Consider the following 57,671-nt stretch of genomic DNA (forward strand, 5'->3'; position numbering starts at 1 on the left):
GGTATGCACCGCGTGAACACCGCTGCCTATTTCATCTATGAAAACATGCCGCTTGGAAAGAGTCAGCAGCTTTCGATTCAAGATGCTTGGGATGTGGCCGCTTTTGTGAACAGTCATGAACGCCCACAAGACCCACGATACAAGGGTGATGTTGCAGGCAATGCTAAGCGTTACCACAACCACCAAGGTTACTATGGTAAAGAAGTCGACGGTGATGTGCTGGGTTCCAAAGCGTACCCAAGTGGCAAGGAAGCGATTCACGAGCACTGATCTCGAGTCATGAGCCTCTATTCCCGAGAGTAAGAACTGCTCAGGCCTGCTATAGCTAAGCTTTACATTGTAAATTAGTGACTGCCGGAAAAATAAAAAGGAGCCAGATCGTGTGACGATCTGGCTCCTTTTTTGTGTTTAAACTTTTAGAAAGACAACTAACCTTGCTGCATCTTTTCCCAAATGGTCGGAGAGCCAATATAGTCTTGCACCGTAGTAATGAACTCTTTGACTAGTTTGGTCTGCTTACGGTGCGGATAGACAGCGTAGATTGCGGTATCAATCGTAGAGATCGGATAATCTGGCAGTAAAGTGACCAAGCCAAGTTCTTTCATTGAGGCATACAGGTTTGATTGATCAAGGAAGCCATAACCCAAGCCATCTTTCACACAGGAGACCATGGTACGAACATCACTCACCTTATAGTTGCCACGAATCGTTAGGCTTTGGAAAGTGTTGCCATGCGGCTCTTCACTGATACGCAGATGATCGACCGTCATATCACCATTGGTATAAATCACGGCAGGTAACGCGAGTAGATCTTGTGGCGTCTTCGGCTCACCATGCTGCTTCACAAAGTCGTTCGAAGCGACCAACATAAAATTACTGTCGGCAATCTTCTTGGCAATCAAGTTCGATTCAACAAGCTTACTGAAGCGAAACGCGATATCAAACTGCCCTGCAATAATGTTGGCGATCTTGTCGTCCAATGACAGCACAATCTGAACATCAGGGTACTTTCTCATGAACTGAGTAATGATAGGTTGCAAGTATTGCTGACCAAAATAGATCGGCGACGTAATTCGTAGCACACCTTTGGGTTCAGATTGGTACGAGTCGGCAATACCTTGGATCTGATTAATAGTATCTTTCAGCACATAGGTTTGCGCGAGAATATCTTCCCCTGCCGACGTCAACGAGAACGAACGCGTAGAACGGTTGAGCAACTGAACACCTAAATCTTGCTCGAGTTTTTTTATCTGTTTAGAGAGTGATGAGTTGTCCATATCATGCAAGGTTGCCGCTTTGGTAAACGACCCTTGTTGAACCACATCTAAGAACAATAACAACTGATTAGTATTTGGCACTGCGCCTCTCCTGAAATAAAACTCGACTAACGTTCATCTTTGGGTGTATCCATCACAACCATGGTCGTAATGGATTGAACCTGAGCACATTCCCCAAGCACATCGGCATGAAACTTCTTATAGCCCGGTAGATCTTTCGTCTCAACTCTAAGCAAGTACTCGTTAGCACCAGTAATGTTATGGCACTCCACCACCTCTTTTTCCATACTGACATGCTGTTCAAACTCTAGCTGAGCCGCTTTGCTGTGGCTCGATAAACCAATCGAAACGTAAGCAATAAAGCCAACGCCCATCAGGCCATTATCCAGAACTGCACGGTAACCTTGAATGATCCCTTTACGCTCGAGATCTTGTACTCGCCTTAAGGTCGCTGAAGCCGACAAACCAATCCGTTCAGAAAGCTCAATGTTGGAGATTCTGCCGTCCATTTTAAGCTCTTGCAATATCCTTTCGTCAAATCTATCCATAAGTACTTATTATTGTGCATTAAGTGATAATTGAGGAAATAAAAGCACATAATTGCCTCACTTTCCACCTACTATGTTTCTCAACACGTGAAAGTCATGACCGGTCAGTCACTTCGTTCATTTTACTGCTGGAGAATCACAATGCCTTTAGAACAACTTAGCGCACTTGCCTTGTTTGCGTTTGTCTCGACCTTCACACCAGGTCCAAATAACATCATGCTCATGACATCAGGAGCCAATGTTGGCTTTGCTCGTACTATTCCGCACATGCTGGGCATTGCTCTGGGGTTTGCAGCCATGTTGCTACTGGTTGGCTTCGGCTTAATGGGGATTTTTAACGCCTATCCGGTCTCTCACCAAATCTTAAAATACCTGAGCCTTGCTTACCTCGTGTACCTTGCGATTAAGATAGCATTGAGCGGCAAAGCGAAAAGTACTGAGGCTTTTAAACCAATGACCTTCATCGGCGCTGCCAGTTTTCAATGGGTGAACCCTAAAGGTTGGTCGATGGCTCTGACTGCGATATCCGTTTATAGCAGTGGCAGTTCATGGTGGGAGCTTGCAATCATCGCAGCAATTTTTACGCTAGCTAACTTGCCATCAGTGACATTCTGGACGGCAGCAGGCAAACAACTGCAACACTGGTTAACAACACCAGTACGCATCAAGAGCTTCAACTACGGTATGGCAGGCTTACTTCTAGCCTCAACGATTCCGATGTTGTAACCAGATAGTTTCCCTATGATGGTTAGTAAGTGATTACTGGCCATCAATTTCATTACAAGTATCCAATAATCTCGCTAAGCCAACGTCCAAATATCGCCTGCCCGCTCGGGGTTAGCGTCCATAAAAATGCTGCTACATTGATTACCACAGTCAGCCAATAAATCGCCCTAAACGGCTGCTTTTGCGTTTTGTGGCGTAGCTTATCTTGAGCGATCAACGCCCCTAACCAGCCACCAGCAACAGAAAAAATATGCAAAGTTTTCTCTGGCACGCGCCAATTGCCATTGATCGCAGCTCGCTTGTCCTTCGCGTATACAAAAAACGTCACCAATCCGATAGCCAGATACCAAACCAACAGCGCTTTAGAACTTTCTGAAAACAACACAGACACGGCCACCAACACCAAATAAGTGATCGCGATTTGAATAGATGAAGACAACATCAACTCCTTTTGGGTAACAGCTCACATACTGTAGCAATTACGCCCTGTAGATTTTGATAAGGATGAGTAAGGCATATTGTAATTCGGTTAGCCTGCAAAGAATAAACAGCCCTTTCATCCCTACATAACATGATGGAAGTTAAAGGAATTATAAATATGTACAACCAAAAGTACGCCATCTACCAAGTTTTTACGCGTTTATTTGGCAATAAAAACACCCAACATGTTCCATGGGGCACAATCGAGCAAAATGGCGTCGGTAAGTTCAGTGATTTTACCGACAAAGCGCTGTCAGAAATCCGCAAACTCGGTATGACTCATATTTGGTATACCGGGGTGCCACATCACGCCGTCATCAATGATTACAAGCACATCGGGATTTCAGACGATCACCCTAACGTAGTTAAGGGACGCGCAGGTTCGCCTTATGCGGTTAAAGATTACTACTCAGTCAATCCTGACCTCGCCAACAACCCTGAACATCGGTTAGAAGAGTTTGAAGCGTTAATTAAAAGAAGTCACGATAACGGTTTAAAAGTGATCATCGATATCGTACCGAATCACGTTGCGCGTCACTATAAAAGCTTAAACAATCCACAAGGCGTCTGTGACTTTGGTGCTCAAGATGACACAACGCAGGAATACCACAGAGACAATAACTTCTACTACATCCCCGACAGCACTTTTGAACTGCCTGATATCGAGCCCGCTTTTACGCCGCTTGGTGGTGAACAGCACCCTAACCTAAGCTCCCCGTTTATAGAGACGCCGGCCAAATGGACGGGTAACGGCTCACGTTTAGCCAAGCCTAATTTCGATGATTGGTATGAAACGGTGAAAATCAATTATGGCGTGCGACCAGACGGTTCAAAAGACTTCCCTGAACTACCGAGTGACTATGCCCAACGAGATTACCGAGAGCATCATCATTTCTGGGAATCGGTCGCTGTGCCTAGCTCTTGGATTAAGTTCCGAGATATCGCATTATTCTGGTTAGACAAAGGCGTTGATGGGTTTCGCTACGATATGGCTGAGATGGTTCCAGTCGAATTCTGGAGCTACCTCAATTCATCGATAAAGATGAAAAACCAAGATGCCTTTTTAATGGCTGAAGTATATCAACCGGACTTATACCGCGACTACATTCATCTCGGCAAGATGGACTACCTCTATGACAAGGTTGACCTGTACGACGGCCTCAAAGCCATCATGCAAAGCAAAGCTTCAACGGCAATCATCCCTGAGATCCAACATCAGATGATGGATATTGAACATCACATGCTGCACTTCTTGGATAATCATGATGAGCAACGCATCGCGTCTCCAGACTTTGTTGGCAACCCGAATATCGCCAAACCAGCAATGCTCGTAAGCGCGTTATTGAGCAGTTCTCCAACCATGATCTACTTTGGACAAGAAGTCGGAGAACCCGGTGCAGAGAATGCAGGGTTTGGACAGCCCTCACGCACTTCTATATTCGATTACATCGGAGTCCCACAACATCAAAAATGGATGAATCATGGTGCCTTCGATGGCGAATTATTAGACGAAAACGAAAAGCAACTACGTCACTTCTATCAAAAGGTAATGAACTTTTCGCTTGAGCATTCTTCAATGACAGGTGAATACCGAGACTTACACCAGTGCAATAACTTGAGTGATTCAGTCTACGCATTCCTTCGCTATGATGACCAAGAGCTCACTATTGCTGCCGCAAATTTCAGCCGACACGCCACTGAGAGTATTCACTTGAAGGTCCCAAATGATGTCATCCAAAAGCTTAAAATAACGGATGGCAATTACTTGCTAGATGAACATATTGAGGGCGTTCGCCAACAAGTATTCAACGTTGAAAATAGCATCGGAAATTTTAATATCGAATTAAAACCGCTCGCATCTTTGGTTTGGGTATTATCGTTAGATGAATAACCTATCGATCAATATTAGTTACCGAACAACTATTAACTTACTAATTGATAATTAACTTAATTCCCAAGTTAAATTAACAACCTCTCAATTCGATACCTTCCTCACATTAATAAGGATGAGCTCTCATCCTTATTATCTACTCCTAGCTTCTACGCCTTAGGTTATTAATATCGAACATATGAGCTATTGATCCAATTAATTTCACTTAAACCAAATACAAAGCGTGATACTGACACTAGGTTTCCTATTTTTACGTATTAAAAATAACTTTACATATAGCCATCACAAATAGTTGGCCATCATTCGGACTAGGATATTCATCTTCATAAAAAGTGAAATATGGATATCAAACGTGAACAACATAAATATTAATAAGAACATCACTCTACAACGCACCTTCGACTTTACAAAAAAGAGAAGCTTCAGACGATCAACGCTAGCCAAAGCGATTCTACCTCTCTTCACCGCCACCCTTGTCGCAGGCTGTGGCAGCGATAACAACAGCGACACGGATGCTGGCAACAGTGGCTTATACAAAGCAGGCGAAAACGAAGTCGTTGTGTATTACAAACGTGATGTTGCAGCTGCAAGCACTTCGGGTTCTACTTACGACGGCTGGGGGCTTCACCTATGGAATGGCGAAGGCTGTACTAGCACGGACTTAGTAGCCATGGGTTTAAGCGAAACGGGTACTAACTGGGAAGCACCTTACGAATTTGATGGTATCAGTGATACCTACGGCGCTTACTATGTGTTGAAAGTCGATCCAGATGCTTCTGACCCACATAAATGCATGAATTTCATCTTACACAATGGCGACGAAAAAGCGTTTGGTAGTGCCAATTCTAAAATCGAGCTAACCAAGCTTGGCGATTCACAGGGCGTATTCGGGTTCCATGGCAGCAGCGAGTTGTATTACGACCCAATTTCAGAGCGTCCCGTCAATATCGATGGCCAAAAAGCGCATTGGTTGGACGCAGAGACCATCGCCTGGGAAGCCGCTGGTAACGCCGATTCTGTGAAACTGTTCTACGCACTCGATAACAGCATCACGATGAACGACGACAAAGAGATCGTGGGCGGCACTGCAATTGAACTAAGCAAAGATGGGGAATTGTCTTCTGAATTGAAAGAGCGTTTCCGCCACCTTGCAAGCTTACCTGCCCTTGCTATCGACGTTGACGACAACACATTACGCACCATCTTAAAATCTCAGATAATTTTTGTTGCCTATAATGCCAATGGCGATGTTATCTCTTCAACTGAGGTTCAAAAGCCAGGTGTGCTTGATGCGGTATTTGCTAGCGAAGATGCTGGTAACGCAATGGGTGAAGAACTAGGCGCGATTGTTGAAGGCAGTGCGGCTACCTTCAAACTTTGGGCACCAACAGCGCAAGATGTAGAACTCGTCCTATACAGCGAAGATCTGCAAAATTCACAAGTGTTCCCAATGACGGAGAGCACTGAGACAGGTATTTGGGCGACTGATGCTGTGTCTAGTGCAGTCAACAGTTACTACCGTTACCAAGTGAAGGTCTACCATCCAACCACAGGTAACATTGAAACTCGCCTAGTAACCGACCCTTACTCACTCAGTTTGTCGAAAAACTCTGCATACTCTCAAGTCATTGACCTTAATGATTCAACACTGAAACCAGAAGGCTGGAGTAACTATAAGCGCGACACAGAAAAAACGGTTCAAGACACAAACCACGTACTTTACGAATCACACCTGCGTGACTTTAGCTTCAGCGATAAGCTCGGCACAAAGAGCCTAAACGGCAAGTACCTCGCTCTCACAGAAGCAGATCGTGAGTCGGTCAAGCACCTACAAGCTTTGAAAGATGCAGGTTTAACGACGCTGCATATCTTACCGGCATTTGATATCGCTACCGTCGATGAAGATGAAGCGAGCCGTGTCGATATTACTGATACCGTTGGTAAGCTATGTGATGTAAAACCTGCCGCCGCTTTGTGTGGAAACGAAGACGAAAATAAGGTCATCGAAGATGTACTCGATGGTTATGATCCTTCAACAGGCGATGCACAAGCGCTAATGAACGACCTGCGTATGCTCGACAGCTTCAACTGGGGCTACGACCCATTCCATTACACGGTTCCAGAGGGCAGCTACGCGACAGATCCAAACGGTTCTCAGCGTATTCTAGAGTTCCGTCAAATGGTAAAAGCCACGCACGACATGGATCTTAAACTGATCATGGACGTGGTATACAACCACACCAACGCGTCTGGTGTGAACGATAAATCAGTACTGGATAAGATTGTCCCTGGGTACTATCACCGTCTTAACGTAAACACTGGTGGCGTCGAAAACTCGACTTGTTGTGACAACACTGCGACTGAAAACCTAATGATGGGTAAGTTAATGGTCGATTCACTTAAGGTGTGGGCTGACGACTATAAAGTGGATGGTTTCCGTTTTGACTTAATGGGCCACCAGCCAAAAGACGTAATGGTCGAAGCATTGGAAGAAGTGCGCAAAATCGACCCGAATACCCTCTTCTACGGTGAAGGTTGGGACTTTGGCGAAGTAGCGGATAACGCACGCTTCGATCAAGCAAACCAAATCAACATGGCAGGCACAGAAATCGGTACCTTCTCAGACCGTTTGCGCGACGCCGTACGTGGCGGTAGCCCGTTTGATGGTGGCGTCGATTCAGAAGGCAACCACCCACTTCGCTTTAACCAAGGCTTTGGTAACGCAGCGATTGCCAACGAAGAAACAAAGTCCGACCAAGACTCTACCAACGGTCGCTTACACAACCAAGATCTTGTTCGTTTAGGGATGGCAGGTAACCTCGCAGAATACGTGCTAATTGATTACAAAGGCGACACCAAACTGGGTAAAAACGTCGACTACAACGGCGCGCCCGCTGGTTACACAAAAATGCCTTCAGAGAACATCTCTTACGTTTCAAAACACGATAACCAAACGCTTTGGGATAACAACGCTTACAAGATCGCTGCAGGTACTAGTTCTGCAGAGCGTGCTCGCATGCAGTCTGTATCGCTTTCTACCGTGATGTTAGGCCAAGGTATACCATTCATCCATATGGGTTCTGAACTACTTCGTTCTAAGTCTATGCAGCGCGATTCTTACGATTCAGGTGACTGGTACAACCGCGTCGTGTTTGATGGCACTGACAACAACTGGAATGTTGGCTTACCACGTGAAGACAAAGATGGTGCTAACTGGGATTTGATCAAAACTATCATTGCTGACAGTACGGCTAAACCAGACGCAGACGACATTGAACTAACTAAGCAGCAATTCCTAGAGCTATTGAAAATCCGCAGCTCAAGTGAACTGTTCCGCTTAGACACAGCAGACGAAGTCATGAAGCGTGTCGACTTCCGTAACGTTGGCGAAGATCAAGTCGAAGGCCTAATCGTGATGTCTATCGATGATGGTGTGTCCGCAGGCAAAAGCCTTGACTCAGCCAACGATGCGATTGTCGCGATTGTAAACTCTACCAATGAATCTCAATCGTTCAAAATCACAGGAGCGACAGGTTTCGCACTGCACACAGTTCAAAAAAGTTCAGCTGATGACACAGTGAAAGGCGCAAGCTTTGCCGCTGAAACTTTCACTGTACCTGCGTTAACAACCGCAGTGTTCGTACAAGCCCAAAATGGCGTCGTACAAGGAGCAGGTCTACCGGTTGATAACTCAGGTAAAGATGTATCTAGCATTCCGCCTTACGGCCAAACGACTGTTTACGTTCGTGGTGACATGAATGAATGGGGCGCAAGTGATGATTGGGCGATGAGCTTTGTTGCTAATGGTGTTTATTCTGTAACAGGCAACTTAGAAGCTAATAACTATGGCTTCAAGTTTTCGGATGCAGATTGGGGAACACCTAACCTTGGCTGCAACTCTCTTGAACTGGCATCTGGATCTATAGCCCTCGAGACCGCAGATGATGGGAACTGTAAGCTTAGCGTCACTGAAGCTGGCAGCTACACATTCACTCTGAATGCGATTCATGAGTTAGATGACAATGTAGAAAAAGCGGTCGTTTCAGTAATCAAGAATTAAGCCTTATGATTCTAATAAACAGATAATAAAACCAGCGAAAGCTAGCCTTTTGGGAGACGTCAGTCTCCCTTTTTTTATCCTCAATAAACTCTAATCCCAATGCACCACACCGTTGCTTTGCATCTCATCGAACAATACTCAGTGTTAAGTGATAGACGAGCCACCTTAGTTCTTAGTAGAAAGCATAACGACTTCGAGTGAGCGTCTAATTTAAGTGTGTGTGAAATTTAGGAAGCCGAGTTTAGATTTAGGTTGGTAAATGAAATGGCGATGCGTCAATAGAGTTCGTATTCAGCTTTTTGAGAGGATTAAAATAGACAAGAGTGTTTTAATCAGCAGTGAGTAAATCAAGACCATAAATAGCCAAGAACGTCCATTTATATTAGCAATTGATTATTATGTGTACGTCAGTAGTTATTTAAACCCCAAGTATTCAGTGATTGTAAATGTTATTTTTTACTTATTGCAGGCAATAAAAAAGGCCCCTAGTTAGGAGCCCTTCTCTTTATATCAATAGGTATTTACAAACTCGTCGACTACTTTTTATTAACGGCTTTTACAAATACTTCTTGCGCGCCTTCAATACCTAGTGCTTTTGCTTCATCTAATAAGCTCAGAGCTTTCGGAATATTGTCTTCAGTTACAGCCGTTTGAATCGCATTGTGATAGTAGGTTTGCGTTTCAGGTTGAATGGTATCGATCTTAGCAACCGCTGGTTTAGCGTTAGATTCGCTGCTCGATGAACCAAACGAGAAGAAACTCGCTCTATCGATAGTCACTTCTATTTTGCCGACATTACCGTTTGGAATTGGAATATCTTTCACTTCTGGTAAATAGTTACCACGACCTTCAGCATCTAAACGAGCAGGATGGATCACATCTGTAAAACCACCAATCTCTTGCTGGTCAGTGTAAACCACTAAGAAAACCGAATCTTCTGTACGTGGTGGGAAGAACTCTTTTTCAGCAACAAGTCTATTGCCCAAGTGCATTCTAGGCTTCTTATATTCAAAGTCGCTTTGGCCGTAGCTTTCTAACTCTTTACCATTTTTGTCGTAGATTACTGCACGTGGGACAAATGCTGTATCTCCAATCAAACTAGAAATTGTTAATGAATACTCGCCACGATTCGCAGGAAGCTCAACTGCAACCACAGGGCTATTAATCGATTGGTAGTTCAGGTGTTGGCTTTCTGGCGTAACATCAAAAATTACAGAACTCGGTAATTTCATTGCTGCAAACTGAAGTCCAGCAATAGAATTTACTTGTTCAGCCTGCGCCACTTGCACTTGCTCGACTACTTGTGCAGATTGACAACCGGCTAACGCAACACAGCCGCTCAACATTAGAGCTTTAAAATACATAACCCTTCCTTTTTGTTATTTTTTTAAGAAATTTACTAACTTTAATTACCACAAAGAGAACTATTCACCTAGGGAACGATCAATTTATTTGTACATTCCTTAAAAAAATAGCCGACGCGAGCCGGCTATGAATTAGGACAGTTTAGGATTTGTTAAGCTAGGTGTTTACCACCACGCTTCTACTTGGATACCAGCTACGTATTCAGTATCTTCATTTGTACCAAATGCGTTGTCATTTTCAGTATCTAGGATGTAAGAACCGTAAACACGGATTTCAGGACGAGCCCAGAAGCTGTCACCCATAGCCCAAGCTTGAGCTACTGTGAATTTAGCGTTACCAAAGTCTTCTACACCAGTACCAGCGCTGTTGATTTTCTCACCAGCGTTGTAACCAGCTTCAAATACTGTACGCATTGTGTCGTTCCACTTGTACATTGGACGAGCCACTACAGAGTACTGATCGATGTCTTGTTTAGAAGCACCAATTTCAGAACCAGCTAGGTAAGCAAGTTGGTGACCCATTTCCCATGATTCGCCCAGGTTCATAACACCCCAGTTGATCAAGCGGTAACCCGTTGCATCATTTTGGTCGCCTGAACGGTCGTAGTATGCGCCAGCACCCCAGAAGTTAGCAGCTTGAACACCGTAGCCGTTAGTACCGTACTGTAATACAGTTTGGTTAAAGCCATTATCCATACCTTGGTGGATAATACCTGTAACTAGTAGACCGTCATCACCTTTAACTGATTGACCATCAGTTGAAGTAGCGAAGTTGTACGCCATCGCAACTTCTAGAGAAGCGTCAGACCAAAGGCCAATGTTAGCTAAACGAACATCAGCAATGTAGCCAGTTACATCTTCAGATTCTTTACCAACTACACCCCATGTAGGAGTGTCACCTGGATTCGTACCTGCAACCCAACCGTACTTGTCCGTATCAGATGTTTGAGAACCATTATCTTGAATCAATGCAACAGACAGTTTCTGGTCGCCAATTGATAGGTTCTCAACACCGCCACCAGTACCAGAAGTGTTCAAGAAGTAGAAGTCAGTAATGTGGATGTCTTTACGTTGGTAGTATGTTTTACCAGCCCAAATAGTCGCTTCTTTATCAGAAGTAATCAGACCTTTCGCTTTAACAGCAAATTGTGCAACGTTGAAGTCAGCATCTTCCCAACCATTTTCGCCTGGAGCACCAGATGCGATCATCGATTCAATACGCCAAGTTTGCTCACCTGTTTTTAGCTCTTCAGCAAAACCAAACTCAGAGTAGTTGTCATTTTCGTTACCTAGACGACCAATACCGTTTTTATTAACAGATACGTCACCAGAACCGCTTGCACTGATACCAGTACCAGCACGCATGTAACCATTAAAATCTACAGCGAACGCAGAGCCAGCAGCTAATGTAGTTGCCACTGCAGCAGCAATCAAACTTACTTTTTTCATTCTTAACTCCATTAAGGACGATTTATTTTAGGTTTTTATATTTTTGCTCTCTTGCGGCAACCAAAGGCAGTAATGGCGGACGTAAGATAGAGAGGTTTAGGGTTTCCCCTGATTCGTTTCAACGGAGTCAATATTAAGAGGGGATGACAAGTTTGACTTCCTCCACCCCTCACTTAATTAAGGGGGACTAGAGGGGAGTAGAAAATATACAGAATGGTGTTTTAAAGAGGTAGATCACTTAATCTAGGAGGAGTAGGCAGCACTCAGATCTAATTATTCAGCATAAGTGAGATCTACTTCAAATATATAATTTGAACTTCATCGATGAATTATTTTTTTCATCGTAATTATTATGTGAAGTTGCTTGACCTTACTGTGACAAAGCTTTTTACTAATAGTTCACTGATGTTGATAAACGAACAAGAAATCAAGCAATGACTAGAACGCTCGCTCGCCCTTATCCGCTAGGCGCAACGCTAGGTAACACTGGCTGTAACTTCTCTATTTATTCTCCTGACTGTAAATCCCTCTCCCTCGCATTATTCGATGAGAATGACGAATTTGTTACTTATAAACTAGACAACGAATACGCTGATATTAGATATGTGTTTGTTGAAGGCATAAAAGCAGGACAAAAATACGGTTTCCTTGCTGAAACTGATGAAGGCCCGATCCTGCTTTCAGACCCTTACGCTAAAGCAATCAGCGAACCACTCGATTACGTCACGCCATATAACAATGAAAAGAGCTTTTCGATGGCAAAATGCCTTGTTGTTGATGACACCTTTGATTGGCAAGACGTAGAAAAGCCACGTATCAGTCGAGAAGATACCGTTCTTTTTGAAACCCATGTAAAAGGCCTCTCTCAACTTCACCCAGAGGTAGCAACCAACACCAAAGGTCGTTACATGGGCTTGGTTAGCCCTGAAATGCTAGCGTTCTACAAACAGCAAAACATCAACTCTCTACAACTTTTACCTATTGCTGCGTGTATGCATGAACCTCATCTTCTAGACATGGGGAAAGTGAACTACTGGGGCTACAACCCATACCTGTTCATGGTGCCAGATCCTCGTTATGCCGAGAAAGATGCCGTGACCGAGCTAAAGACAGCAGTTCGCGAGCTACACCGTAATGGTATTGAAGTCATTCTCGACGTGGTCTACAACCACACAGCTGAAGGCGGCGAAGGTGGTACCACCTTCAACCTAAAAGCTCTAGATAGCCGCTACTACATTAAACATGGTTGTCATTACGCAAACTTCACTGGTTGCGGTAATACGGTCGACCTTACTCACCAGCCAGCACTGAACTTAGTCATGGATACGCTTCGTTACTGGGTCAGCGAATTCCAAGTTGATGGCTTCCGCTTTGATCTGGCAGCAACGCTGGGGCGCGAAGGTGATAACTACAACCCTGAAGCTGCTTTCTTCAAAGCCGTTGCTCAAGATCCAGTACTCAAAGAAACCAAGCTCATCGCAGAACCATGGGATATCGGCCCGAACGGCTATCAGGTGGGTAATTTCCCACTCGGTTGGAATGAGTGTAACGACAAGCTCAGAGACATCACTCGCAGCTTCTGGCGCGGTGATCAAGGCTACCTGAAAGAGTTTGCAACTCGCTTGATGGGATCTCGAGACATCTACAGCGCCGCGCATTGGCCGTACAAACTCACCGTCAACTACATCACGTATCATGATGGCTTCACCATGCAAGACCTTGTCTCTTACAAGCACAAGCACAATGAAGAGAATGGTGAGAACAATCGTGATGGACATGGTGACAACCGCTCAGACAACTATGGTGTCGAAGGGGAAACTGAAAACCTACTGGTAATTGCGACTCGTGAAAAACAAAAGCGCAACTTTATGGCGAGCTTGTTATTCGCCTTTGGTATTCCACATATTCTGACCGCAGATGTACTCTCTCACTCTCAAAAAGGCAACAACAACGCCTACTGCCAAGATGGTGTAACCAGTTGGTTAAACTGGGAAGACTCAGAGCGTAAAACCTACTTCAAGAGTTGGTTGTCGGAAATGATTGCGGCACGTCAACAGTACATGGTGCCATTTATTAAGGCATTCAGCGGTGAAAAGCGTAACTCTAACCGCATCTTCTGGAGCCGTGTTGATGGCACACTCATGGAACATGATGATTGGAACCGTTTGAGCTCAGTGGCGTTGCATTTAGGGATCGGTAAAGATGGTGATGAGTTGATTTACTTGATCAACCAAACCAATGCACCAGCTCGCTTTACGTTACCAAGTGATCGAGACCAAAACTGGGTGACTATCTGTGATACCAATTTACGAAACGTAAAACCGGGTCATGCAGAAGGTGAAATGCTGCTATCGCCGACTTCAATGGCTATTTTGCACTATTCACCAGCCAAGACTAATTTGATTTGATTTGATTTGATTTAGGTTAAAAGCTCAGTCAGCTTAATAAAACATCAAAAACCATAGGAGCCAGTTATATTTATAGCTGGCTTTTTTGTTAGCTGAATATCACAGAAATCATCCTTTTATATGGAATCATTTGCATTGATGTGATTACGAAAACTGTTTAGTATGGCCGTACTATAAAAATGAATCTATAACGTCTTTGGATATCATGGCTTTACCTAAAACACTTATTCGGCTTTTCAAACCTTACGTACTCTTATTAACCGGAGGAATGCTCTATCTCGCAGCAACGCAATTGAGCCAAGCAGAGAACTCAGCAGAATCTCAATCATCTTCAAACATCCGCATTGCCACCTCAATTATCAAGTCCAATATCGAAGCGACCTTCGGCAAATTGTATTTCTTAGAAACTAGCCTTGGTGACATAAAAACAGGGGCAGTAAACAGCGATAAATTTGTTGAATTAAGTGGAAACATTCTAAAAAGAACACCTAACTTTGCCGATATTATTCGTTACCAACCTCAATCTAAGCAGTACATCTCGACTCGGGGTATCCCACTCTCGGCAAGCCAAATTTCAGCGATTGAATGGCAACCTTTAGATACCGTCGTCGATGATTTCTATATATCTTCTATTTACCAAAAGCCTGATGACCGCTGGGTGTTCGCAGTCAAACATACCGTGCCTAAGCTCAATGAAGAAATATGGATAGAATTTGATTTGCTGCATACCACACAAGGCTTAAGAGACTTAAAAACACTCGATAACGGCTACGTGTTTGTTGTTGATAGAACCACAGAACGACTCGTATTCCACCCAGACCCGAAACGCGTGGGCTCCAAATCAATCAGCTATCATGCAGGGATCAGTCACTTATTATCTTTAGGTCAACTAAAGGGTAATCATGAGTACTACTATCAGGATAATTTCAAAGTCTCGGTGTTTGACGCTGACAACAGCCTCAATTGGGTATTCATTGCCGGTACGGATAGAAAAGACATTCTCACCAGCTCTCACCAGTTTACTCTGACCGGTATTGTTATCGGATCGCTTTTGCTGCTTTGGGTTGTAGCCAGCTATCTGATTCACCGACTTAATTCTGAACTATCTTCGCTTAATCGAGTGAACGATCTGGTGAGTTTTAAAGATCAATTAAAATCGATAATCAATAGCTTCACCTATCACAACGGTATTCAGTTTTGCCTGTATCAAGCCGAGTGCCACTCGTTCTGCACCATTGATTATCACGGTAATAAGTCAATTGTTCACATAGACCAAGCATTTGCAGACAGCTTCTTTCCAGAGCAGTTAACCTATCAAAATGGCAAGTATGCCGATGTATTGGCGCGAAAACTCAAGATCCACCAACGCCACTATTGCATCCCACTTCATGCTCGTAAGCAGCTTATCGCGGTGATTTACATCAACAGTCGACTTCCGATCAATAAATCTATTCTGCGTATGATCCGTAGTTACGCCGAAGTATCGTTATCTAATTTATTAATTCACCTACAAGTTAGCTGTAAAGACTTGATGACCCAACTCGACAATAAAGCGCATTTTGATGAAGCTTTACGGATACATTCGTCTGAACCCGATACCTGCGTTGCTCTGCTAGATATCGATAATTTCGACCACATAAATCGAGCTTATAGTGAGTCGATTGGCGATAAAATGATCACGCTGACCGCAGAAATCTTACGTTCCCATTTCCCAAAACCCAAAGGGATCTGTCTATCTCGCTTAAACGAAAAAGAGTTTGGGATCGTATTCAAGGCCAATAGTGCGCAAGACGCGAAACATCAGCTTGATCAGTGTCGATTAAGCATCGCAGCCAAAACCATCGAAGCGCCTGAGATAACACTCTCACTCAGCGTGAGCATTGGGTTTTCGCAGGTTGAAGGGGCAGTCGATGCCGCTTTAGCTTTGGCTGAACAATCTAAATTGATTGCACAACAGCTAGGAAAGAACAGAGTGGAAGGCCATATTAGAGCTGTCGCGCAAGCTTCATAAACCACCGCAGACTTCCGTGTACACATAAAGCACCTAGGATTTAACCTCCAGGTGCTTTTGTTTTTGTATAAAGTCATTACAATGCGCCTTCGATACGACAACGCCCTATCACTTTCTAACGACACGAATCTTATGAAGCTCAGCAACCGACTGCAAACTCTCCACTCTCTTGTCAGCAATGACTACCAACACATTTGGGATTGTTGCTGTGATCACGGTTTTTTGGGGGTTCAACTGTTGTCAGATAACAAAGCCCCTCAGATTCACTTTATCGATATTGTTCCTTCTCTTATGAACGAGCTTGAAGGTAAGTTAACGCGTTATTTTCCTCAAGATAACAACGTTGAGCAACACAAGCAGAGTCAGTGGACAGTCTATTGTTTAGATGTCGCAGCCATTCCGCTGGATAAGCACACTGGCAGACACCTCGTTATAATTGCTGGTGTGGGTGGCGATCTAACTCAAAAACTCGTCGACGACATTCATCGCCAGCATCCAGACAAAGATATTGATTTTTTGCTTTGCCCAGTGCATCAGCAATTCGAACTAAGAAGCCATTTAAAAGCGCTCAAGTTCGGCCTTATTGACGAAGTATTGATTGAAGAAAACCGTCGTTACTACGAGATTTTATTGGTGAGTAATAACCAAGGTGATGCAGAAAAAAGCCAAAACGTTAGCGAAATATCAAACGTCGGTGACAAGATCTGGACACCAAGTAGTGATAAGAAAATGAAGGTATCACAGCAATACAAAGCCAAAACATTGCAGCACTACTTACGTATCCATCAAGGACAAGAGAAGCAAGGTAAGCCTAGCGAAGTGAAGCACATCATTGATGCTTACCAAGCGATTTAGCCCTCACCTGTCCTGCATATAGCATTGGTTCTGATGCCACTAGATTATAGTAAGTACTAACTCTATCGCTTACCTCTGATAAAGCCGACTCAATAAAAAAGCCGATAGTTCATTGAACTGTCGGCTTTTTTATTGCTATCAATTTGGTTTGAGCTTACTGCTCTTGTTTCTTGTGAACCGCATCAGGCTCATCAGTCGTTTCAACCCCATAAACCGTATCAAGATAGTCGTCTTTTTCTTTCCACGTGTTATTCAACCAACTGTGGAAACGGCGTTTAAACGCTTTATCTTCAAAATAGTTACCGTTGACGTTCTCATCCATTGGGTGCAATTTAATACGTACGACCACCTTCTTCATCTTACCCTTCAGCATGTCTTCAAACGGAGAAGTCTGATTCTCTGGGTAGGCCAAAGTAACGTCGACAATACCATCTAATATTGGGCCCATTGCAGATAGAGCAAACGCCACACCGCCGGTTTTCGGTTTTAGTAGGTGTCGATAAGGTGTCTTCACTGTCGATAGCTTCTCGTGGTTAGCACGCGTTCCTTCGACAAAATTGACCAATGTTGTCGGAGCAAGTTTGAACTTGGTACACGCCTTATTAATCGCATCAAAATCATCATTACGACGTTCTGGGTTGCGCAATAAAAACTCACGTGAATGGCGTTTCATGAAAGGCATGTCTAAGCCCCAGCAGGCCAGACCGACAAAAGGAACATACAACAGTTCGTGTTTAAGGAAGAACTTAGTCATCGGCATCTTGTCTTTCAAAATAGAAGACAAAATAACAATATCCGCCCAGCTTAGATGATTCGACATCATCAAATACCACTGCTTGGTAGAGATATCTTCCCCACCTTCAACTTGCCACTCGATATCGTTATTAACGTTAAGCATCCATAAGTTAAGAGAAGCCCAGCACCAGAACGTGAAATTGGCTAAACGAGTACACACTTTTTGAACCGGATGTATCGGGAGAATCAGTTTGATGAGGCCAAAGAAACTGACGGTAAAAGCCGTCATAGCAGTATTGATTGTCACGAACAAAACGTTCAAGACCATACGAAGATTATCAAGCATAAAACAAGGCTATATTGAGATCGAAAGCCGCCATTATACTCATCTGTAAATTATTCTCTTCAGTTATTGGTGGAATCGTTCAAGGGTCAAACCACTCATTGAGTTTGATCAAGCTCAGTTCAAAACTAGCCATAACCAAGTCATCACGCCCCAACCTTCAAATGAAAACAAAAAGACAATCAAGAGTCATTAAGACACTTATCGGTATGGGTGCTTTTGACTCTATTGAAAGTGATTTCCTTTACAAATACAGTATTGATAAGCATTCTCATTATTGGCATGGTACATGCAACTCCAAAAAGTAAGATAGTTGAGTATCCTTAATGAGATAACTTCTCTAAATAAAGGTGATGATATGACAGATATTCCTCATGGCTTAGTAACCGGAAAAGTCGTACACAAGACCGAATGGACGGAGCAACTGTTCTCTCTTCAAGTCAGTGCGCCAGTCTCGCTCTACCAAGCAGGGCAGTTCACTAAGCTGGGATTACGTAACAGTGAAGGCGAGTTTGTTAGACGTGCTTACTCAATGGTGAATGCGCCAGAGCACGAACACGGTCATCAGTCGCTTGAGTTTTTAATTGTTAAGGATCAAAACGGTCAGCTCTCTCCTCAACTTCATCAATTGAAGGTAGGCGACGACATCTTTGTCGGTAAAGACCCAAGTGGGTTCATGACATTAGAGGAGATCCCAGAGATCGCAGATGATCTATGGATGCTTTCAACCGGAACGGCCGTAGGCCCTTTTATCTCTATGCTCGAAAGCCTGTTGATAGAACAACAAGGCAAAGTAGATTTCAAAAAAACAACGTCGTTCAACAACCTTGTGCTGGTTCACGCTGTAAGAACAGAGCAAGACCTCACGTATCAAGACCGAATCAATCAACTCGTTGAACACTTTCAGGGGAAACTTAAGTATGTGCCAATTATTTCTAGAGAATCAGTCACCGGAACTTTGCGCGGACGAATCCCAAGCTTGTTACTTGGAGGCGACCTTGAACGAGCCTCGTCTATCACTATCAACCAAAGACATAGTTTCTTCTATCTTTGCGGTAATCCCCAAATGGTTCGAGACACGAGCGAAGCACTAATATCGTTGGGATTACAAAAACACTTACGCAAGAAGCCAGGTCAATTTAGTAGTGAGAACTATTGGTAATCCTGACTGCTAATTTCAATACATAAGTAAAAACACAGTTCGAAAAGAGGTTTTATATGAGTCATTTACGTATTCCGTCACACTGGAAAATTCAACGTTCCACACCATTTTTCACCAAGGACAACATACCAGCTGCGCTTCTCAACCATCACAACACCGCAGAAGGCGTATTCGGCCAGATCTGCGTAATGGAAGGTACCGTCACCTTCTATGGCTTTGCCGATGCCGACGCAACGGAACCAGAAAATGTTATCACGATCCAAGCTGGGCAATTTGCCACAAGCCCACCTCAATATTGGCATCGAGTGGAACTGAGTGACGACGCGCAATTCAACATTAACTTCTGGTCAGAAAAAGAGACCAAGAAGATGTTCAACACCCGAAAGTAAGATCCATTCAATATTGATGAACTTATAAGCAAGCTACTTCGTAATGTGATTTTCAATGTTCAAAAAGTGATGATAGAAGATCAAATAACCATAGTAATTACAATGATTAATGGTGATAGACAAGAGAAAAAAACTCTAGCACACTGGACAAAGTTATTAGTTTTAATCCCGTTTCAGGTAATGAATAAGTGGATTATTTATATTTTAGGTAAGAGAGGAAGCCATGCTCAACATTGCTTTTTTTAGCTCAAAATCATACGACGAAAAATCATTTGAACTTGCAAAAGGCGAACTCAACGCCGAGTTCCATTTTCATGATTTTCGACTCACTACAACAACAGCAAAAATGGCGCACGACAACGAAGTGGTTTGTGCGTTTGTAAACGACGACCTATCTCGAGATGTGCTAGAGATTCTAGCGAAAGGCGGCACTAAGCTGATTGCGATGCGCTGTGCTGGCTTTGATAAAGTCGACCTAGACGCAGCCAAAGAGTTTGGTCTGCAAGTGGTTCGCGTTCCTGCTTATTCACCAGAATCGGTAGCAGAACACACGGTCGGCATGATGATGTGTTTGAACCGTAAACTACACAAAGCATACCAACGTACTCGTGATGCGAACTTCTCCCTTGAGGGTTTGGTTGGCTTTAACTTCCACGGTAAAACTGTTGGTGTAATTGGTTCAGGTAAAATCGGCCTAGCTACCATGCGTATTCTGAAAGGTTTAGGCATGAACATCCTATGCTACGACCCGTACCCGAACCCATTGGCAAAAGAACTGGGCGCTAAATACGTTGAGCTCGACGAGCTTTATAAAGAGTCTGACGTGATTTCTCTGCACTGCCCAATGAGTAAAGAGAACTACCACCTATTAGATGCAACGGCATTTGGCAAAATGAAAGATGGCGTGATGATCGTCAACACCAGTCGTGGTGAGTTGCTTGATTCAACCGCTGCAATTGAAGCGTTGAAACAGAGCAAGATTGGCGCGCTTGGCCTTGATGTCTACGACAACGAAAAAGAACTGTTCTTCCAAGACAAATCTAACGATGTGATTGTGGATGACGTATTCCGTCGCTTATCTGCTTGTCACAACGTATTGTTCACAGGTCACCAAGCCTTCTTAACTAAAGATGCTCTGTTCAACATTGCCAATACAACACTAACCAGTATTGATGCCTTCTTTACAGGCAACACCAGCGGCAACGAACTGGTTTAACAACAACTTGAGTTAATAGCAGACTGAGTTAGTAATAGACTCAATCTAGAAATAGAAAGCCACGCTAATTCTTAATGAACAGCGTGGCTTTTCGTTTATGCGATTATCGAAAAGAAATACTAGACGCAGAAGTGACAATCCTCGGTATCCAAACCATAAACGCCTTTGCGAATGGCCAGATGTTCTGCACCTGCCTTCACGCCCATATGATAGCCTGCGTCCAGAACAGTTTGATCCATAGTGAGTCGCTTAACCGCGAACGCTTCCGGTGGCGCAATCACCTTGATGGTCGCATCTTTTGGTGGATTACGAATAAACTCCAAAGACTGGTTATAGTTTTCAGCTCGCACCGCCATCGACTCTGCAATATTAGGGAATTTCTTTAGCAGCTTTTTCAGCATCCACTGATACTTCTGCGGTTTCATTCGGTAGCTAAGTGGGTGAGAAAGAATCACGGTAATGTCTCGCGCACCACGGCGATAAGCTTCACGAACTGGAATTGAATCGGCTACACCACCATCGGTATAACAGCCACCAGAGAAACACGGAGTTTCACGATAAGCGATAGGTAGAGCCGTTGTTGCTTCAACCACATTAGAAAGGTTTTCTGGCTTAATGTGATAGTAATCGGCACTGCCTGTATCGACGTTAGTTACAGCAGCAATTAAAGGAACACTTGAGAACAGCTGACCGCAATCGAGTGGGTAACGTTGGTTAGATTCATCCCACAACCATTTAACGTCGACCAAATTGCCACCTTTAGCAAAGCGAGCAGGATTAAAGAACGTCTTATCGGTCGCCATGGTAGTAATCACGTTGTAGCTGCGTTTAGGCGCTTGAGATAAGTAACCAACTAGATTCGACACACCCGCAGATACGCCAATGGCAAAATCATAAGGACGGAAATCGTCTTGCATAAAGGCGTCCAAAACTCCGGCAGCGAAGATGCCTCTCATTGCCCCACCTTCAACAATTAATGCGCTTTTACTCATCTCAAACTCTATTACTTTATAAACTGATAGCCGTAGGATAATCCCGTCCATGTTATAAAGATAATGGGATGTGTTTATCAGTTCGATAGGTAAAAACTATCAATAGAAATGGGGCTAATTTTCCAGTAATTGGTACTACTTACATGACTCACCTAATACACAGCATGATCAAAAAAGGCCGCTGAGTGATTCACTCAACGGCCTTCCGACTAATTAAACGAGTTTATTGATTACGACTTAAATTCACTCACGTCGATTTCAAGCAGTTTACCAATACCTTCACCGTATGCTGGGTCGGCTTTGTAACAGTGTCTTAGGTGGCGCAGTTGAATCTCTTTAGGCACGCCGCCTAGGTTACGCGCTGTGTTATCAAACAGAATCGCTTGTTTCTCTGGCGTCATCAGACGGAACAGGTCACCCGGTTGCGAGAAGTAATCTTCATCTTCGCGGTGATCCCAGTGCGCTGCAGCACCATCTAGGTTCAATGCTGGCTCTGCAAAGTCTGGTTGCTCTGCCCATTGGCCTTCGTTATTTGGTTCATAGCCAAGTGTGCTACCAAAGTTACCATCAACACGCATCGCACCATCACGGTGGTAGCTGTGTACAGGACAACGAGGTGCGTTTACTGGGATGTGCTGATGGTTGACACCCAAACGGTAGCGCTGTGCATCACCGTAAGCAAACAGACGGCCTTGTAGCATCTTGTCTGGGGAGAAGCTGATACCCGGAACCACGTTCGCCGGGTTGAATGCAGACTGCTCCACTTCAGCGAAGAAGTTTTGTGGGTTACGGTTCAATTCAAACTCACCCACTTCAATCAATGGGTAATCTGCGTGTGGCCAGATCTTAGTAAGGTCGAACGGGTTGTAAGACACTTTCGCTGCGTCCGCTTCTGGCATCACTTGTACTTTCAACGTCCATTTAGGGAAGTCTTGGTTGTCGATGCTGTCTAGCAAATCACGTTGGTGGCTCTCGCGATCATTACCGATCAATTGTCCGGCTTCTGCATCAGATAAGTTCTTAATACCTTGCTGAGATTTGAAGTGGAATTTCACCCAGAAACGCTCGTTGTCTGCGTTAATAAAGCTGAACGTGTGGCTACCAAAACCGTGCATGTGGCGGTAAGTAGCAGGAATACCACGGTCACTCATTACGATGGTGACTTGGTGAAGCGCTTCAGGTAGAGAGGTCCAGAAATCCCAGTTGTTCTTCGCGCTGCGCATATTGGTGCGAGGGTCACGCTTAACCGCATGGTTTAGATCTGGGAACTTAAGAGGATCACGAAGGAAGAATACTGGGGTGTTGTTACCCACCATATCCCAGTTGCCTTCTTCAGTATAAAACTTCAATGCAAAGCCACGGATATCACGCTCAGCATCGGCGGCGCCGCGCTCACCGGCAACCGTAGTAAAACGTGCAAACAGGTCGGTCTTTTTGCCTATTTCAGAAAACAGTTTTGCCTTAGTGTATTTGGTAATGTCGTGCGTAACAGTAAATGTACCGTAAGCGCCTGAACCTTTCGCGTGCATACGACGCTCTGGAATGACTTCGCGGTCAAAATGCGCCATCTTTTCTAAAAACCAAACATCTTGAAGAAGTTGAGGACCGCGCTTACCCGCAGTTTGAACATTCTGGTTATGAGCAACAGGACAACCCGCAGCTGTAGTTAGTTTTTTACTCATGATCTATTCCTTAAGGTGCAAAGGTGCAGCAATAGTGAGTGCACCTTGATATTTATACTGGCTTCCTTTCAAAAGCCCCTAAAATACTATGGATATAGAATAGACCTCTAATGGCATAAAATATAATCGTTTCTATTTATCGTTATAATCTATAAAACCTATTAAACGACTGATTTAAGAATCATATTCTAAGGCACTGACTAATCGAGTATTTTCCTTCCTAGTTTAAGCGTCGCTGCAATATTCCTAGCCGTTCTTGTCAGATTGTTTTCCGCCTCCTGCAGAACTTGGTCAAGTGACTGAGGAGAACGTACCGTACCAAACAAGCTGCTCATTTCATCATAAAGAGCTTCTACTTCAGTTCCCAATGAGCCAGCAATACCTATGGTTGGAATACCTTGTAAACTCGCGCGTTTAGCAATTCCGTAAGGTGTTTTGCCTTGCAGAGTTTGGTTGTCCATTTGCCCTTCGCCAGTAATCACAAGGTCGGCACCTTTCAACACGTCATCAGCTTGTAAGACATCCAGTACCATCTCGATACCGGGTTTGATTTGCATGTTAAATAGCAAACCAAGCCCCATCGGTGTGCCACCAGCCGCGCCATAACCCACGCGGCTGTGAACAGGATCATCACCACCAACGCAACCTTGCGATTCAGCAATTTGAGCAAAATTCGCTAGCGCCTTATCAAGCAGTAAGACTTGTTCAGGCGTAGCCCCTTTTTGTGGGCCGAATATATGGCTGGCGCCGTTATCACCACACAATGGATTATCAACATCGCATGCCACAATCAATTCGACATCTGCACAGCGCAAATCTACGCCAATAAGGTCTATTGATACGAGTTCTGCAAGTGCAGCACCACCTCTGCCAATTTCTTGTCCATTATCATCAAGTAAGCGCCCACCTAGAGCTTGAACAATACCTGCACCACCGTCGTTGGTCGCACTGCCACCCAATCCAAGAATGATGGTTTGAGCACCCTGCTCTATCGCTTCTAATATCAGCTGTCCTGTCCCAAAAGACGAAGCAACCAAAGGATCACGCTGCTCTGGCGTCAGCAAGTCCAAACCAGACGCAGCAGCTATCTCTATCAAAGCCGTTCTCTTGGAGCTCTGAACTGACGGTTCTGACATCGCCCAATCAGCATGAACCAATTCACCCAACGGCCCTTCAACTTGATGTGTTCGCTTTTGCCCTGCTAAGCCTTGCAGTAACACATCGACCGTACCTTCACCGCCATCGGCCAAAGGTAAGGTCACATAGTCAGCGTCTGGGAAGATTTCACGAAAGCCCTTTTCAATGCACGCCGCCACCGATACAGCAGTTAGAGATTCTTTAAACGAGTCTGGTGCAATAACAATTTTCATAGAGGTTGATCCGTAAGTGTTACCAATGAGCTTAAAAAAGAGAAATCACACCAAATAGTATAAAAGCTCCCTAATTAGTACGCCCCAAAGCTGCCATTTGTTGTGACGTCCCTTTTAGTTTTGACGACGGTAAAAGCGAGATCCGTAAAGTTACTGTTCCTTAATATCTCCACATTTTGCAAAGTTGGCACGAACCAACAATCAATTGACCACAGATATTTGATTGAAATCCAATATGGATCACACCATTTGTTCCACATTACGGAATTTATCAGTCTTTTTGTTTCACTTTTTAACCAGTTAACAGTTATTAGAGAAAAACTTAATAAGGAAATATTTCGTAACTTTGCTCACAGAATATTTTCGGAATAACAACAATAATTCATTCCGTATTATGGAATTCAACTTATCGGAGAACACAGATGCCTTTAGTATCAACTGAAAAACTACAACAAGAATACGAACGAATCCTTTTGGCTCGCGACATGAAACCAGAAATGGCAACCAAGCTTGCGGCTGGTTTTGTTGAGATGGCAAACGAAGGTACTTACTCGCATGGCATCAACCGTTTTCCAGTGTTCATTGACCAAGTAGACAAAGGTCAAATCAAATTAAATGCTGAACCAGAATGCGTTAACAGTATGGGTGCATTAGAGCAATGGGATTGTAACTACGGCCCTGGCGTTCTTAACGGTCTTATCTGTGCAGAGCGTGCCATGGAATTGGCTCGTGACTACGGCATTGGCATGGTCGGTATGCGTAATTCTAACCACTGGATGCGTGGCGGTGCTTACGTATTGAAAATGGCTCGCGAAGGTTTTGCAGGAATTGCATCAACCAACTCAATCGCAGTGATGCCAGCATGGGGTGGTAAAGATCACCGTGTTGGTTCAAACCCTCTCATCATGGCGGTTGCGGGCGATCCGCCGGTGGTTGTTGACTGTTCAATGAGCCAATTTTCTTACGGCCAGTTACAAAACTTCGTGCTTGCTGACAAAGAGCTCCCTGTTGTTGGTGGCTTTGACAACGAAGGTGAACTCACTAAAGACCCGCATGTACTTTGGGAAAACAAACGCCTACTTCCAATGGGTTTCTGGAAAGGTTCATCAATGGCCATCGTACTAGACATGATGCTAACGGCAATCACTGGCGGCCACTCAGTACCAGCACTGACTGAAGATATGGGTGGTGAGTTTGGTGTATCTCAATTCCTTATCGCTATCGACCTAAGCAAAACAATGGATCAAAGCACTTACGCACAAGAGATGAAGCGCATCCGTGATTACGTGCTTGAGTCAGAGCCTGCAGAAAGTGGCTCAGTGATGATTGCTGGTTCTGAAATTGAAAACTTCATCAAGAAACACGAAGCAGCTGGCGGCATTGAAATTAACGATGGAATTTGGGAACAAATTACGTCTCTGTAATTAGCCAAAGGTAGGGAAAGCGTTATGCAAAGTGTATTAAAGAGTATTTGGAAAAGTATCGATGTCATCATGGCGGTCATTCTGACCTGTATGGTTGCGCTCGTATTTACTAACGTAGTTTTACGTTATGGCTTTTCTTCTGGTCTTCGTCCCTCTGTAGAACTATCTCGCCTTGGTCTTGTATGGGTTGTCATGCTCGGTGCCGCCGTTGTGCTGCGCCGAGGTGAACACCTCGCTGTTGCGGAGTTTTCTGAACGACTCTTCCCAAAAGCAGTACCCGTATTAAGACGTATCTGCTGGGTAATAGTACTGATTTCTGTCGGCATGCTTTACGTCGGTTCATACCGTCAAATGATGTCTAACTGGTCAGATATTTCTCAGCTTACAGGGCTTCCTTCAGCATTATTTTACTTAGCCGGTGTGGTGTCAGGTTTGTTAATGGGCGTGATTGCCTTTATGCGAATCTTCAAGCCCGACTGGCAGCTAGATAGCTTAGATGAGGAGAAAGAATAATGACGTTAGCCATTTTCTTATCGGTATTGATTGTCTCAATCTTACTTGGTCTTCCTGTTGCGTTTGCACTGTTATTGTCTTCAATGGCGCTGATGCTTCACATGGACTTCTTTAGTGCAGACATTCTTGCGCAGTCTTTAATTAATGGTGTCGACAGTTTCACTCTGCTTGCCATTCCATTCTTCCTCATTGCGGGTGAAGTAATGGCATCGGGTGGTTTGTCGCAGCGTATTGTTCGCCTAGCAACCACTTACGTAGGACACCGTCAAGGTGGCTTAGGTTACGTTGCTATCATGACTTCGGTACTGCTTGCCGGCCTTTCTGGTTCAGCTGTAGCAGATGCAGCAGCCTTGGTCAGTATTCTTTACCCAATGATGAAAGCAGCGAAATACCCAGAAGCACCTTCAATGGGCTTACTTGCTTCAGGCGGTATCATCGCACCCGTTATTCCACCTTCAATCCCTCTGATCCTTGTAGGTGTTGCTGGCGGTATCTCGATCAAAAACCTATTCCTAGGCGGCATCGTTCCTGGCCTGTTAATGGGTATGACATTGATGTTTGTATGGCGCTGGACAGTTCGCAAAGAAAACCTAGCGACATCAGAAAAAGCGACAAAAGCAGAAAAACGCGCAGCACTTAAAGATGGTGTATGGGCCTTAATGCTGCCAGTCATCATCATTGTTGGTATTCGCTTCGGCATCTTTACACCAACAGAAGCCGCGGTAGTAGCCGCAACTTACGCAATCTTCATCTCTACATTTGTGTACAAAGAGCTCTCGATTAAGAAGTTCTACCACATCGTACTGAACGCTGGTCGCTCGACCGCAATGGTTATGTTCTTGGTGGGTTGTGCAATGGTTGCAGCGTGGCTAATTACTGTTGCTCAGCTTCCTCAACAACTCGCAGAAATGTTAGGTCCACTGGTGGATAGCCCACGCCTATTAATGGCAGTAATTATGTTGCTCGTACTTTGTGTCGGCATGGTTATGGACTTGAGCCCTACGATTCTAATCCTTGTCCCCCTTTTAATGCCTGTCATCAAGATGGCTGGAATTGACCCAACGTACTTCGGCCTACTGTTCGTTATTAACTGTTCAATTGGCTTGATTACGCCTCCTGTAGGCACCGTACTAAACGTAGTGTGTGGTGTAGCGAGAGTACCAATGTCGACCGCAGTGAAAGGTGTATTGCCCTTCATCGCTGCTTACATGGCTCTGCTCACACTATTTGTCATCTTCCCAAGCATTATCACTGTGCCAATGTCGTTTGTCATTGGTTAATCCTCGACGGAGAAAATAATAATGAAAACCCTACTAAAACTTACTTTACTCGCTTCGACTATCGCAATGAGCTCTAGCGCTTTTGCCGCGACGACTCTAAAACTGGCGCACGCAGCACCAGAGTCGGATTTGCAACAAGACCTATCTTTGTTCTTTAAGAAAGAAGTTGAGGCTCGTTCAAATGGCGAAATCAAAGTAAACATCTACCCACAAGGTCAGTTGGGCAGTGATAAGCAGATGATCGATGGCTCACGTGCTGGCATCGTTGATTTAGCGATGGTTGGCTTGAACAACTACAACGGCCTAATGCCTGAATCAGCGGCCTTCACTCTGCCGTTCATGTTCCCAGATCGTCAAACAGCATACAAAGTACTGGACGGCGAACCGGGTAAAGAAGTTTTAGCTAACTTTGAAAAATTCGGTCTTAAAGGTCTTGGGTTCCCTGAAAATGGTTACCGCAACATGACCAACAACGAAAAACCTATTCGTATCCCTTCTGATGTTGAAGGCCTACAAATGCGTGTGAATGGTTCTAAAGCTCTAAACGACATGTTCAACGAGCTAGGTGCTAACCCGCAACAACTTCCAGTATCAGAACTCTACACAGCACTTGAAACAGGCGTTGTTGACTCTCAAGACCACCCAATTTCTGTAACGCTATCTTTCAAGTTTGACGAAGTACAAAAATACCTAAGCCTTACACAACACGCTTACTCACCACTCGTTCTAACAATGAACCTACGTAAGTTCGACAAGCTAACGGAAGACGAGCAAAAAATCATTGAAGAAGTCTCTGCTGAAGCAGTTGCAATGCAACGTGAGCTAAGCATTGAAAAAGAAGACAAGATGATTGCTCAACTAGAAGCGAACGGCATGCAAGTAAACCGTGACGTTGATGGTGCTGCTTTCCAACAAGCTATCCAGCCTGTTTGGAGCGCATACATCGAGAAAAATGGCGATGTGATGATCAACAAGATCAAGCTAGCAGCTAAGTAACGCGATTGAGTGCGATTGCCTAGCCCTCTTTTTAGCTGGGGAATTTAGCTAGGCAATCCGCTCGTCATTCACTCAATACAACATGGGCAAACACAATGTCTCAAGAACAAAAAACATACCAAGAATTAAAAGAACGCGTGTTCGCAGCAAACTTGCAACTTCCTAAATATGGCTTAGTGACTTTCACTTGGGGCAATGTCTCTGAAATCGACCGCGAACGTGGCGTGATTGCAATAAAACCGTCAGGTGTTGAATACGATGTAATGACGGCAGATGACATCGTTGTTCTCGATTTAGAAGGCAACCGCATTGAAGGCAAGCTGAACCCTTCAAGCGACACGGCTACGCACATTGAGCTTTATAAAGCCTTCCCAACCATCGGTGGCATTGTTCACACACACTCTCGTAATGCAACAATCTGGGCACAAGCCGGCCGAGACATTCCAGCGCTTGGAACCACACACGCCGATTACTTCTACGGTGATGTACCTTGCACTCGTCTACTAACAAAAGCTGAGATTGAGTCGGATTACGAGAAAAACACAGGCTTAGTGATCATCGAAGAATTCAACCAACGTGATATCGACCCGCAAGCAATGCCAGGTGTCATCATCGCAGGCCACGCACCATTTACATGGGGCAAGGATGGTTCAGATGCCGTGCACAATGCAGTGGTGATGGAAGAGATTGCAGCCATGGCAACAGCCACTCGCGCTATCAGTCCAGAAGTAGCGATTCAACCTGAGCTGCTAGATAAACACTACAACCGTAAACACGGCAAGAACTCATACTACGGACAGAAGTAAGGCCTCGCACATGCATAAGTCATCACCGCATAAATTGGATAAGCATAAGCTTCTGGCGTTAGATCTCGATGGGACGGTGCTCAACTCGCAACACACGATTAGCCAAGAGTTAGTCGAAGCCATCAAGCAAGTCGCTCAACACACTCATGTGGTTATCGTTACGGGCCGCCATCATGTCGCGGCAAAACCTTATTACGATCAGCTTGGTTTATCGACTCCAATAATTTGTTGCAATGGCACTTACATCTTTGATTACCAGAACGATACGGTCATTCAAGAAAACGCCATAGACAAAGAAATTGCGGCTGAGTTTATCACCCTATCTCAAGCTCATGATCTGAAGATGGTGATGTATGTGCGTGATGCAATGCTCTACTCGAGAGCACGCCCTATTGAATACATGGAAGCGCTACTGACGTGGTCTCAAACCTTTCCAGAAAGCCAGCGACCAAACATTCAAAAAGTCGACGACTTCCAACATGAAGCACAAGTTTCAGAGTATGTGTGGAAGTTTGTCGTTGAAGGTGAAGTAAACACATTCGCAGAGATTCCTTTTGTGAAAGAGAACTTCAACGGCGAACGATCTTGGATTGATCGTGTCGATTTCGCAGCAACAGGTAATAGCAAAGGCAATGCCTTGACTCGCTACATTGAGCCGCTCGGTATCAGCCTAGAGCAGTGTGTCGCGATTGGTGATAACCACAATGACATTTCGATGCTTAAAGCAGCAGGACTTGGCATCGCAATGCAAAATGCAGATGACACCGTAAAAAGCTCAGCCAACCTGATCACGCCTAAAAACAATGACGATAAGACAGGGTTAGCGACACTTTTACAAGACCTATTTAGCGCCCATTAATTTAAAGCATTGGCTTTATTAAGCTGTTTATATTTAAAGAGAATTTTTTATGTTAGTCGGAAATACTCAACCTACGCAGATCAGTAAGTCGTACCCTGTCGTTATTCAAAACGTGCTTGAGTACTTGAACAGTCTCGACCAAGAAAAACTCGCATTAGGTCGCCATGAACTCCCTGGTTTTGATTCAAAACAGGCATGGTTTGTTGTATTGGAATATGACAAAGAGCCTCTAGGAAACTTCCAACCTGAAGTCCATAAATACCATTCTGACTTGCAGATCATTCTCGAAGGTTCTGAAGTCATGGCATGGGCTATAGACACTGGCGAACACAGCAACGCACAACCTTATAACCAAGAACGTGACCTCCAATTCTACGAATATCCGGGGATTGAATTGAGCTTCATCCATGCAAAACGCAATCAATTTTACTTGTTCACGCCAAATATCGTGCACATCACCAATATTGAAAATGATGACAGCCAACCAGTAAGAAAACTGGTGGTGAAGATTCACAACGATTTACTGGAAGCCAAATAATGAATTACTACATTGGAATTGATTCTGGCGGCACTTTTATGAAAGCCGCGTTGTTTAACGCAAAAGGTGAACAACAAGGTCTTGCCCGCGTATCGGCGAGCGTCATCAACGAAAAACAAGGTTGGGTAGAACGCGACCTAAACGCACTATGGGGTAACGCTGTCGATGTCATTAAGCAGCTTTTAGAGACCACAAAAGTAGAACCGACCTCTATCAAAGGCTTGAGCATTTCAGCCCAAGGCAAAGGCGTTTACCTTCTTGATAAAGAGGGACAAAACCTCGGCCACGGTATTATGTCTTCTGACTCGCGTTCACTGCCTATCGTTAAAGAGTGGCTAGAACAGGGTAAAGCAAAAGAGATCTATCCAACCACACTGCAAACACTGTGGACAGGTCACCCTGTATCGATTATTCGCTGGATCAAAGAAAACGATGCCGAACGATACAACAACATTGGCGCAGTGATGATGTCTCACGACTACCTTCGATATCGCTTAACGGGCGAAGTCGCAGCAGAACTGACCAATATTTCAGAAAGTAATTTTTTCAACTCCATCACTGGTGAGTATGACAAAGCACTTCTGGAAACCTTTGGCATCGAAGAAATTTGGGATGCTCTACCACCCGTTGTAAAACCTCAACAGCAAGCAGGGAAAATCACTGCGGCCGTTGCTAATGAAACCGGACTAGCAATAGGTACGCCGGTGTTCGGCGGTTTGTTTGATGTGGTATCAACAGCGATCTGTTCTGGAATCAACTCTTCTGAAGATACTCTGAATTACGTGATGGGCACATGGGCGGTCACGTCTGGTATTTCAAAGCAAGTAACGCAAGAAAGCCACAATTTTGTTTACGGCCATTACGCCGTCGATAACGAATACATCATTCACGAAGCGAGCCCAACTTCTGCTGGTAATTATGAATGGTTCGCCGACTACCTTGGTGAAAATGGCCAGATTAACCACCAGCAAAATCAAGCGTTAGTCGAAGCATTAGATCCGGCATCAAGCAGTATCTACTTTGTGCCATTCCTTTACGGTTCAAACCAAGGGCTTGGACTAAAGTCAGGCTTCTATGGTCTGCAATCGCACCATACTAAAGGGCACCTAATTCAAGCCATTTGGGAAGGCATTTTATTCTGTCACAACATTCACCTAGAACGTATGCGTCAGCGTTTTCCAAAAGCCAACATACTAAAAGTGACAGGCGGCCCTGCATCTAGCCCTGTATGGATGCAAATGCTGGCTGACCTTACCGGCATGGCCGTTGAAATATCAGACGTGGATGAAACCGGCTCATTAGGTGCCGCAATGATGGCAATGGTGGGCGCAGGTGAATTCGCTTCATTAGAAGAATGTACTCAAACCATCACTAATTCTGCGTCACGTGTCGAACCGAATCCTGAACACTACGATATATACCAAAAGAAATATAAGCACTATCAAAGACTGGTGCAGTTGTTTAAACAATTTGAGGATGAAATGCATGCCTAACACTGTATTAAAAGCATCTAAGCCCCTGTTCAAATCACCGAAGCCGTTGCTACAAATGGCACTTGATGCGACAGACATCGACACAGCATTAGCCTCAATAGAGCATGTTGCAGATAAGTTAGATGTGATTGAAATCGGGACGATTTTAGCCTTCGCTCATGGCGTAGACAGCGTAAGAATCCTACGAGAAAAATACCCAAATCACATCATTGTCTGTGACATGAAAATCACCGATGCCAGCGCCATTTTAACGCGTCTGGCGATGGATGCCGGCGCTAACTGGGTAACAGTAAGTGCAGCAGCACACATCGAAACTATTCGTTCAGCGAAGAAAGTAACGGATGAATTCGACGGCGAAGTGCAAATTGAGCTGTATGGACACTGGACAATGGAAGATGCGCAAGCTTGGGTCGACATGGGCATTAAACAAGCAATTTATCACCGTTCTCGTGATGCGGAACTTGCTGGTGTGAGCTGGACCGAAGAAGATTTGATAAAAATGCAGAAATTATCGGATATTGGAATTGAACTATCCATTACTGGTGGTATTGTTCCTGACGATCTGCATTTGTTTAAGAATCTGTCTGCAAAATCGTTTATTGCTGGCCGAGCGTTAGCTGGTAGCAATGGACGTGACATCGCAGAAAACTTCCATACTGAAATAGGTAAACACTGGTAGCACATATATGAGTGAGCAAATTAAATCGTTGTCTAAAGCACTGACCGTATTGGAATTCCTTGGGAATTATCCTAATGGCGTTTCGCTACAAAAAGTGTCTGAAGGGACTGGCTTCAACAAGTCATCTGTCCACCGTATTTTAGCAACGTTTGAAGCCTCTGGTTATGTTGCTCAAATGTGTTCAGGTAAAGAATATCGCTTAACAATGAAGTTGGTTCAGCTTGGACACGCTGCTATCAACTCTGATGTCACTGGCACCGTTAAGCCATACCTATCTGAGCTACTCGACGATGTGAATGAAACGGTTAACTTCCTCTCTTTTGATGCTGACAACATCATTTTTAAAGACAAGTTTGAACCCGTTAATTCTTCCTTTAGAACTCGAACCTACGTAGGGCTGCATTCTCCAATGTACTGCTCAGCGGCAGGCAAATGTTACCTAGCATTTAGCTCTGACAGCGTTCGAGAAACCTATTGGAAACGCAATGTCAGCACAATGAAGCCGTTAACTGAAAACACGATTCTCGACAAGTCTCAGTTTTTTGGTGTTCTCGATAAAATTAAGAGCCGTGGCTATGCGCTCGATGATGAAGAGAACGAAGCAGGTATTTCTTGTGTTGCTGTCCCTATTTTTGACAAGAACAATTCTCCTGTATACGCGGTTAGCGTCTCTTCGCTTACGCCAAAAATGAAAGCTCTCGGCTACGAAGAAATTGCTAGCAGAATTCAAGACATAACAACGCGTATAGAACAACAACTCTTTTAAGGAAAAAGAATGTTTGATTCTAAAAACAAATTCAGATTAGGTATTTACGAAAAAGCGATGCCAACCACCCTTTCATGGGAAGAGCGTTTGATTCACGCTAAAGAAGCTGGCTTCGACTTTGTAGAAATTTCAGTGGATGAAACCGATGAGCGACGTGCTCGTTTAGATTGGTCAGACGAAGAAATTTATGAGCTTCGCCGTCTATGTGAAAAGCACCAAATGCCTTTCCAATCAATGTGCCTAAGCGCACACCGTAAGTTTCCGTTTGGCTCAATGGATGATGCTATTCGCACTGAATCACTGATCATCATGGAAAAAGCGATTTCATTGGCTTACAAGCTTGGTATTCGCTGTATTCAAATGGCGGGCTACGATGTGTATTACGAACCGCAATCGGCTGAAACTCACGCTCGCTTCATTGAAGGCATGCAACAAGCCACCAAAATGGCAGAACGTGCAGGCATCATGTTAGGTGTGGAGATCATGGATACTCCGTACCTCAACTCATTAAGTAAGTTTGAAGTGCTTAAGCGCGAGATCCCATCACCTTACTTCATGGCTTACCCAGATGTCGGTAATATTTCTGGTTGGAACTACGACGTGTGTACCGAACTAAAGCTAAGCCGTGATCACCTAGTACAAGTGCACCTAAAAGATACACTGCGAGTTTCAGAAACCTGCAAAGGCCAGTTCCGAGATCTTGTTATAGGCGAAGGCCAAGTCGACTTCCCAGCTATTTTCAAAACACTCGCTGAAATTGATTACAGCGCGCCATTAGTGATTGAAATGTGGGCTCAAAATGACAACTGGTTCGAAGATATCAAACAAGCAAAAGCAACGTTGAAATCTATCGCTAACCAATCTGGCTTTGAACTGTAAGGAGACGACCATGACAATTTTTCGCACCGCTTTTTTTGAAGCCGATTTAACTGAAGAACAAAAACAAGACTTCTACCAATACATGGAAAATGAAGTCGCGCCTATTATTCGCACATTTCCGAATAACCAAGGGTTAACGCTGAATAAGCCTGAAGCGATTGAAGCTGAAAGCCATAAGAACTTACTACTGATGATGCAGCACAGTTACGAGAACGAGTCAGCAATGGCTGCTGCTTTAGATTCTGAGCAACGAATCAAAAGTATGCATGCGACCAAAGTGATTATTGAGAAGTACAACATTCATGTTCATCACATCAATTTTGTTCGTGATTAACAGCTTAATAGGCAATACACCGTAAAGTCTCAATCGAAAAGCAGAAGATCATCTTCTGCTTTTTTTATCGCTATCAATAAGGAATCACGATGAGAGTATTCCCGTTAAAAGATGCCCCACTGGTCTTACTGTCTCTGATCTTTTTTATCTGGGGTTTAATTACCGTTTCAAGTAACTCGCTAATTCCACATTACAAAGAAGCTTTCTCTCTCGATTATAAAATGGCGATGCTATTTCCCATGGCCTTTTTTATCACCCGAATTACGGTGTCGCTTCCAACGTCATTTGTCATGGCAAAAATTGGCTATAGAACTACGCTGAAGTTCTGCTTGATATGGTGCCTTCTGGGCTGTCTAACCATGGCATATTTAGTACGAGGAGAAGAGCTTGTTCCAACACTCATCGGGATCTTATTGATGGCCTCAGGTGTGTCAGCAATTCAAGTAGTGAGTTCACCTTACGTATCACTACTCTCGACACCCGATAAGAGTGTTATACGCCAAAGTGTGGCAACAGCATCTAACTCCGTTGGTACTGTGCTTGGTCCGCTAGTACTTACCGCTGTCATTCTCGTGGCTACAAGTTTTAACGTCGACAACACCGCCCATCAAGTTTCGTTTCTGTTCTTACTCATCGCCCTGTTCTTTTTCGGCTTACTGGTATTTTTTAGCAAAATGACGCTTCCAGATATCAAACCAAAACAGATAACTGGCTTTTGGCGAGGGTTAAGGCTTCTAATTAAAAATCAGCAGTTTATGAAATTAGCGTTGGTACTGTTGTTGTACATCGGTGTAGAGGTCAGTTTTGGTACTTTTACTATTGCGTATCTTGCCGACCAGCAATATGGCGACCTTGGTTTGGTCTTCGCAACACAGATCATTGCTCTTTATTGGGTATTAATGTTTGTTGGAAGAGTGTTATTCGCCAAGTTTGGAAACACTGTAAACAAGCACTATCTCTTCTCACTGTCTTGCGTTATTGCCGCTTTGATTAGTGCCGTTGCGGTCTATCAAAATTATGTTTGGATTGGCTATTTGATGCTTGTCGTAGGGCTATGTAATTCTGCGCTCTACCCTATCATTTACGCACAAGCGCTACATGCATCAGGTAAGCAAAACTCACAAGGGGCAGCAATTCTCATTATGTGTTCAATTGGAGGGATTGTTTTACCATTCGTACAGGCGAGTTTGATTGATGAGCTTTCGTTGAGCACGAGTTATATTGCGCCCGCATTAGCGTATGTATTAATGATAGTTTTGTACTGGTCTAGTTTAAAGCATCGTGTTTAAACTGTTGGTTTAGAGAGGTAACTTGGTTTAGTCAATCACTTGATTCAGTAACTAAGTCGATGACTAAAAGTCGGCCTGATTGGCCTAGAAGATAGAGAAAGTGAACTGGAGAAAGATAAGGAAATGAATTTGGTGCTTCTGACGTTAGTTTGAATCAGTGAGTGGCTAATCACCACCACTGATCACACTTAACGCGGGTTATTTAAGAAATTAAACCCAAGCAGAAGCAACAAGTAGGATAATTGCACCCATGATAACGGTAGACTTAGCAAAAAATAGAACTTCATTCATTACTGAAGGTTTTGCTAGTGATACGTTGTTTTCATTCGTGATTACTGTAGCGTTCATACTGTGTTCTCATCGTTATGTGATCTGAGGTCAATTTTGCGCCGTTATGTGACCAAAGTCAATAATAACTGTAGTTTTATTACACAATGAAAAAGCTATAACTGAAGAGAACTCCAACAACGCAACCTCCCTTACTCCACGGGGTTTTTCATTAAATCAACATCTATTAGATACAAAAAAGCCCGAAGCCTGATACACAGAACACTTCGAGCCTTTATACAGCAGTCGATACACTACTTAATTCAATTGAGCTAACTCCGCTCGCATTGAATCGATAGCTTGTTGATAATCTTCACTATCAAAAATAGCAGAGCCCGCAACGAACATATCGGCACCCGCTTCAGCAATCTCTTTTATGTTGTTAACTTTCACACCACCGTCGACTTCTAAACGAATATTTCGGCCTGATTCATTAATGCGCGATCTGATTGACCGCAGCTTATCAAGCGTGGCAGGGATAAAAGATTGACCACCGAAACCTGGGTTAACCGACATAACCAATATCAAGTCAACCTTATCCATGATGTAATCAAGGTAGCTCAATGGCGTTGCAGGGTTTAATACCACACCAGCTTGGCAACCGTGCTCTTTAATTAGCTGCAAAGTACGATCGATGTGCTCTGAGGCTTCGACATGAAAAGTAATCATAGTCGCACCTGCTTTAGCGAACTCTGGTACCAGTTGATCCACAGGCTTCGCCATTAAATGCACATCTATCGGCGCTGTAATTCCATAATCCCGCAGTGCCTTTAATACTGGCGCACCAAAAGTCAGGTTAGGGACATAGTGGTTATCCATAACATCAAAATGAATAACATCAGCTCCAGCCGCGAGAACGCGTTCTACATCCTCACCAAGACGCGCCAAATCAGCAGAAAGAATCGAAGGTGCGATAAGATATTGTTTCATTTTATTCCTAGTTATTTTTGTATCGTTAAATTCTATTTAGCTCGCTGGAACAAATTTAGTTATCTGCCCGTTTTCAACCATGTAGCAATCCATGCCTGCCGATGTCGCTGCGTGCTGGCCTATAATCGTATCTTCAAACACCACACAATCGCTCGGTTCAAGCTCTAACTGGCTAGCGACTTTCAGAAAAGTATCTGGGTTAGGTTTGTGATTTTCTACGTCATCGGAAGTCACAATCGTACGTATCATTGATGGGATATCGGTCGTCTTTAAAATCGCCCTTGCATGCTTGGCTTGAGCACCAGTGCCGATGCCTATCTTTTTCAACTGATACTGTTGCTGTAAGAGTGCGTATGTCTCTGGAATAACATCCCCTTTGTGCTCAATGGCTTCAAAGTTGGCAATTTTGTCCGAAGTAATTTGTTGAGCATCAAGAGTTAGATCGTAACGCTTAAGGATCTCTTGAGTCACTTTTCGCGATGGCATCCCACCAAGTTGATCGAGCCACTCTTTGTCGTAGGGAATACCAAACTTCTGACAAGTTTGTTCCCATGCATGAGCGTGTGCCACCATAGAATTGACCAGAGTCCCATCGAGATCAAAAATAATTCCTTTATATTTATCTAACTTTGGCATCGTCAATCTCTCATATTGTTTTGAGACTCATACTACTAATCACCATACATAAAACCTATTCATGATCGCCTTAATATGATCTTATTCAACAATCCGACAATTAAACGAATTGATGCAATAAAAGCCGTTGTTTTACTATTGAAATCATATTTTGAGCACATCTCACCCATTTTTACTTAAACCAAGTAGAGTTGCATAAATTGAAGATGATATAGTCCACGAAAATCAAATACCTTGGACACGACCATGCATTCTAGCGACATCATCAAATTGGCAAATTTAGGCGTTAATATCGAAATTTCAAAAGACTCTTCATTGCATCCTTCTGATGCCTTGGAAGTGGTAAAGATTGTTGCTGAAATCGGTAGCCAAATCATCATCAAGAAGAAATACCACACGGACTACCTGATTCAGATGGCTGAAGTGGGCCGTGATCATGTGACGATCGCTGTTTAAACACTGTAGCTATTGCGAAATTGACATAACTTCTGCTGCTTTAAATAGCTTAAAGTGCCGAGTTGATATAAAAATGCAGCATATTGGGGGCAATATGCTGCATTTTCTCTTTTCGTTAGGAGCATCGAGAACGCAAAGAGAAACCCGTTAATCATTCTAGGTAGAGTTAGTGGTCAAACAATCTCGGAACACCCGTTTGCACACAAACATCATTCAGTCGTTTTTGTGCCGTGAGAATATTCTCTTTCCAACGTTCATCTTGAGCCCACATCTCGATCACGAGTGGTACAACGCACTCAGTCTCTTTCAACGTTTCAAAAATAGCATTGAAGTCAACTTCGCCATCACCAATCACTAAGTCTCGAAACTGCCCTTTGTACTCGTCAGTCACTTTATAAGTGTCTTTGAGGTGGATTTGAGTGATATGAGGCTTACTCAGTTTTAGCTCAGTCACTATGTCGTAATTCCAACCAGAAATATTACCCACATCCGGATACGCCGTGAAATACGGTGAATTGACTTCGCGACTCAGCACTTCGAACTTACTTAAAGAGTTCAAGTAATCGGTGTCCATAATTTCCACAGCAAGCATTACGCCTGATCTTTCCGCCAACTGCGCCGAAAGCTTCATTCCTTCAATGAACCTCTGGTGAGTCACTTTATCCGCAGGTTCGTAGTAAACGTCATAGCCAGCCAGTTGGATGGTACGAATACCCAACTTATAAGCCAACGAGATCGCTTTCTCCATATGGATAACCGCTTGTTCACGAATCGCCGGATCTGCTGAACCGAATGGGAACTTACGATGCGCGCTTAAACACATGGACTGCAACGGTACGCCGTGCTTTTCACAAAGACGACGCAAGGCATACACTTCTTCGTCATTCCAATCTAATCGGCTGCGACGCTCGTCTGATTCGTCTACCGATATCTCTAGAAAATCAAAGCCGAGTTCTTTGGTTTGCTTAAGTTTATCTTCCCAGCTGAGTTCGTTAGGTAGAGCCTTCTCATAAAGCCCTACACGGTGGCGTAACAGGTTTTGATACATAACGCCTCCTAGTTCCAGTAGCGATCGATCTGAGCTTTTAGTGCTTCTGCTGTCTCTTTACCTTTGTCACCCGCAAGTGCGCGACCTGCGATAAAGGTTTTCGCCTTAATGCCTTCAAATAGGTATAGGTCTTCAGGCACGATGCCACCTGTGATAGAAAGCTCGATGCCCATTTCAGACAATGCACGCATCTTCACGAGATCTTCTTCAGTCCAGCCCACACCAGCCAATTCAGCGTCGCGAGAACGGTGATAGATAGCTTGAGAGATACCTAGGCCGACCCAAGATTGAGCGTCGTCCATTGTCCAGTTACCGTAGATTTCGATTTGGATTTCACCGTTAAATTCATCAGCGACTTTCTTACATGCACCAATGGTTGCGATGTGTGCAGCAGCAGAAACGGTAATCCAATCAGCGCCCGCTTCGAATGCCATACGAGCCAAAATAGCACCGCCATCGGTAGTTTTCATATCGCATACAAGGATATGGTCTGGGTGGTTTTTACGAAGCGTAGAAACCGCCGTCATGCCTTCTGCGAAAGCCAAAATAGTGCCCACTTCAATCACATCAACGAAGCTTTCAACGTTGTTTGCCACTTCAATTGCTGCAGGAAGATTTGTTTGGTCTAGGGCGATCTGAATCATTGGTTTAGTCATGTTGTTATCCTTTAATTTGTTCACGTATTAGACGGGCTAAGCCATCATGGTTGTTATCTGTTGAGCACACGCATTGAACGTGTGACTTGACGATGTCATCAGCATTGAGCATCGCTACGCCTAACCCGGCGTACTTGAGCATGGAAATGTCGTTATGGTTATCACCGACGGCAATGACGTCATCGGCGTGATAACCGAGTTCTGCGATGTATTCAGCAAGGCGTAGGCCCTTACTGTTACCTTTTGCAGCAAAGTCGATTCGGTTTGACCAAGAACGCTCACCGTTGAAGTTCTCTTCTATCCATGGGTGTTTCATTAAACGGTCTACTGAGTCTTGGCTACCTTCCACCACAAACTTCCAAACGTGTTCAGCTTGCTGAGCCGTTTCAATGAATGATTCCACTTGGTAAATTTGAGGGCGATGTTGCTCTGGTGCCGTTTCTGCCCAACTTTCCAATGCCAACATGTAGGCAAATAGGTTGTAGTGTGAGTACGTCATGGCATGCGTGATGTACATGACCATTTTGAGCTGAAACTCTTCTGCCATATCGATGAAGGTCAGTGCTTTGTCTTTATCTATCGCGTTTTGAGTCAATACCGTTTCAGTTTGATAGTCATAAACATAAGTGCCGTTACAGCAAATGATTGGCGTATCTAACCCCAATTCGTAGTAATAAGGTCGTGCTGCTGTGTGGTGTCGACCAGTCACAATCACGACATGACAACTTTGTTTGGCTTCTTGGATCGCCTTTTTCAGTTCTGGATGAATCGTGTGATCATCCTTTAACACGGTTCCATCGAGATCTAACGCCAGCACTTTATACATAGAGTCCTCTCACTTATTCCCTGAAGTCGGGCCTAATCAATATTGAAACTACTTAGTAGTCGAAGCTCGTTAAGCGGCTTACTTAAACGGCTTATTTAAACAAAAAGCCGATTTACTGTTGGCCGTAATAAGCATTTTCACCGTGCTTACGTAAGTAGTGTTTGTCGGATAGTTCTGGCTGAATTTTGATGCCGCTATTCAAGGTGCGCGTTGCCAACGCCATTGCAGAAACTTCTTCTAATACCACCGCGTTGTGAACCGCATCGTTGGCGTCTTTGCCCCAAGAGAAAGGCGCATGTCCTGCAACAATAACGCTGGGAACGGCCATTGGATCGATTCGACGCTGCTTGAACTCTTCAATGATCACCAAGCCAGTATTTTTCTCGTACTCTTCAGCAATTTCAGAGTGAGACAATCGACGTGTACATGGGATGTCACCGTAGAAATAGTCCGCATGAGTAGTGCCCAAGGCTGGAATATCGATACCGGCTTGTGCCCAAATTGTGGCACTGCGTGAATGCGTGTGAACAATGCCACTGACCTCAGGGAAAGCTTTGTAAAGCTCTAAATGAGTTGCGGTATCACTTGAAGGATTAAGTTTCCCTTCAACAATGTTGCCTTCTAGATCGACGACCACCATATCTTCAGCTGTCATATCGCAGTATTCGACACCCGATGGCTTAATCGCTATCACGCCATTAGTACGGTCAAACTCAGAGACATTGCCCCAAGTGAATGTCACCAAACCATACTTCGGAAGCTGCAAATTGGCTTCTAAGACGCGTTGTTTCAGTTGGCTATATTTAGACATAGTTGTCTCCTTACGCTGCTTCCGCTTGCAGTAACGCAGCATCAATTAAACGCGCCACTTCTTCTGGGCTTTTGCATGCGCGAAGTTTTGAGAAGTCTTCATCGAATTCAATTAAGTTCGCCACTTGCATCGTACCTTCGATGTGCTCCTCTGAATCCTTACCCGCTAGCGTGATCAGTACATCAACAGGCTCATCAACACCTTCAAAAGTAATCGGGGTTTCCAGCACGGTTAACGCAAACCCGGTACGAATCACACCATCTTCAGGGCGGCAATGAGGCAGAGCGAACGCATCGTGAATACAGATATAAGGGCCTTCTTCACCAATCGCTTTGGTAATCGCGTCGTAGTAACGCTCTTCAGCAACACCGGCTTTAACCAATGCGTCAGTACCTAGCTTGATCGCCGCTTTCCAGTCAGTTGCTTTTGCGTTCAGTAGGATAGAGTTATTCTTGATAAGAGATTCTTTTAAGTTCATGTTATTGCTCACTTATATAATTGTTTTTATTGGCTCAGTAATTCGATACCACTGAGCCGTTTATCATTATTTGTGGAAGTTGTTCTCGATGATGGAAACAAGCTCGTCGCCGAAAGTTTTCACCATAATCATGTTCTTAACCGCTAACTGTTGCTTACCTTCCGGCAGACCCGTGATCTTCGCTGCAAGAGCAACCGAAGTAACGATGATGTCGAATGAACCAAGGTGCGATTTGTAATCAGTGATAGCGCTGTTAAAGGTCGAGCTTGGGATGCCTTTCTTGTCTAAGTACTCTTTGATTTTCTTAGAGCACATCATTGAAGAACCTTGCCCTGAACCACAGCACACTAAGACACGGACTGGTTTCTGATCAGCTGCTGGTGAGACTCGATTTTCGGATGTTGTAGAAGCTGTCGTTGCAGAAGCAGATGGTGCTTGAGCAGTTGCTGTCGATTGTTGTGGAACCGCGACTTCAACCTCAATGCCTTCAGGTGTTACTGCGGTCATTGTTTCAGCGGCAGCTTCTGCGTCTTCTTCAGCTCGTAGTTGCTTAGAAGCGAAGAACATGTAGACACCAGCCAGAGCCAAAATCACAAAGAAGAACATGCTAGAGCTTGAGATACCTTGCATGATAGGTGGGAATACCAGAGCCCAGTCAGCCATACCCATCCAGCCGTTAAACTCAGTACCAGATTGAGCAAAGATGTGGATTGCCCAAGCAGAACCAACCACTTCGATGATGCCCATCACGAAACAAATCTTCATTACTGCTTTCCAGCCACCAAAGTGGTTAGCAAACACGCCGATGGTTGCGTTCGAGAAGAACATTGGAATAAAGCCAGGGATGATCATGATTGGTGCGTCAAACGCTAACATTGCAAGAACAGCGGTGAATTGACCAACCGCACCCCACATGAAGCCGAACACCATTGCGTTTGGAGAGTATGCGTAGATAGCTGCACAATCGATTGCTAACACAGCGTTAGGAATAAGACGTTGAGAAATACCGTTAAAGGCCTCGGACAATTCCGCTACGAACATACGAACGCCGGTGACGATAACTTGAATCGCTACTGCGAATTTCAAACCCGTTTCGAAAATGTAGATAAACCAGTGTGTTTTACCTGCCATGTCTTGAAGGTTATCAAGACCAAACGAAAGAAGAATGATGCCAAAGAAAGCCGTCATTACGAGCGTTGTCGCTGCAATGCTATCGTGGAAAATGTGTAGCCATTTAGGCAGTTTAATGTGGTCGACGCTGTCATTCTTGTCGCCAAGCTTAGGAGCAACCTTGGTTGCTATCCATGACGCAAACTGTTGTTGGTGACCTATAGAGAAACCCGCTCCGCCAGTCACTTCTTGAGTGGGCTTGAACATGATGTTTGACGAGATACCCCAGTACAACGCCATCAATATTGCAGAATAGATGATGGTTTCCCACATACCTGCACCAAGCACGAAGTAGAAAACAGCAATGAGGCCAGCTTGCTGGAACATGATATGTCCCGTCAGCATGATGGTTCTGATACCAGTAATACGGCGGAAGGCAACAAGTAGAATGTTGAGCCCAAGTGCCATTAATACGGCATAACCAACCCAAGAGTAATTGTCGCCCATAGTTTCCATGGTGGACATCATGGATGTGTACGGGTCAATCACCGACCCTGTCAATCCATGTATTTCACTCATTTTCTCGATAACCGGTTTAAAACCCGCTACCAATGTTCCTGCACCTACCTGCACTATCATGAAACCAACGATGGTTTTAATAGAGCCGGAGATAATAGTTGTTGCGTCACGCTTGAGTAGAATGTAACCCAGACAAGTAACAAGACCGAGTAGCAACGGTGCTTTGGTCATTACCTGACTGTAAAAAATATAGAAAATATCATATAAGAATTCCATATCTTTACCCCTGATTAATTTTTAATTTTAATGGTATGTAGGATGTGATGATGTCTAGTTTTGCTCACGAACTAGACTTTACCAATCAAAAGTAATCATTCAATGCTCACTTGTGATTACTTTGATTTATATCAATTAACCACACCCAGAATGCGCCTAATTGAGCTTCGGATCACATCAAAAAACAACAAATAAAATAAAATCAATGACTTATAAATCATTGTGATTAAGATCTAGTTTTTATAGCAATGTGGTTTGACAATCATGATGGTGATTATTAGAATCAAAACAAATCAAAAGTAATCATCAAATTGTCACAACGACATAAAGAGTGATAAATATGAATGAAGTACAAAGACATAACGGCATCGTGTCGCTATTAGAAGATATGCAGACAATAAACGTCTCACATATTATTGATAAATTTAGTGTTTCACCTGCTACTGCAAGACGTGACATCGCTAAATTAGATGAAGTTGGCCGACTTAGAAAAGTTCGAAATGGCGCTGAACGAATAGAGAATCAGAAGAGAAAGTGGTCACCACTCAATATCAACAGCACTGAGTTTTATGAAGAGAAAGCTGAGATTGCGCAAGCAGCAGCTGGACTTTGCGAGGCTGGAGATACAGTTGTGATCAACTGTGGTTCTACTGCGTTCCTACTTGGACAACAGTTATGTGGGGAAGATGTACAGATCGTAACGAACTACTTCCCACTCGCAAGTTACTTGATCAACGAAGATCATGATGATGTCATCATCATTGGCGGTCAATACAACAAAGCACAGAACATCTTTTTAAACCCAGCACCTAATTCATTAGGTGGTTATGCCGGAAACTGGATGTTTACCTCAGGTAAAGGCTTAACCGATGCAGGGCTCTACAAAGCCGACATGTTAACCGCAGTCGCCGAGCAGCAAATGCTTGAACAGGTCGATAAACTCGTTGTTGTTGTCGACAGTTCAAAGGTTGGACAACGTACCGGAATGCTCTTTTGCAGCACTAAACAAATAGACATCGTCATCACTGGTAAAGATGCCAACCCCGAAGTCGTCAAGCGGATTGAAGCTCAAGGGACGCAAGTCATCCTAGTTTAAATCGAAGGGCTAACTAGCCCACCAATAATAATAAATTTAGCTCAGTGCCTTAATCAAAATTAAGGCGCTCGGCTCCCTACATCCAAAATTAATCAAATTATTGAAATAAAAGGTATTATCATGAGCAACGTAAACGAAATCACTCGCGAGTCTTGGATCCTAAATACATTCCCTGAGTGGGGCACATGGTTAAATGAAGAGATCGAGCAAACCGTCGTGCAACCGAATACATTTTCTATGTGGTGGCTTGGCTGTACAGGTATTTGGCTAAAATCAGAAGGTGGTGCAAACCTATCAATGGACTTCTGGTGTGGTACTGGTAAAAAAACACAAGCTGTTCAAAAAATGAAAAACCAGCACCAAATGATGCGTATGGGCGGTGTTGAAGCACTTCAGCCAAACCTACGTACTGCAATCTTCCCATTGGACCCTTTCGCTATTAAAGAGATCGATGCGGTTATGGCATCTCATGATCACGGCGACCACATTGACATCAACGTTGCTGCAGCCGTTCTACAAAACTGTGGCGAGCACGTTAAATTCATTGGTCCTAAAGCGTGTGTTGATTTATGGATGAAATGGGGCGTGCCAGAAGATCGTTGTGTTATCGCGAAAGTTGGCGACGAGATTAAGATCAAAGACGTCAATATTAAGGTTCTTGATGCATTCGACCGTACTGCACTTGTAACACTTCCTGAAGGCACTTCTTCTTTAGACACAGATATCTTAGGTGGCATGGACGATCGTGCAGTGAACTACCTAGTAGAAACGACAGGCGGTTCAGTTTACCACTCTGGTGATTCTCACTACTCAAACTACTACGCTAAGCACGGTAATGACCACAAGATCGACGTTGCACTGCTTTCTTACGGTGAGAACCCACGTGGCGTGACTGACAAAATGACATCTTCAGACATTTTACGTGCCGCTGAATCTTTGGATTGTGAAGTCGTGGTTCCTTTCCACCACGATATCTGGGCTAACTTCCAAAATGACCCACGTGAAATTGAAATGCTGTGGAACATGAAGAAAGAACGTCTGCAATACGGCTTCGCACCTTTCTTCTGGCAAGTCGGTGGCCGATACACTTACCCTACAGATAAAGGTCGCATGCACTACCAACACTTCCGCGGCTTTGCAGATATCTTTAAAAATGATCCAGAACTGCCATACCGCGCATTCTTGTAATCATTAAGATCAACATTATCTAGGGAGCGATTCGCTCCCTTTTTTAATCATCGAATAAGGATATTGATATGGTATTGCGTGAGTTCAAAAACCACTTTAGTCGTGGCGACCTTAAAGCCGCAATTGGTGTCGTTTCACCAGGAGCCAATGGTTATTACTTAATGGTGAAGAGTAACAAATGGGGCGTGAACAGTTTTCTCGAGTCCGACAGAAAGATGCAACCTAGAGTGTTTAAGACTCAACAGGCGTTGTTGAACGCGGCAAAAGCGATCGGCTTCCCTTATCACTCCATTGATATTCAACATTTGTAATCACGTATCTAGAGACTTGATATCAAGCGTTCCAGACTTGATTACCCGCTCCGAAACATTCCCTTATCCACTCGACAAAAATAATTCTTACAATTAAGCGTTTATATTCATTAATAATATTGTCATCAGACGGCATAATGGTCACAAATCCCTTCAGCGAGTCTGGTTATGTTCTACAAGTACCTTTTGCCATTGGCTTTACCACTTACTTTTGTGCTTCCTGCACAGGCGGAAACATTTAATAAGCGAATGGAACGTATCAGACAAGAAAATGCGCTTGCGAAAACCATGACGGATACGCAGGTCAAATTGATACAAAAAGTAGTGCAAACCAACCACTGCGCTAAGGTGGCATTAACTCATCACCAACGTATTTTAGGTCAATACCAAGTTGAGACATCCTCTTCCGAGTTGTTCGTCAAATGGCGTAAACTTGGCAAGCAACTAGACAAAAAATATGAGACCGATTACCCCGGTTATCCAAAGCATGTTTTTCAAGAATATCCGGCAGCCTCAAGCAAAGTCGATGGTTATTTATTTGCATTGATCGACAACGGTTTAAACGAACAATCTTGGATCGCCAAAGAGTTCAAACAGTGTAAAAGCAACAAGCTGATTTCAAGAACTTAAGCTCGAATTAGCGTGAGTTCAAAATAACGCTAATTCGTATTCACCCTAACTCAAGTACGCTCTAATACTCTCTAACTAAACTCTAATAAAGTAAGAACAGCCCCTCATAACCGCCAATTTGAATCTCAGTCACATACTCACCGATGTTGCCATTTTCATCGACGGGCTTCATTGGCACATCCAGTGTAATCGTCAGCTTTGGCGTTTCATAAAAGCTCATATTCTTACCGTGGAAATCAGTGCGATATAACACTCGGCCATTGCTAAACTCTCTTGCCAATACCATATCCTCAGGGCCACCCGCCACGACTGAACGTGCAGAGTGGTACAAGAAATAGGTGTGCGTGGGAGACAGGTGAGTCAGCCCATTGGGGAGGTCGGCGTGCACGACTTCATTCATCGACGAATCACCGACGATGGTGTAATCCGCAGGCTCTGGTGTACTGGTCGACATCATCAGAGGAATGGCATTAAAACCGTCAGGTATTCGTGCGTTAGGCTCACCTAAATCGACAGCCAATAACGAACTGGGTTGATAGGCGACGTTTTTGGGTACCCCACTCTTCCAGAAATTGTCTTGAGTCGTGTTGTCACTCCCATAGACATAGCCATTGTTCCATTGATTAAAATAGCTGTGTTGCGCGTGATGATTAAGATAGTAAATAGCCAACGCTGAATATTGGTCCTGCTTCCAGTTCTGTTCACTGCTTCCAAAAAACTGAACCCTACCAAAACGAGTCGTCGCTTGGAAAATCACACTTTGATCGGCATACGCCAATGCGGAGTTATCCCAAAGTTTTGAGATACCTGAATAGCCACTAAAACCAGTCGACGGAAACAAATAATGCTCTCTAAGGTACAAGGAACCAGCCTCAACAAGATGAGATTGACCATTACGACCAAACAAATTGGCCGTTCCAATATTCAAAGCAACGAGAGCATCACTATTGAGTGAAGAGAGGCTTTTTAGAAAGTGAGCAAATTGTGTTTTATAGAGCTGATCCGCTTCTGGCGAGCCAGCAATCAACCCAAGCTCTTGAACAGTACCGCCCGAATGAACATAGAACTGGTTTTCGCCAAGCAACTTGTTGGTGTCATCATTGTAAGCGCCATTTAGCCCCTGCTCAGCCCAGCTTTGCTGATAGTAAGTGTGAACCGCCGATAAGTAGTCGGGATTATCGACGTTAGTCAGTGCCCATGAAGAGTTCTGACTCCACATTCGCCCGAATGGCACCACACGAGACTCCCAACGAAATCGAGCGGTGGCTTTTTTATTGGTGCGATTTTTATATTCACTTTGTGACAAGTAATTGTCTTGATTAATGTCGGCCGAGACATCAAAGCCACGGATCTTACGCCACTGGCTGATGGCACTGCCATCTGGTGTGACTTCCGGTGCATTGGTTACCTTCACCACCGGAAAACTGTTTCTCAACTTCAATTCTTTAAGGTGCGGCCTGTCATCTGCGTGATCACCTTGCCAACGGATTCTCACCACATACAAACGTCCGCCATCGCGAACAAAAGTCGAGCCAAAATACTGACCGCTGCCATAGCTGGCGCCGCTACCATCGTGTGTGGTTGCCCGAACCCAATCAGATGGAAGATTCCACAGCACTGATTGGTTCTTAGTCATATTAAGGGTTTTGTCTTTCTTTAAATCCAACACAGACCATTGTGAAACCTGCCCATGGGCATCAACTTCAGTTGGATACTCAAACCAAAACTGACCACCCGAGGCAAACTGAGAGAACTTCAGCGTCAACCTATCGAACTGCTCGGCGTGATACACATAAAGCGCACCGCCTTGTTCGAAATTCTCAAACACATCAGCATCCCAAGGCGGTTGTTGATAGAGCCAGAACCCTGCGTGATCTTCACTTGCGGTATAACCGACGATCATGGGCTTGCGATTTAGGAGAGTGTTTTCACCATGAGTTTTGTCGACTTCAGCAATCACAGTATCTTCAGAGAAGTGCAGGAAGAAATCTTCAAAATTAACGCCATTTAGCGCTGCGTTATTACGCAGATCGTCTTCTAGCCAACCAGAGTTGAGTTCCAACTTTTGGTTGTACATGTAACCAATCGCAGTAATTCGTTCATTGTCAGATTTATCTGCATAAGAGCCAAACACGATGTCGTTATTGGTAATTTCCCAATCAATAACGTTACGTTCAGACATTGGAGAGTTGTCTAAATCAATAGCCGGCTGATGTAATCCAGGTAAAACAATCGCAGTGCCAGCAGCAAAAGAGTAACTAGCGGTTAGGTATGAAGGAATGAGAGCTAGTAACCATAAAATGTAGGTTTTCATTATTAAATTGTCCTAATCGATACAGCCGTTACTCGAATTACGAGACGAAAAGTCAGCCAACTTACGTGTCAATTTAGGAATCAAAATACGAAAAAAGTATCGGTTAGAAATGTGCATTGATCAAGCGTCAAGGTGTCTTGTTAACTCGCCATCCAAAAACGACTTTGAATACCCTATTTAAGTCAGTACGTTAGAAAGAAAGCTAAAAACTTATAATCTTAATTTTGCTGACAAGCCAAGTATTCGAGTGTCACGATTCTCTGCTTCACTTTTTCTCATTATGAGAATTAAGTCGAACGAACAGTGAACGCACGATAGCCAAAAAGGCAACTCAGTTTGGGAGAGATTAATCTTGTTGGTCGAAGGAAAACGGAACGCGGGAACTGGATTTACTGCATCTAATCTCAGTTTCAATGCCACTCTATTGAAACTCAATTGGGATAGGTTAGTCTCGGAAGCTATATAGGAACGATGACGATAGAGAGGGGTAAATAAAGCAATGTACGTTGACTATCATAAGCGGCTGATTCCGGTTGTCCGCTATTTAGAGAAACACTTTAACGAGCCACTCAACCTAATCGAAGTCGCGGCGTTAGCCAACTTTTCACCCTACCATTTTCATCGCACTTTTAAAGCCGTTCAAGGCGAGACGCTTGCTGATTTCATCAGGCGACTGAGGCTTGAATCCGCAGCTGATGATCTTTTCAAATCCAAGCAATCAGTCCTGAATATCGCACTGGAATATGGTTTCTCGTCCTCGCAAAGCTTGGCCAAAGCATTCAAACAGCACTTTGGAGTAACTCCTACGGCATTTCGTGATTGTGGAGACTACCAAGCGTTTTCTGAGTTGACGCGAAGTAGCAAGATTGGACACACGTTGCGCAAGAATGGAAACGCAGCAACCGCAAGCAATTCATATACTGACTCCGAACCAACAACATGGAGTAGGACAATGAAAACGCAACAATTCGAACCGTCAAAACTAGCGTATGTACGAGTGACCGGCCCCTATGGACAGGGTTATGAAGAACCAAGCGGTCGTCTTTATCAATGGGCCGAAATGAAAGGATTAGCAGGTAACAGCTGCATCTTTATCTATCATGACAATCCAGAAATCACGCCGAATGATAAATGCCGTACTGACATCTGCTTGATGGTCTCAGACGACACTGAAGTACCAAATGGAATCGAATTGAAAGATTTTCCCGGCGGACAATATGCAGTGATGCGCCAAACCATCACCGAGCCAAGCCAATACGCTAAAGCTTGGGACGGCCTGATGAGTAAGGTCATAGAGTCCGGCATCGAAACCGAAGACCGCCCTTGCTTTGAGCTTTACCACAGCTACGATCCACAAACTCAGCATTCAGACGTTAGCTTCTGCACCGCAATTAAATAACAAAACAAAATTCAGTAACAAAGCCTACCTCGCGTAGGCTTTCGTTCTTTAATTAACGAACCAATAAGGACTCTTACGAAAGCTTCTTAAAGTCTATGGTTCCACTTCCCTTGATGGTCGCGGTCGCAATTTTCTTGTGTATCGTAACTGACGTGCTTATCGATATTCTTCAATGTAATCCCAACCTGACTGAACGCCTTTTGGATAGCAACAGAGACCTCCTGCTGACCTCCTCCCTCTAAGAAGTTCGTTCTATCCTGATTGGTATCGAATACGCAGACGATTTTCAAACTTTGCGGGAATGAAGAGAAATTGACCGTATGAGTCACCCAAAGAAAACCATCGTAGCTTTTCAACGTATCTTCACACACGTCCGTTAACACGTCTCTGATTTGATTTTCGATCTTCTTATCTGATTTGCGCATGAAGCAAAGTTCCTATTTAACACCTTAAAAAATAAGGTTTTTCGGTCAATATTGTCTTAGCCGACATTGGACACTGTGGCTGTTTCAAATGCAAAGTATTTGTGGGAGATAATTGGCGAGAAGATTTAGAGGAAACGTCTCATGCTTGATCACTGACGAGGCAATCAAACATGAGCCGAATATAGAATTTACGAAGATCTTAGCTCGCCGCTTGTTCCCAATCCGTCAGTAACTTCATGATTACGCGAGAGTCTTGATGAGTTGCCATTGGTGCAGCAAGTTGTGTGTCACCTCGCTCAACTGCTTGGCGAACATTACGCACTTGATAATGGAAGCCGTCGCCTTGCGCTTCGACTTTCACTTCACGTTTCGATGTTTCGTAGATCTCAACCGTGAATGTGTTGTCTTCGGTCGGTAGCCATGGGTTAGTGTCGAGTGTGATACAGCCTTTGCTGCCTAGAATCGTGAAGTCATGCTTTAAGCCGTGGTCTTCTGCAGTATGGATTTGCGCAGTGAAGTGGTCGTTGAAGCGCATCATCGCCGATGATTCACAGATATTGCCATCTTGGCCTCGTCGACCGATTGCTGAGATCTGCACATCATCGAACACGCTCTCGCCAAATTGCTGCTGCGCAACAGAATGAATCAGCGACATTGGGTAACAACCTAAGTTGTACAACGCGCCTTTGCTCGCAGGGTTAACGAACTGGTCAATCGCCGCAACGTAGGAACCTTGGATCGAGCGCACTTCGCCAATCTCACCTGTCGCCAACTCTTGATGAAGCTTAGCGATGAGCGGGTGGTTTAGATACATCAAACCTTCTGCGAAGAATATACCCGCTTCTTTTACCGCTTGCAGAGCTTGCTCGGTTTTTTCCATATCAACCGATAACGATTTTTCACACAGGATCGCTTTGCCTTTTTGAGCCGCTTTAATCACGTATTCGTGGTGAACGTGATTTGGTAGAGCGATGTAGATGATGTCGACTGACTCATCTTCAATCAGGGCTTCATAGCTGTTGAAGGTTCGTGTTGGTTGGTATTGGGCTGCAAACTCGTTCAGTGTTTTCTCTGTGCGCCCTGCGACGGCATACAACTCGCTTTGTGCATCGCCTTTGATCGCATCCGCCATTACGCCTGAGATAAAGCTGGTTCCTAGGATTCCCCATTTCATGGCTTAGATCTCCTTCTTATGAGTTTCAAATGCTTGTACTAATTCCGTTATATCACGCTCAATAAACGCTTGAGTATGAGGCATTCCAAAGTGCTGATTGATCGCTTCACGGTTAACGTATTGCTCTAGCAAGATCACGCGATCGCTTTGGTTTTGATCATAGGTTGCAATCGCTTGTAAGCAACCCTGCTCACTCTGCATATCTAGGCAAAACTGTTCGATGGCTTCAATCGCAGCCTCACGATCAATGTTGGTTTTGATCTTAAGTTCGGCAGTAACAAAGATGGTTTCGTTTGTTTGAGGCATTTCACGCTCTTATTTTTGTTAATTATCGGTTTGCCATTAATATAATTAACCCCTAATAATTGATAAACTCACCTTTTGTTTATTATTTATCAACCGAGAGTGTTCAATGGATAAGTTAACCAGCATGAAGGTCTTCATTTACGTGGTCGAGCAAGGCAGCTTTCGCAGTGCCGCCAACCACTTCAACCTGTCGGCGACCATGATCAGTAAACATGTCCACCATCTTGAAACGAGCCTCAACTCTCAACTGATTCATCGCACCACGCGTAAGCAGTCTTTAACCGATTCAGGTCAGCTTTATTATCGAGAATGTAAACGAATTCTCGAAGACATCAGCAATGCTGAAAACCTAATTCAAACCTTGGAGAACCAGCCACAAGGGACGGTAAAGATAAACTGCCCGGTCACCTATGGGAACAAGGTGCTTGCCCCGATTGTGGCTAAGTTCCTCGCGCATCACCCAACGATTAATGTCGAACTCGTGCTGAACAACGACCTTGTCGATCCTTATTCATCCGATATTGATTTGATTGTGCGCATCGGTGACCTGTCTGATTCCAGTTTAGTCGCCAGATACTTAGGCGATTATAAGATGTGTTACTGCGCGGCTCCTGAGTACCTTAATCAACATGCTGAGATTCGTGTGTTGGAAGACCTTGCACAACACCCATCGCTTGGATTCAGCTATAGCAGTCGTCGTGACATTATTGGACGTGATACTCACATCCGTCATATCCAAAATAGTGAACCTCAATCCCGAGATCCTCAGAGTCACCAAGCAACTCACACTCCGGGGAACAAAGGACAAGTACGTTTGATGTCGAACAATGGGGATGTATTGCGATATGCTGCCCTTCAAGGCGTAGGCGTGTTGTTACAGCCGACTATCTTAGTTGCCGAAGAAATTGAGCGTGGAATGCTATTGGAGATCTTGCCCGGCATGGCGCCGTTACCAAAGCCGATTCACTTGCTCTACAAAACTAAGCAACTTTCTTTAAAGAACCGAACTTTTGTCGAGTTTTTATTAGCCTCTCTTTCTGAGTAACTAAGCGCTGCGAATTAGCAAAGAGGCTTCTAAGTAACGAAGAGTTTTTTAAACAACAAAACCGCTAGATTGTTTGCCAATGGCTCATTAAGCGCTTGCCAAGATCAGAAGGTGTGATGTTATGGACGATCAGCTCATCGCATTGGTTGAACACCATGAAGTGTTTTAGCTCATCGCATAAAGCATGAACCAACGACTCATGGTTTTTGATCCTGTCTTCCACAACCAAGTTGCGAATATTGAGTAAGCCACTCTTCCTATCAACCTTACAATCCATTCGTGCCACCAGCTCACCTTGCCAGAGAATCGGTAAGCTAAAATAACCAAACTGACGCTTAGCTTCAGGTACATAACACTCAAGAAGGTAATCAAAGTTGAACAATGATTGCATTCGCTTACGTTGAATCAACAGGTTATCGAACGGAGAAAGTATCTTTAACTTAGTTCGAGAAAGAGGCTGATTCAGCAGTTCAAACGCATTAGGCAACACATAATAATCAGAGCCTTGAACATCCACCTTCGCCACTTGATTATCTTCAAGCATCTGTTGGAGTGTTGTCTGAATCAGAGGTTTTGTGTTCTTGAGTAGATAGCTCATTTCCGACACTATTCCCACACCATTTGCTTCTAAATAGCGCGTGATCAGATGCTCGCTGTACTCTTGTTCCGTTGGTTCAGACGTATCAATGCCACTCGGCAAAACTCGTTCGGTTAGGTCATACACCTTATGGAAGTTCACTCGGCTCGGCACCATTAAGTCACCTTGCATAAACAAAGTCTCTAGTGCCTGTTTGGCAGGTTTTCCACCCCATCCACCGGGGTTTGGTCTATCCCCTTCAAAATCTTTCGCCATCAATGGCCCTTCGTTCTCAATACGTTTGAGAACATGCGCCATCAGTGCGTCATCCTTTTTATACCAATGTTTAAGCTTACCGCTCGCAAACCCGTTCTTTCGATGCAGGCTGAAGCGGTAGTCACGCATGGGTAAATACGCCGCGGCGTGCGACCAATACTCAAACACTTCTCGACGCTCTAACAGCTTATCCAGATGATCAAGCTTGTAGTCTTGATTACGATTCCACAGCGTATGATGGTGAGCTCGCTGAATCACAGAGATGGTATCAATTTGCACATACCCAAGGTTTTCAATCGCAGACAGGGTATTAGCCAAAGCGCCTCCATTGCGTTGCTTTTTAGGTGGCAATTTTTGCGAAAGCAGTACAATTTTTTGCGCTTGAGCGAGTGACAATGATTCCATGTAATTCAGACTCTAATTGATACCAATAATCGGCTTATGATTCAGCAATAAGTTCTTGAAGAATTTGCTTGTACGTTTCGACCGTCTGCGCACCAGTGACTGCACTCTTTCGGTTGAATACCACGGTAGGAACCGCTGAGATTCTCATGCGTTGCCATTCAAACTCTTGCGCTTCAATTTGCTTCAAGTTGTCGGTGTTCTTTAGGCGCTTCAGTGCCTTCGTTGAGTCTAAGCCAACTGCTTCAAGTTCTTGCGCGATAACCTCAAGATCGGACAAATCTTTCTGCTGTGAAAAATGAGCAGTAAAGAAACGTAGCTTTAACTCAGTCTGTTTGCCATGCGCCAACGCGAAATCGAGCAGCACATGCAAGTGACGTGAATTGACCATTCTCATGCTGTCATAGAAGTTGAAATCGAAACCAACCGCTTTGCCACGCGCCGCAAGCTGTTCGCGTGAACTTTGACTCTCTTCTGCGCTAGAGCCGTATTTTCTCATGATATGGTCACGCAGGTTTTCACCCTCTTGCGGCATATCGGGATTTAGCTCAAACGGCTGCCATTCAAGTTCAATTTGCTCCGCTAAGCCAAGTTCCGTAATAGCTTGCTCTAAGTTTTTGTAGCCGACCACGCACCATGGGCACATTACGTCAGAAATAATATCAAGTTGAAGTTTCTTGCTCATCGTCATTCCAAATGTGGTTGATAAGGCGTATCCAATACAAAGTGAATACCCATCTTTATCACTAAGACTACTGATTAACTACAAGTTACACCATCTTGAACAATCGTTCAATCTAGATAAATACACTAGCAGCCAACAAAAAAGCCAACTCATTTTCACGAGTTGGCTTTGATAAAAATCGAATCGAGCTTAAGAGTGTTACGCTAGCAACTTCTCAAGTACTTGAAACACACCCGCGTCAACGTTACTTGGCGCGCCAAAACGCGCAATCTCTTTTAACTTTGGATGTGCGTTTTCCATCGCGTAAGAGTGATAGCTCTCTTTAAGCATTTCCAAGTCATTTAGGTAATCACCAAAGCTCATGGTCTGCTCGTAAGTGAAGCCTAATGTGTTTTGTAGGTGCTTAATCGCCGCACCTTTTGACGCTTCAGCATTCATCACATCCAACCAAATTTTCGCACTCACAACCACTTGGTAGTTCTCACCAAACTTGGCATCAATAGTTGGGTTCACTTTCTCTTGTGAACCGTCGAAGTGACAGATAGCCACCTTAATGAAATCGTCGTCTACCGCCAGTAAATCTTCTACTTGCTCACGGCGATGGTAGTACTTAGAGATCTCCGCTAGAGCACGCTCATCTTTGGTTTCGATGTACGCTGATTTCTTACCACAAAGCACCACATGTGCACCTTCAATGGCACGCGCTTCTTTGATGATGTCTTTGATGGCATCAGTATCAAGTAAGCAGCTGTAGAGCTCTTGGCCTTTGTGCATCACTAATGTGCCGTTTTCAGCAACGAACATCATGCGATCTTTTAGCGGGGAAAAGGTTTCCATCAAGCTGTAGTACTGGCGGCCCGATGCCGCAGCAAAAATGATGTCTTGAGCTTCTAGTCGCTCATAAAGATTGAAGAATTCTGGGTCTAACTTTCCGTGTTCATTAAGCAGAGTGCCGT

At 44.1% G+C, this 57,671-nt stretch carries 54 protein-coding genes and 1 pseudogene (1 of these 55 only partly in view); 30 read left to right on the top strand and 25 right to left on the bottom strand.

Annotated features, from left to right (window positions below; genetic code table 11):
• Window positions 1–270 (top strand): annotated as a pseudogene (locus tag OW495_RS04730) (cytochrome C); the annotation flags it as partial.
• Between the two features lie 158 nt (window positions 271–428).
• Here OW495_RS04730 and OW495_RS04735 read toward each other — a convergent pair.
• Window positions 429–1,358, bottom strand: a complete 930-nt coding sequence (locus OW495_RS04735; RefSeq protein WP_004732134.1) for a LysR family transcriptional regulator — start codon at window positions 1,356–1,358, stop codon at window positions 429–431.
• A 26-nt stretch (window positions 1,359–1,384) separates the two neighbouring features.
• Entirely contained in the window at window positions 1,385–1,825 is a 441-nt protein-coding gene (locus tag OW495_RS04740; RefSeq protein ID WP_102290953.1) for an Lrp/AsnC family transcriptional regulator, read from the bottom strand.
• Between the two features lie 141 nt (window positions 1,826–1,966).
• On the opposite strand from OW495_RS04740, the gene OW495_RS04745 reads away from it, so the two are divergent.
• A complete protein-coding gene (locus tag OW495_RS04745; protein ID WP_029222567.1) occupies window positions 1,967–2,551 on the top strand; it encodes a LysE family translocator in 585 nt (194 codons plus the stop codon).
• 52 nt (window positions 2,552–2,603) lie between these two features.
• On the opposite strand, the gene OW495_RS04750 is transcribed toward OW495_RS04745, so the two are convergent.
• A complete protein-coding gene (locus tag OW495_RS04750) occupies window positions 2,604–2,993 on the bottom strand; it encodes a DUF1294 domain-containing protein (RefSeq protein WP_102290954.1) in 390 nt (129 codons plus the stop codon).
• 156 nt (window positions 2,994–3,149) lie between these two features.
• On the opposite strand from OW495_RS04750, the gene OW495_RS04755 reads away from it, so the two are divergent.
• Both OW495_RS04755 and pulA read left to right on the top strand, forming a co-directional pair.
• Entirely contained in the window at window positions 3,150–4,922 is a 1,773-nt protein-coding gene (locus OW495_RS04755) for an alpha-amylase family protein (RefSeq protein WP_102290955.1), read from the top strand.
• 352 nt (window positions 4,923–5,274) lie between these two features.
• Window positions 5,275–8,982, top strand: coding sequence for a pullulanase-type alpha-1,6-glucosidase (pulA, locus tag OW495_RS04760; RefSeq protein ID WP_102290956.1), 3,708 nt, complete (start codon window positions 5,275–5,277; stop codon window positions 8,980–8,982).
• Window positions 8,983–9,518: 536 nt separating this feature from the next.
• Here the strand turns inward: pulA and OW495_RS04765 are convergent.
• The gene (locus OW495_RS04765) at window positions 9,519–10,346 is read right to left on the bottom strand and encodes a MalM family protein (RefSeq protein WP_102290957.1); all 828 of its coding nucleotides are present in this window, start codon (window positions 10,344–10,346) and stop codon (window positions 9,519–9,521) included.
• Between the two features lie 165 nt (window positions 10,347–10,511).
• Window positions 10,512–11,795: a maltoporin LamB gene (gene lamB, locus OW495_RS04770; protein WP_198592616.1), complete on the bottom strand. Its 1,284-nt coding sequence runs from the start codon at window positions 11,793–11,795 to the stop codon at window positions 10,512–10,514.
• 434 nt (window positions 11,796–12,229) lie between these two features.
• On the opposite strand from lamB, the gene glgX reads away from it, so the two are divergent.
• From glgX to OW495_RS04785, 3 genes are all read left to right on the top strand, one after another.
• Window positions 12,230–14,203 (top strand): glycogen debranching protein GlgX, encoded by a 1,974-nt coding sequence (glgX, locus tag OW495_RS04775; RefSeq protein WP_102290959.1) that lies wholly within the window; start codon window positions 12,230–12,232, stop codon window positions 14,201–14,203.
• A gap of 268 nt (window positions 14,204–14,471) precedes the next feature.
• Window positions 14,472–16,214, top strand: coding sequence for a diguanylate cyclase (locus tag OW495_RS04780; protein ID WP_289885630.1), 1,743 nt, complete (start codon window positions 14,472–14,474; stop codon window positions 16,212–16,214).
• 132 nt (window positions 16,215–16,346) lie between these two features.
• Window positions 16,347–17,069, top strand: a complete 723-nt coding sequence (locus OW495_RS04785) for a tRNA (adenine(22)-N(1))-methyltransferase TrmK (protein ID WP_102290967.1) — start codon at window positions 16,347–16,349, stop codon at window positions 17,067–17,069.
• 154 nt (window positions 17,070–17,223) lie between these two features.
• Here OW495_RS04785 and OW495_RS04790 read toward each other — a convergent pair whose 3' ends face one another.
• Window positions 17,224–18,150 carry an acyltransferase gene (locus OW495_RS04790; RefSeq protein WP_102290960.1) on the bottom strand — a complete coding sequence of 309 codons (927 nt, stop codon included), beginning with the start codon at window positions 18,148–18,150 and terminating at the stop codon, window positions 17,224–17,226.
• A 355-nt stretch (window positions 18,151–18,505) separates the two neighbouring features.
• On the opposite strand from OW495_RS04790, the gene OW495_RS04795 reads away from it, so the two are divergent.
• From OW495_RS04795 to OW495_RS04805, 3 genes are all read left to right on the top strand, one after another.
• Entirely contained in the window at window positions 18,506–19,309 is an 804-nt protein-coding gene (locus OW495_RS04795; protein WP_102290961.1) for a ferredoxin--NADP reductase, read from the top strand.
• Between the two features lie 56 nt (window positions 19,310–19,365).
• Window positions 19,366–19,698 (top strand): DUF1971 domain-containing protein, encoded by a 333-nt coding sequence (locus OW495_RS04800; RefSeq protein ID WP_065111520.1) that lies wholly within the window; start codon window positions 19,366–19,368, stop codon window positions 19,696–19,698.
• A gap of 223 nt (window positions 19,699–19,921) precedes the next feature.
• On the top strand, window positions 19,922–20,914 hold the full coding sequence (locus OW495_RS04805) for a 2-hydroxyacid dehydrogenase (RefSeq protein WP_102512990.1): 993 nt from the start codon (window positions 19,922–19,924) through the stop codon (window positions 20,912–20,914).
• Between the two features lie 119 nt (window positions 20,915–21,033).
• Here OW495_RS04805 and OW495_RS04810 read toward each other — a convergent pair whose 3' ends face one another.
• The 3 genes from OW495_RS04810 to OW495_RS04820 all read right to left on the bottom strand — a co-directional run bounded on the left by OW495_RS04810 (window position 21,034) and on the right by OW495_RS04820 (window position 24,958).
• A complete protein-coding gene (locus OW495_RS04810) occupies window positions 21,034–21,906 on the bottom strand; it encodes a patatin family protein (RefSeq protein WP_102307582.1) in 873 nt (290 codons plus the stop codon).
• A gap of 230 nt (window positions 21,907–22,136) precedes the next feature.
• Window positions 22,137–23,588: a catalase gene (locus OW495_RS04815; RefSeq protein ID WP_054541599.1), complete on the bottom strand. Its 1,452-nt coding sequence runs from the start codon at window positions 23,586–23,588 to the stop codon at window positions 22,137–22,139.
• 200 nt (window positions 23,589–23,788) lie between these two features.
• Entirely contained in the window at window positions 23,789–24,958 is a 1,170-nt protein-coding gene (locus tag OW495_RS04820; RefSeq protein WP_102290962.1) for a glycerate kinase, read from the bottom strand.
• 422 nt (window positions 24,959–25,380) lie between these two features.
• Between OW495_RS04820 and yiaK the strand changes: the two genes are divergently transcribed.
• The 13 genes from yiaK (at window position 25,381) to OW495_RS04885 (ending at window position 36,814) form a co-directional block, all read left to right on the top strand.
• The gene (gene yiaK / locus OW495_RS04825) at window positions 25,381–26,382 is read left to right on the top strand and encodes a 3-dehydro-L-gulonate 2-dehydrogenase (protein WP_017108911.1); all 1,002 of its coding nucleotides are present in this window, start codon (window positions 25,381–25,383) and stop codon (window positions 26,380–26,382) included.
• A 24-nt stretch (window positions 26,383–26,406) separates the two neighbouring features.
• Entirely contained in the window at window positions 26,407–26,895 is a 489-nt protein-coding gene (locus OW495_RS04830) for a TRAP transporter small permease (protein WP_012600147.1), read from the top strand.
• On the top strand, window positions 26,895–28,175 hold the full coding sequence (locus OW495_RS04835; RefSeq protein WP_017108910.1) for a TRAP transporter large permease subunit: 1,281 nt from the start codon (window positions 26,895–26,897) through the stop codon (window positions 28,173–28,175). Before OW495_RS04830 ends, OW495_RS04835 begins: the two co-directional genes overlap by 1 nt.
• A 21-nt stretch (window positions 28,176–28,196) precedes the next feature.
• Window positions 28,197–29,171, top strand: a complete 975-nt coding sequence (locus tag OW495_RS04840) for a DctP family TRAP transporter solute-binding subunit (protein ID WP_017092763.1) — start codon at window positions 28,197–28,199, stop codon at window positions 29,169–29,171.
• A gap of 95 nt (window positions 29,172–29,266) precedes the next feature.
• Window positions 29,267–29,977, top strand: coding sequence for an L-ribulose-5-phosphate 4-epimerase (locus OW495_RS04845; protein WP_017108909.1), 711 nt, complete (start codon window positions 29,267–29,269; stop codon window positions 29,975–29,977).
• Window positions 29,978–29,987: 10 nt separating this feature from the next.
• The gene (locus OW495_RS04850) at window positions 29,988–30,836 is read left to right on the top strand and encodes a Cof-type HAD-IIB family hydrolase (protein ID WP_289885285.1); all 849 of its coding nucleotides are present in this window, start codon (window positions 29,988–29,990) and stop codon (window positions 30,834–30,836) included.
• A 49-nt stretch (window positions 30,837–30,885) separates the two neighbouring features.
• Window positions 30,886–31,374, top strand: a complete 489-nt coding sequence (locus tag OW495_RS04855) for a YhcH/YjgK/YiaL family protein (RefSeq protein ID WP_009845885.1) — start codon at window positions 30,886–30,888, stop codon at window positions 31,372–31,374.
• Window positions 31,374–32,867, top strand: a complete 1,494-nt coding sequence (locus tag OW495_RS04860) for an FGGY-family carbohydrate kinase (protein WP_289885286.1) — start codon at window positions 31,374–31,376, stop codon at window positions 32,865–32,867. Before OW495_RS04855 ends, OW495_RS04860 begins: the two co-directional genes overlap by 1 nt.
• Complete coding sequence (locus OW495_RS04865; RefSeq protein WP_102279851.1) at window positions 32,860–33,546, top strand: 3-keto-L-gulonate-6-phosphate decarboxylase UlaD; 687 nt, start codon at window positions 32,860–32,862, stop codon at window positions 33,544–33,546. The genes OW495_RS04860 and OW495_RS04865 overlap by 8 nt, the downstream gene beginning before the upstream one ends.
• A 7-nt stretch (window positions 33,547–33,553) precedes the next feature.
• Window positions 33,554–34,312, top strand: a complete 759-nt coding sequence (locus OW495_RS04870) for an IclR family transcriptional regulator (protein WP_017065667.1) — start codon at window positions 33,554–33,556, stop codon at window positions 34,310–34,312.
• Between the two features lie 9 nt (window positions 34,313–34,321).
• A complete protein-coding gene (locus OW495_RS04875) occupies window positions 34,322–35,191 on the top strand; it encodes an L-ribulose-5-phosphate 3-epimerase (protein ID WP_102313745.1) in 870 nt (289 codons plus the stop codon).
• A gap of 10 nt (window positions 35,192–35,201) precedes the next feature.
• On the top strand, window positions 35,202–35,525 hold the full coding sequence (locus OW495_RS04880) for a hypothetical protein (protein WP_009845890.1): 324 nt from the start codon (window positions 35,202–35,204) through the stop codon (window positions 35,523–35,525).
• Between the two features lie 89 nt (window positions 35,526–35,614).
• On the top strand, window positions 35,615–36,814 hold the full coding sequence (locus tag OW495_RS04885; RefSeq protein WP_289885289.1) for an MFS transporter: 1,200 nt from the start codon (window positions 35,615–35,617) through the stop codon (window positions 36,812–36,814).
• A 210-nt stretch (window positions 36,815–37,024) separates the two neighbouring features.
• On the opposite strand, the gene OW495_RS04890 is transcribed toward OW495_RS04885, so the two are convergent.
• The 3 genes from OW495_RS04890 to OW495_RS04900 all read right to left on the bottom strand — a co-directional run bounded on the left by OW495_RS04890 (window position 37,025) and on the right by OW495_RS04900 (window position 38,707).
• Window positions 37,025–37,162 carry a hypothetical protein gene (locus tag OW495_RS04890; RefSeq protein WP_012600138.1) on the bottom strand — a complete coding sequence of 46 codons (138 nt, stop codon included), beginning with the start codon at window positions 37,160–37,162 and terminating at the stop codon, window positions 37,025–37,027.
• Between the two features lie 237 nt (window positions 37,163–37,399).
• Window positions 37,400–38,071 carry a ribulose-phosphate 3-epimerase gene (gene rpe, locus OW495_RS04895; RefSeq protein ID WP_102307572.1) on the bottom strand — a complete coding sequence of 224 codons (672 nt, stop codon included), beginning with the start codon at window positions 38,069–38,071 and terminating at the stop codon, window positions 37,400–37,402.
• A gap of 36 nt (window positions 38,072–38,107) precedes the next feature.
• Entirely contained in the window at window positions 38,108–38,707 is a 600-nt protein-coding gene (locus OW495_RS04900) for a beta-phosphoglucomutase family hydrolase (RefSeq protein ID WP_048609861.1), read from the bottom strand.
• A gap of 246 nt (window positions 38,708–38,953) precedes the next feature.
• On the opposite strand from OW495_RS04900, the gene OW495_RS04905 reads away from it, so the two are divergent.
• Window positions 38,954–39,163 (top strand): hypothetical protein, encoded by a 210-nt coding sequence (locus OW495_RS04905; RefSeq protein WP_017092753.1) that lies wholly within the window; start codon window positions 38,954–38,956, stop codon window positions 39,161–39,163.
• A gap of 166 nt (window positions 39,164–39,329) precedes the next feature.
• Here OW495_RS04905 and OW495_RS04910 read toward each other — a convergent pair whose 3' ends face one another.
• From OW495_RS04910 to OW495_RS04935, 6 genes are all read right to left on the bottom strand, one after another.
• Window positions 39,330–40,211: an L-ribulose-5-phosphate 3-epimerase gene (locus tag OW495_RS04910; RefSeq protein WP_076649250.1), complete on the bottom strand. Its 882-nt coding sequence runs from the start codon at window positions 40,209–40,211 to the stop codon at window positions 39,330–39,332.
• An 8-nt stretch (window positions 40,212–40,219) separates the two neighbouring features.
• Window positions 40,220–40,867 (bottom strand): 3-keto-L-gulonate-6-phosphate decarboxylase UlaD, encoded by a 648-nt coding sequence (locus OW495_RS04915; protein WP_289885292.1) that lies wholly within the window; start codon window positions 40,865–40,867, stop codon window positions 40,220–40,222.
• 4 nt (window positions 40,868–40,871) lie between these two features.
• On the bottom strand, window positions 40,872–41,693 hold the full coding sequence (locus OW495_RS04920) for a pyridoxal phosphatase (protein ID WP_289885294.1): 822 nt from the start codon (window positions 41,691–41,693) through the stop codon (window positions 40,872–40,874).
• A 112-nt stretch (window positions 41,694–41,805) separates the two neighbouring features.
• Window positions 41,806–42,504: an L-ribulose-5-phosphate 4-epimerase gene (locus tag OW495_RS04925; protein WP_016787381.1), complete on the bottom strand. Its 699-nt coding sequence runs from the start codon at window positions 42,502–42,504 to the stop codon at window positions 41,806–41,808.
• 10 nt (window positions 42,505–42,514) lie between these two features.
• The gene (locus tag OW495_RS04930) at window positions 42,515–42,982 is read right to left on the bottom strand and encodes a PTS sugar transporter subunit IIA (protein ID WP_017092749.1); all 468 of its coding nucleotides are present in this window, start codon (window positions 42,980–42,982) and stop codon (window positions 42,515–42,517) included.
• Between the two features lie 66 nt (window positions 42,983–43,048).
• Window positions 43,049–44,887, bottom strand: a complete 1,839-nt coding sequence (locus OW495_RS04935) for a PTS ascorbate-specific subunit IIBC (protein ID WP_102299209.1) — start codon at window positions 44,885–44,887, stop codon at window positions 43,049–43,051.
• A gap of 340 nt (window positions 44,888–45,227) precedes the next feature.
• Between OW495_RS04935 and ulaR the strand changes: the two genes are divergently transcribed.
• From ulaR to OW495_RS04955, 4 genes are all read left to right on the top strand, one after another.
• Window positions 45,228–45,983, top strand: coding sequence for an HTH-type transcriptional regulator UlaR (gene ulaR / locus OW495_RS04940; protein WP_052879211.1), 756 nt, complete (start codon window positions 45,228–45,230; stop codon window positions 45,981–45,983).
• A gap of 120 nt (window positions 45,984–46,103) precedes the next feature.
• Window positions 46,104–47,171 carry an L-ascorbate 6-phosphate lactonase gene (gene ulaG, locus OW495_RS04945; protein ID WP_017089479.1) on the top strand — a complete coding sequence of 356 codons (1,068 nt, stop codon included), beginning with the start codon at window positions 46,104–46,106 and terminating at the stop codon, window positions 47,169–47,171.
• Between the two features lie 68 nt (window positions 47,172–47,239).
• Window positions 47,240–47,482 (top strand): hypothetical protein, encoded by a 243-nt coding sequence (locus tag OW495_RS04950; RefSeq protein ID WP_017089480.1) that lies wholly within the window; start codon window positions 47,240–47,242, stop codon window positions 47,480–47,482.
• Between the two features lie 168 nt (window positions 47,483–47,650).
• Window positions 47,651–48,112 (top strand): hypothetical protein, encoded by a 462-nt coding sequence (locus OW495_RS04955; RefSeq protein WP_017108894.1) that lies wholly within the window; start codon window positions 47,651–47,653, stop codon window positions 48,110–48,112.
• Window positions 48,113–48,194: 82 nt separating this feature from the next.
• Here OW495_RS04955 and OW495_RS04960 read toward each other — a convergent pair whose 3' ends face one another.
• The gene (locus tag OW495_RS04960; RefSeq protein WP_289885308.1) at window positions 48,195–50,426 is read right to left on the bottom strand and encodes a hypothetical protein; all 2,232 of its coding nucleotides are present in this window, start codon (window positions 50,424–50,426) and stop codon (window positions 48,195–48,197) included.
• A gap of 499 nt (window positions 50,427–50,925) precedes the next feature.
• On the opposite strand from OW495_RS04960, the gene OW495_RS04965 reads away from it, so the two are divergent.
• Window positions 50,926–51,825, top strand: coding sequence for an AraC family transcriptional regulator (locus OW495_RS04965; protein ID WP_289885311.1), 900 nt, complete (start codon window positions 50,926–50,928; stop codon window positions 51,823–51,825).
• Between the two features lie 86 nt (window positions 51,826–51,911).
• Here the strand turns inward: OW495_RS04965 and OW495_RS04970 are convergent, their stop codons facing one another.
• From OW495_RS04970 to OW495_RS04980, 3 genes are all read right to left on the bottom strand, one after another.
• A complete protein-coding gene (locus OW495_RS04970; protein ID WP_065111539.1) occupies window positions 51,912–52,250 on the bottom strand; it encodes a Fis family transcriptional regulator in 339 nt (112 codons plus the stop codon).
• Window positions 52,251–52,449: 199 nt separating this feature from the next.
• Window positions 52,450–53,424, bottom strand: a complete 975-nt coding sequence (locus OW495_RS04975) for a Gfo/Idh/MocA family oxidoreductase (protein ID WP_289885314.1) — start codon at window positions 53,422–53,424, stop codon at window positions 52,450–52,452.
• 3 nt (window positions 53,425–53,427) lie between these two features.
• Window positions 53,428–53,730 (bottom strand): antibiotic biosynthesis monooxygenase, encoded by a 303-nt coding sequence (locus OW495_RS04980; protein WP_289885316.1) that lies wholly within the window; start codon window positions 53,728–53,730, stop codon window positions 53,428–53,430.
• Window positions 53,731–53,836: 106 nt separating this feature from the next.
• Here OW495_RS04980 and OW495_RS04985 point away from each other — a divergent pair, with 106 nt between their 5' ends.
• Entirely contained in the window at window positions 53,837–54,775 is a 939-nt protein-coding gene (locus OW495_RS04985) for a LysR substrate-binding domain-containing protein (RefSeq protein ID WP_289885317.1), read from the top strand.
• Window positions 54,776–54,839: 64 nt separating this feature from the next.
• Here OW495_RS04985 and OW495_RS04990 read toward each other — a convergent pair whose 3' ends face one another.
• From OW495_RS04990 to OW495_RS05000, 3 genes are all read right to left on the bottom strand, one after another.
• Window positions 54,840–56,033: a crosslink repair DNA glycosylase YcaQ family protein gene (locus OW495_RS04990; protein WP_289885318.1), complete on the bottom strand. Its 1,194-nt coding sequence runs from the start codon at window positions 56,031–56,033 to the stop codon at window positions 54,840–54,842.
• 34 nt (window positions 56,034–56,067) lie between these two features.
• On the bottom strand, window positions 56,068–56,715 hold the full coding sequence (locus OW495_RS04995; RefSeq protein ID WP_289885319.1) for a DsbA family oxidoreductase: 648 nt from the start codon (window positions 56,713–56,715) through the stop codon (window positions 56,068–56,070).
• Window positions 56,716–56,913: 198 nt separating this feature from the next.
• On the bottom strand, window positions 56,914–57,671 hold the 3' portion of the coding sequence (locus OW495_RS05000; protein ID WP_289885321.1) for a Cof-type HAD-IIB family hydrolase. 40 nt of this gene lie beyond the right edge of the window; 758 of the gene's 798 nt are visible here — the last part of the coding sequence; the start codon falls outside the window, past its right edge; its stop codon occupies window positions 56,914–56,916.

Origin of the sequence: Vibrio sp. 14N.309.X.WAT.E.F5 (assembly GCF_030397615.1) — a bacterium.
Taxonomy (GTDB): Bacteria; Pseudomonadota; Gammaproteobacteria; order Enterobacterales; family Vibrionaceae; genus Vibrio; species Vibrio lentus.

Excerpts from the sequence above, each read along its gene's own strand:
- OW495_RS04960 (WP_289885308.1), bottom strand. The coding sequence starts at position 50,426 with ATGAAAACCTACATTTTATGGTTACTAGCTCTCATTCCTTCATACCTA.
- OW495_RS04980 (WP_289885316.1), bottom strand. The coding sequence starts at position 53,730 with ATGCCTCAAACAAACGAAACCATCTTTGTTACTGCCGAACTTAAGATC.
- rpe (WP_102307572.1), bottom strand. The coding sequence starts at position 38,071 with ATGAAACAATATCTTATCGCACCTTCGATTCTTTCTGCTGATTTGGCG.
- OW495_RS04785 (WP_102290967.1), top strand. The coding sequence starts at position 16,347 with ATGAAGCTCAGCAACCGACTGCAAACTCTCCACTCTCTTGTCAGCAAT.
- OW495_RS04835 (WP_017108910.1), top strand. The coding sequence starts at position 26,895 with ATGACGTTAGCCATTTTCTTATCGGTATTGATTGTCTCAATCTTACTT.
- OW495_RS04795 (WP_102290961.1), top strand. The coding sequence starts at position 18,506 with ATGACAGATATTCCTCATGGCTTAGTAACCGGAAAAGTCGTACACAAG.
- OW495_RS04965 (WP_289885311.1), top strand. The coding sequence starts at position 50,926 with ATGTACGTTGACTATCATAAGCGGCTGATTCCGGTTGTCCGCTATTTA.
- OW495_RS04740 (WP_102290953.1), bottom strand. The coding sequence starts at position 1,825 with ATGGATAGATTTGACGAAAGGATATTGCAAGAGCTTAAAATGGACGGC.
- OW495_RS04955 (WP_017108894.1), top strand. The coding sequence starts at position 47,651 with ATGTTCTACAAGTACCTTTTGCCATTGGCTTTACCACTTACTTTTGTG.
- OW495_RS04900 (WP_048609861.1), bottom strand. The coding sequence starts at position 38,707 with ATGCCAAAGTTAGATAAATATAAAGGAATTATTTTTGATCTCGATGGG.
- OW495_RS04805 (WP_102512990.1), top strand. The coding sequence starts at position 19,922 with ATGCTCAACATTGCTTTTTTTAGCTCAAAATCATACGACGAAAAATCA.
- OW495_RS04930 (WP_017092749.1), bottom strand. The coding sequence starts at position 42,982 with ATGAACTTAAAAGAATCTCTTATCAAGAATAACTCTATCCTACTGAAC.
- OW495_RS04850 (WP_289885285.1), top strand. The coding sequence starts at position 29,988 with ATGCATAAGTCATCACCGCATAAATTGGATAAGCATAAGCTTCTGGCG.
- OW495_RS04815 (WP_054541599.1), bottom strand. The coding sequence starts at position 23,588 with ATGAGTAAAAAACTAACTACAGCTGCGGGTTGTCCTGTTGCTCATAAC.
- OW495_RS04905 (WP_017092753.1), top strand. The coding sequence starts at position 38,954 with ATGCATTCTAGCGACATCATCAAATTGGCAAATTTAGGCGTTAATATC.
- OW495_RS04990 (WP_289885318.1), bottom strand. The coding sequence starts at position 56,033 with ATGGAATCATTGTCACTCGCTCAAGCGCAAAAAATTGTACTGCTTTCG.
- ulaG (WP_017089479.1), top strand. The coding sequence starts at position 46,104 with ATGAGCAACGTAAACGAAATCACTCGCGAGTCTTGGATCCTAAATACA.
- OW495_RS04995 (WP_289885319.1), bottom strand. The coding sequence starts at position 56,715 with ATGAGCAAGAAACTTCAACTTGATATTATTTCTGACGTAATGTGCCCA.
- OW495_RS04765 (WP_102290957.1), bottom strand. The coding sequence starts at position 10,346 with ATGTATTTTAAAGCTCTAATGTTGAGCGGCTGTGTTGCGTTAGCCGGT.
- OW495_RS04845 (WP_017108909.1), top strand. The coding sequence starts at position 29,267 with ATGTCTCAAGAACAAAAAACATACCAAGAATTAAAAGAACGCGTGTTC.
- OW495_RS04790 (WP_102290960.1), bottom strand. The coding sequence starts at position 18,150 with ATGCTTGATAATCTTCGTATGGTCTTGAACGTTTTGTTCGTGACAATC.
- OW495_RS04780 (WP_289885630.1), top strand. The coding sequence starts at position 14,472 with ATGCTCTATCTCGCAGCAACGCAATTGAGCCAAGCAGAGAACTCAGCA.
- OW495_RS04755 (WP_102290955.1), top strand. The coding sequence starts at position 3,150 with ATGTACAACCAAAAGTACGCCATCTACCAAGTTTTTACGCGTTTATTT.
- OW495_RS04830 (WP_012600147.1), top strand. The coding sequence starts at position 26,407 with ATGCAAAGTGTATTAAAGAGTATTTGGAAAAGTATCGATGTCATCATG.
- OW495_RS04820 (WP_102290962.1), bottom strand. The coding sequence starts at position 24,958 with ATGAAAATTGTTATTGCACCAGACTCGTTTAAAGAATCTCTAACTGCT.
- OW495_RS04985 (WP_289885317.1), top strand. The coding sequence starts at position 53,837 with ATGGATAAGTTAACCAGCATGAAGGTCTTCATTTACGTGGTCGAGCAA.
- OW495_RS04910 (WP_076649250.1), bottom strand. The coding sequence starts at position 40,211 with ATGTATCAAAACCTGTTACGCCACCGTGTAGGGCTTTATGAGAAGGCT.
- OW495_RS04870 (WP_017065667.1), top strand. The coding sequence starts at position 33,554 with ATGAGTGAGCAAATTAAATCGTTGTCTAAAGCACTGACCGTATTGGAA.
- yiaK (WP_017108911.1), top strand. The coding sequence starts at position 25,381 with ATGCCTTTAGTATCAACTGAAAAACTACAACAAGAATACGAACGAATC.
- OW495_RS04925 (WP_016787381.1), bottom strand. The coding sequence starts at position 42,504 with ATGTCTAAATATAGCCAACTGAAACAACGCGTCTTAGAAGCCAATTTG.
- OW495_RS04875 (WP_102313745.1), top strand. The coding sequence starts at position 34,322 with ATGTTTGATTCTAAAAACAAATTCAGATTAGGTATTTACGAAAAAGCG.
- OW495_RS04975 (WP_289885314.1), bottom strand. The coding sequence starts at position 53,424 with ATGAAATGGGGAATCCTAGGAACCAGCTTTATCTCAGGCGTAATGGCG.
- OW495_RS04950 (WP_017089480.1), top strand. The coding sequence starts at position 47,240 with ATGGTATTGCGTGAGTTCAAAAACCACTTTAGTCGTGGCGACCTTAAA.
- OW495_RS04885 (WP_289885289.1), top strand. The coding sequence starts at position 35,615 with ATGAGAGTATTCCCGTTAAAAGATGCCCCACTGGTCTTACTGTCTCTG.
- OW495_RS04855 (WP_009845885.1), top strand. The coding sequence starts at position 30,886 with ATGTTAGTCGGAAATACTCAACCTACGCAGATCAGTAAGTCGTACCCT.
- ulaR (WP_052879211.1), top strand. The coding sequence starts at position 45,228 with ATGAATGAAGTACAAAGACATAACGGCATCGTGTCGCTATTAGAAGAT.
- OW495_RS04860 (WP_289885286.1), top strand. The coding sequence starts at position 31,374 with ATGAATTACTACATTGGAATTGATTCTGGCGGCACTTTTATGAAAGCC.
- OW495_RS04865 (WP_102279851.1), top strand. The coding sequence starts at position 32,860 with ATGCCTAACACTGTATTAAAAGCATCTAAGCCCCTGTTCAAATCACCG.
- OW495_RS04745 (WP_029222567.1), top strand. The coding sequence starts at position 1,967 with ATGCCTTTAGAACAACTTAGCGCACTTGCCTTGTTTGCGTTTGTCTCG.
- OW495_RS04750 (WP_102290954.1), bottom strand. The coding sequence starts at position 2,993 with ATGTTGTCTTCATCTATTCAAATCGCGATCACTTATTTGGTGTTGGTG.
- OW495_RS04840 (WP_017092763.1), top strand. The coding sequence starts at position 28,197 with ATGAAAACCCTACTAAAACTTACTTTACTCGCTTCGACTATCGCAATG.
- OW495_RS04890 (WP_012600138.1), bottom strand. The coding sequence starts at position 37,162 with ATGAACGCTACAGTAATCACGAATGAAAACAACGTATCACTAGCAAAA.
- glgX (WP_102290959.1), top strand. The coding sequence starts at position 12,230 with ATGACTAGAACGCTCGCTCGCCCTTATCCGCTAGGCGCAACGCTAGGT.
- OW495_RS04915 (WP_289885292.1), bottom strand. The coding sequence starts at position 40,867 with ATGACTAAACCAATGATTCAGATCGCCCTAGACCAAACAAATCTTCCT.
- OW495_RS04800 (WP_065111520.1), top strand. The coding sequence starts at position 19,366 with ATGAGTCATTTACGTATTCCGTCACACTGGAAAATTCAACGTTCCACA.
- OW495_RS04810 (WP_102307582.1), bottom strand. The coding sequence starts at position 21,906 with ATGAGTAAAAGCGCATTAATTGTTGAAGGTGGGGCAATGAGAGGCATC.
- OW495_RS04920 (WP_289885294.1), bottom strand. The coding sequence starts at position 41,693 with ATGTATAAAGTGCTGGCGTTAGATCTCGATGGAACCGTGTTAAAGGAT.
- OW495_RS04880 (WP_009845890.1), top strand. The coding sequence starts at position 35,202 with ATGACAATTTTTCGCACCGCTTTTTTTGAAGCCGATTTAACTGAAGAA.
- OW495_RS04935 (WP_102299209.1), bottom strand. The coding sequence starts at position 44,887 with ATGGAATTCTTATATGATATTTTCTATATTTTTTACAGTCAGGTAATG.
- OW495_RS04970 (WP_065111539.1), bottom strand. The coding sequence starts at position 52,250 with ATGCGCAAATCAGATAAGAAGATCGAAAATCAAATCAGAGACGTGTTA.
- lamB (WP_198592616.1), bottom strand. The coding sequence starts at position 11,795 with ATGAAAAAAGTAAGTTTGATTGCTGCTGCAGTGGCAACTACATTAGCT.